The following is a 57,671-nucleotide window of genomic DNA, read 5'->3' on the forward strand; positions in this document are numbered from 1 at the left end:
CTATTTCAACACATGGCGGCTGAAGCAAAGCGACGTGGTATTCCTTCAATTAAGATCATCTCCCACCCACCTTCGGTCGGGTTCTATCAAAAGATGGGGGCGACCATCGTTGGAACTAAACCGCCAACGTTGAAGGTGACATGGGCGCGCCCGATACTGAACCTGGCAATCCAACCATCAGGGTGGATTGAGGATGCCTGATTTTGCGTAGGAGACGCAATGAAAGCAGATCGTCGGCATTCTAGGCAAGTGGGCTTCGTCGTCGCCAAATTAAACGACCGCTTTGGGCATTAGGCAATCTTGTTTGAAATGGATGGAAAGAGGGCGCAAAACGGCCTTTCAGATTATGAATGAGGCGTGGGGCAATAATGGATTTGATGAGTCCTGCCGTTATCGGCATCTATAAAGGGGAGATATACCGTTAGTCCTTGCCTTGCTCCAGCTGTGTCAGGTCTTCAAGGGTGCGATTGCCTCAACTCCATCCAAGAACATTGACGACCTTTGTTGGCCCATCGTGCCTAACATCAACTTCCACCTGTCGCTCACTGTGTGATCGGACTGGATTTGTTGCGCGCAAAGGATGTAACATTTGTAAGAATTAGCCCCTTGATTGGTTATCCACATAAATGCTTATTGCGGCTTTAAATGTGCGAAAGGTTCAATCAATGGGCAAAAAAAGACCATCAAACCTCTCATTCATGTAACTGTGAGCCTTGGTCTGTTTTACGTCGTCGTTGAGGCCGAGGGTTTAGCGAACGAAATCATCGGTCCTTTCAAAAGCCTTGATGACGCCGAGATCGAGAAAATCAATCAGAGGAAACTGCGTAAAGACAAATGGCAGAATGTAGAGCCATAAAGCTGGTTTTCGCTAATTTGACGGGACTTTTTTGACAATAAAGTTAGCCCAGACCGTGCGCGATATTTCCTCCTTGGTCGGGTTTTCAGTTTCATAGTCGTATTGATCCAGGACTGTAAGAAACCCATTCAGGGGCTCGATCAAATCATCAGGCGTGATGAATCCCGCCTCACATTCTTCGCAATGAGCGTAAATGTCTTGGCTTGTGAGATTTCGCTGCAATATCAGCCAACCTTGCCGGCAGCTGGGACATTGCCCCACATGGTAAAATTCAGTCATCCATCCGCTCCTTAACAAAGTGAGCGAACATTTCGCCACACACAGCCATGGCGAAATGCTCTTTGCATGCGCTCTGTCCCATAAACCACCGCTACCGCAAACTGTGTGCTCTTTTTGGGCTTATACATACCTTTGGCACATTCCTGCGCAAAGCGGACATTCAAACAGATAGGCCAGACGTGCCCATTCAAGGGTTTCAACAGAACAGCTCTTATCGGCATCTATGAACCAAGATTTCCAAGGCATCTGCGGCGCGCACAACCGATCAGTTCCTCATAACTTTCGTTTTTGTACAGACTTCGGATATTTCAGTCCAATAGGCCTATTGCATAGCGTGAACGTTACTCACGACGCAATTTTTGCGTAAAGGGTCCTGAGTGCACAAACGAACACCCATCAGTTCGTACAGATTACCCATTCCGGTGGTAAGATGGAGGTCTTGTGCTTTTTGGCGAGGTAAATGGATTATCTGATGTGATGACAAAGCAATATCGACGATCCCGGGATCGACGCCCATCTCAGAAAAGAAATTGGCAAGCATTGATTTGACTGGACTAGGTCCGGTTTCGGGGGGGTGCCCCGGCACAAACGGTCTGTGCACGCCGAATTCTTTTCTCCCTCCCAAACGTTTAAGCCCTCCTGCCACGACAAATACACAGGCAGACGAACAATAGGCATAATCAGGAACAGCCGATCCAGCATAAGCGGTTGGGTTTGTGTAAATGGGTTTGCATGTCTGGTCTTCCGGGCGGCAAGCTTTGAACTGCACGCGTCCGACCGCGATGTCTAGGCCGTTTTTTCTGACCAAACGGCCCATCTCTAGCCCAGCCTTCATATCACCGCCTGGGGATTCGATTATTATGGGTAATCGTCGATCGCCCATTTGCGATATCACCTTCTCAAACTCTTTGGGGGTTGTCGTCCCGATTGAGCCATAGGCATATATCCATTCAGGGCATATTGGCTCACATTGGTGGCTGTCCTCGCGAACTATAGCAAACTGCATTAATTTCTGCGGATCGTCGGCCTGGGCAAATGCATTGGAAAGCAAAAATACGCAAAAGACTAACGTAGAGAATGCAAGCAAAAATCTCATAATCGACCATCTCTTCGCGATTGATATAATGATTTCCGGATTGATTTATCGGGTCACATCTGTCGTGTTTCTACCACCGGCTGTAGCTTCCATGCCACCGTTCATTCTGGGCTTTATGACCCTTAGTGTTACTGATAGAGTCAATCAACTCGCCCCGCACGAAACCAACCTAAAGCCGCTTATTCGGAGTATGTCGCTTGCTTCAGAGCCATTGTGCGGAAACGCGTTGATCAACGACCCCAGCGAGCATGTCACCCAGGTGTTTGATGCATCCGCTATATTCAGTCTTTTCGAAGGATCCCAACAATTGTCTTGGGGCCCCTTGAACAGCATTAATTTTCGCCAACAAGTCTGCACGACAAACTCTGTTCCGTGCGGGATACTTGTTCGGTAGCTTTCACATTGCATACATCCCAACCAGGCCCGCTCGAGCCATTTTAGGGGCCTTGGTGATACCTATTCATACGAATAGAATAATGGTAGTCGATGGTGAACTGAGCTTTATTTTACTCTGGTATTGTAGTTGCGACCAAGAATTATATTGCCTGCAGATATGTCTCATAGAGAAGGCAATACTCGATGTAGGCAATTCAATATGTGGCTACGATAATTTTAGGAATGCGGAATTTCTCCATCAACTGCAGCGATGAAATTGCAAATGTAAAGACCGTGGGGTTTCAAATGCCGAATATAGGGCTTATCGCGCCGATAAACTTATGTCGAACAATTATAGCGATGGGGGTAATCACGTTTCGATCAGTACTCAAGCACAAGTCAATGATTCAAAGTCTTCAGACGTACCATACTTTTCTATTTACCGGAGTTTTCCTTTTCTCGTTCGGGTTCACTTTGACTCTGACTTGCGCCGAAACGATACCGGAGCTGCCGCTTCAGACGGTGCAACAGATGAACCAAGAATGTTCAAATAGAAAGAATTTATCTCCCAGTTTTTGCCGATGCACCATTGAAGTATCTAAGGAATTTGATGGTGATATATTGACTTGGCGTGGCGTGATCGCGGCGTATTCAGGTAGTTTCGACAGTAATTCGGAAGATGGTAAAGATACATTCGATATAATGGCGAGGCTAATAGAAAGAACAGCGACGGATCTTCCTGGACTGAGATCGAAGAATGATGTGAAGACTTATGTAGTCGGAAGACTTTATTTGTTCCAGCAGTCAGTAAAGAAAAAGTGCGGAAACCCGCATTAGCGAGAATTTCCGTGGAGAAGAAATAAAATTAATGAAAAGGGGATGAGTAGATGGGTGATCGGACACAAGGTGGAAACAAAAAACCTGATCCTTCATTATTTGACGGGTTCATGGACACAGTCAAGGAATTGTTCAGCCCCGACAATATAATGGCCAGAGAAAAAATGGAACTTGATCCTGGCGGTTATTGGGCAGATGAGCTCGATAAAGTTAATGCAGCAGAGGACGCGCAAGCCAAAAAAGAGAATCGTCCCTCGCAAGCTGATCATACAACTCCCGGATACATGCGCGGAATCAATAACATCGGCAAGCCTGGAAAAGAGTTGGTTTTCGAAGGGATTGACGAGCTAGGGAGAGTCGCCTTATCGCTGGAGCAGCGGAAACACGAGGATGATGCGCAGAGCTGGAACGATAACTTTGGTCTCAGCCAGTCTACTAATCGTCCTTCGCTACCGACAATATCTCGTAATCCTTACGATACTAATTATACATCTCTGAAAGCACCACAACTAGCTGATATAAGCCAGATTTCGCCTAACCGGCCTGGGCAATATCTATACGGTTTTGACCCTGATGATCACTCTCCAAAATACGGTCCAACGGACTTGGGTATGCCGCGTGAGCAAATGCGGCCCGCTGATTGGAGCGGATTTCGCGCACCTGCAGCCTCTCCGGCGGTTGCATCGCCGGCGTCGCCCTCAGCGGTAGCAATGGGCGCTCAGGCGGGAATGGGCGCCGCGATTGGCGGTATCCTGGGGCCGGCGGGTAGCCTGGCGGGTGCTGCAATAGGGGCGGCCATCGCGGGCGGACCTACTGTTGCTGGCGCAATAAAGGATTCGATCGCCTCATCGTATGCGAATGCTGCAGGTGCGCTGTCGAACGGTGTTTCTGCTGGTGCAATCAGAGGTGCGGCCATAGGCGTGGGAATAGCGGGACCGATTGGGGCGATGATTGGCGCCGCGCTTGGAGGCTATTTCGGTGGTGGTTATGATGGCGGCGGCACTTCCATGAGCGGAGGAAAGGAGTCCGGTCCTGGTGGTCCTGCTGGGGGCAGGAGCGGCCCGGTCAGTCGCGGCTACGACGGCGGCGGCACTTCCATGAGCGGAGGAAAGGAATCCGGTCCTGGTGGACCTGTTGGGGGCAGAAGTGGCCCAGTCAGTCGCGGTTACGACGGCGGTGGGAGTACGTCAAATAGTGGGGGAAAGGAATCCGGACCCAAGGGGCCGGGTGGTCATATGAATCCTGTTCTGCTCGATCTTTCGGGCAATGGGTTGAACGTTGATTCCTTATCCTCTTCTTCGCAGTTTCTCGATTTGAACGGTGATGGCTATCTGCACCGGGTCGCCTGGGCGGGAAAGGGCACCGGTGTTCTCGTTATTGACGTCAATGGGGACGGCAAGATCAACCAGTCGAACGAATTTGTCTTCACCGAATGGGACAAGTCGGCGACGGGCGACCTCGAAGCCATCCGCAACGTGTTCGATACCAACCACGATGGCAAACTGGATGCTGGCGATGCGCGTTGGGGCGATTTCAAGGTGATGGTCGACGGCGTGATGAAGACGCTGGACGAGCTCGGCATTGCCTCGATCGACCTGACACCCAAGGGTAGTGGTCAGCACTTTGGCGACGGGTCGGCCATCACAGGAACTACTGAATTCACGCGGACCGACGGTACGAAGGGCAAGGTTGGTGATGCGTCGCTCGCGACCGAGACGGACGGCTACGTGCTGAAGCGGACGAGCACAACCAATGCCGATGGTTCGACGAACGAGAACATTCAAGGGTATGACAGGGACGGCCGCCTGGCGTTCAGCAACAATGTGACGACAAGTGCTGATGGGCTGAACAAATTCACCTATTATGATGATGACGGCAATGGTGTCGCGGATCGCTCGCAATATGACAATTGGATCATCGGCAGCGACGGCAGCCGTACCCGAACCATCACCAATGTCCGCCAGGATGGGTCGGTGGCTGACAAGACGACGGTCATCACCGGTGCCGACAAGAAGACGATTACGACCAATCTCGATCAAGATGGTGACGGCAAGAACGATCAGAGTGAGACATTTGTTACCAATGCCGATGGGTCAACGGTTACGACGACGAAGGCGTTCAGTGTCGATGGAACATTGATCAAACAGGTCAGCGTGACGGCAAGTGCAGATGGTCTGACCAAGACCACCCGGACGGATTCGAACGGTGATGGGGTCTTTGAGCGCGTCAGCAGCGAAACGACGGTGCTCAACGGCGACGGCACCCGGACCAGGACGGTCGATGCACGCAATTCGGATGGAACGCTGATTTCGAGGACGCAAACGGTGACGAGCGCCGACAATCGCTCGAAGACCGTCAAATATGATCACACCGGCAATGGCACGTTCGACGAAAGCGACAGCATTGTTACATCCGTCGACAGCGCCAGCAATGTGATGACGACGACGCTGCGCTACAACAGCGATGGTTCGTTGCGCGACAAGTCCGTTGTGAGCCTCAGTGCCGATGGCCTGTCGAAAACGACATCTGCTGACCTGACCAGTGATGGCGTCGCCGATCGCATCACGACGGATGTCACTGTCATCGGTGCGGACAAGAGCCGTGTCCAGACGGTGGAACAGAAGAGCGCGGATGGAACACTGCTCTCGCGCCTGGTCACCCGCACCAGTGGTGACGGCAAGACCATCTCCGTCGAGGAAGACCAGAACGGCGACGGCGTGGTGGATATTCGAACCACCACCCTCATCAATGCGAATGGCACAACGACGCAGACGGTGGAGACCTTCAATCCGAATGGCACGCTGATCAGCAAGACGCTGACCGAAGCTTTGACCGATGCGATCGGGCGGAAAATCTCGGTCGATCTCAATGGCGACGGCGTCTATGACCAGATCGCGGTCGATGGCATCTACATCTTTGGCGATCAGACGCGGCATATCGCATTCTCCCTGCAGGGCAACAATGGCACGCTGAAAGGGAAAACCGCGACCGGATACTCCCTCGATGGCCTGACCAAGACCACGGACAAGTGGATCAACAGCGACGGCGTGATCGATGAGACGATCAAGGACGTGACCGTTCTTAACGCCGATGGCAGCCGTACGCAGACGGTCACCACAAGGAGCGGCGATGGGACGCTGCTTGCCAACGAAGTGACCCTGGTCAGCACCGATCGCAAGACCACGACCGTTACGACGGATGCGGATGGCGATGGCATTGTCGATCGAACCATAGTCCAGGTCCAGAACGGCAATGGCAGCACGGCCACAACCACCACGCTGACAACTGCATCCGGCGCGATCTATGGCAAGACCGTTACGGCGCTTAGTGCCGACGGCCTGACGAAAACGCTGTCGGAGGATCTGAATGGTGATGGCACGATCGACCGGAAGACGGTCGATGCAACGGTCATCAATGCCAATGGCAGCCGCACGCAAACGATCACGGAGACCAATGGTGATGGCTCGCTTTTGAGCCAAACCGTGACGACGGTGAGCGCCAATGGCCTCGTCAAGACAACGACGGTTGATATCGACGGCAACGGGACAATCGATTCCAGAACGACCGAGACGACGGTGATCAATCCCGATGGATCTGTCACGACAACAGCCCAAGAACAGGCCGGATCGGTCAATACGGCCAGGACCATCACCACGGTGAGTGCCAACGGTCTGGTCTCCACGACCCAGACCGATATTGATGGTGACGGTACGATTGACAGGGTTGCAACCACGACCAAACTGCACAACGCCAACGGCTCGACCAGTGTGACGTCGGTGGTAAAGAGCGGCAACGGTACACTCCTGTCGCAGTCAACCACGACAACCAGTGCAGACGGCAAGACCATCGCGATCGAACAGGATGCAAATGGCGATGGCGCCATCGATGCGCGCAAGTCGATCGTGCTTGGAGCGGATGGTACGCGAACCGAAACCACCAGTAGCTTTAGCCCTGACGGGTTGCTCATCGGCAGGACGATCGTCGAAACCTCGGCCAATGGTCTGTCAAAGAAGACCTCGGTTGATGTCAATGGCGATGGCACTGTCGACACAATCACGACCGATGTCACCGTCCTTAATGTCGATGGCAGCAAGACCAATACGACGACCGTCACCGGCACCACGGGCGCGATCGTCAGCAAGGTTGTCACCACGCTTTCGGCGGATGAACTTTCGAAGACGGTCGAAGAGGATCTGACCGGCGACGGCGTTGCGGACAAGGTGACCACGACAAGCATGGTCATCAATGCCAATGGCAGCCGCAGCCAGACAGTCACGACAAAGGCGGGCAATGGCACTTTGCTCAGCAAAACGGTGACGCTGACGAGCGCCGACCGCAAGACCGTGACCGTTACGACGGACATGGACGGCGATGGCAATGTCGATCAGAGCGATGTTCAGGTGTTGAATGCCGATGGAAGCAAGACAGTCACCACGACCCGCACCAATTCCACAGGCGCGCTCCTGTCAAAGGCGGTCATAACAACCAGTGCCGACAGGCTGACGATCACGCGGACTGATGATGTCGACGGCAATGGTACGTTTGACGCAAAGAGTGTCAGCACCACGGTGCGGCAGGCCGATGGCAGCAGAACCACAACGGTTGTCACCACGTCAGGCACAGCAACAACGGGCAAGACCATCACATCCATCAACGCCAATGGTCTGATCAAGACCACGGAGACGGATTTGAATGGTGACGGGGTCATTGATACGAAGGTTGTAGAAACCTCGGTCTTGAATCCCGATGGTTCGACCACAAAGACCACGCAAAGCTATTCGGGCTCCAGCCTGACTGAAACGACAATCACCACGATCCTTGGCAATGGGTTATCGTGGGGATCGCAGATCATCGAGGGCAGCAACGGCACGAATGATCGGTCGTCGAGGACGGTAAAGACGGTCAACGCCGACGGCTCGATAGTCGAGAGCACTAAAGCGTGGAGCTTGAATGGAACGACGCTCTCAACGTCGGTGACCACCACCTCTGCAAATGGCCGCACTATCACCACTGAGGATGATCTGAACGGCGATGGTGTCATCGATGTTCGCACGACCATCGTGCTCAACACCGATGGTACCACAACGAAGACTGTGAGCGAGCTCAAGCCCGATGGCTCGCTCGTCAGCAAAGCTGTCACGGATACATGGCCCAACAGCCTGGCGGCAATGACTAAGGTGGATATTGACGGCAATGGCACCTTTGACCGCACGACGGCCGATATCATCACGCCGAATACTGATGGCAGCAAGACCCGGACAATCCGGGAGTTTGATGCGGGCAACGTTCTGACGGGCAAAACTGTTATTGTCACAAGTGCAACCGGGCTTGCCAAAACAACGACCTGGACGGACGGAGCGGGAGCATTGCTGCGCTCGCTCAGCGAAACGACCACCATCAATGCAGACGGAAGCACGGTTCAGGTCCAATCCTACGCCAAAGCCAATGGATCTCTGGAAAGCCTGACAACGACGACCGTCAGCGCTGATGGACGCATGACAACTGTCACCATCGACAATGATGGCGACGGCAGGCTCAACCAGAAGCAAGTTACCGTCAAGAACGCTGACGGAAGTGTGACGAGCACGCGAACCGATTATGCAGCCGATGGCACCACCATTATCGACGCGAAGAAGGTGACGAAAAGCGCGAACGGGCTCATCGAGACAACGGACTATGACACCGATGGCAATGGCACGGTGGATTTGAGAACGGTCCAAACCACTGTCCTGAATGCCAATGGCTCGAAGACGCAGACAACCGATAATTTCGCAGCATCGAACGGTACTTTCGTTCTCAAGGGCAAAGCTGTCATCGACATCTCGGCTGATGGTCTCTCGAGAGATGCGCAGTGGGATCTCAATGGCGGCGGTGTTTTGAACCGGCGGCAGACTGTAACCACAGTTTTGAACAGTGACGGTTCCCGCACCCAAACGATCACCAAATATGGAGACGGCGTATTCAATCGCCGGCACATCATCACGACGTCCGCTGACGGGCTTGTGGTGACGACAAAGCGTGACACCACTGGTACAGGTACCTACGACCTGTTGGCAACGGACGTGACGACGTTGAATGCCGATGGCACGAAGACGCGAACAGTTACCAACACCAAGGCCGATGGAAGTCTGGTCTCAAAAACGGTTACCACGCAAAGCGCAGACGGCCGCACGATCACGACGCAGGAGGACAGGACGGGACAGGCATCGCGCATCCTGAAGAATGTGAGCGATGTTCTGGCCGATGGCTCTGTGGTCAATACCGCAACGACCTCGAGCATTGCCGGTCTGCTCCTGGATAGATCCGTCACCAGAACGAGCCCCGACAATCGCCGTGTAACGATCGAGCGGGATGCCGACGGCGACGGCAAGGTTGATCAGACCGAACAGCGCATTCAGGCCGTGGATGGTTCGGTGACATCAACCATCACGGGTCTGCGTGCAGACGGTACAATCGCCAACCGGACGACAGCAAAGGTTTCGGCCGATGGTCTGACGACAACCACAGAATGGGATCTTGCCGGGACCGGTGTCGTTGACCGCAGGCGCACGGCTATCAATGCATTGAATGCCGACGGTAGTCAAAGCAGCGTGATGACCGATACGGATGATGCCGGCAAACTCGTCGCAAAAACGACGGTCAGCGTCAGCGCTGATGGCAGAACCCGCACCACGAACAAGGATACGAACGGAAACGGCACTGTCGATCAGACCGAAACCCGAATTGTCGAAGTGAACGGTGCAATTACCGATACCATTGTGAACAATGCCGAAGCGCGCGACCTGAGCAATCTGGTCTCTGGTCAAGTGAATTGGCAGCACGCGATTGCCGCAAAGATCCTGACGACCATTTCTCTGGATGGTATTACGCGAATTGTCAGTTCCGATTATGACGGCAATGGCACCTATGAAGTCTATATGCTCGAGGAGAAACAGCTCGACGGTTCGTTCATAGCGACGATCATCGAGAGCAATGCCGACGGCAGCGTCAAGGCGCGGGGCATCCAGACGACGAGCGCCGATGGTCTCACCACGACTCTCAGCAAGGATACCGGCAATCACGGTGTCTATGATCACATCGAAACATCCACTGCCCGCAGGGACGGTTCGGTCACGCTGACATCAGTGGACAAGAATGCTGACGGCTCACTGAAGCAGACCGTGGTCGATAACATAACAGCATCGGGCAAATTGCTGCACGAGCTGACAACGGACGGTCAGGGCCGCAAGACTGCAGAGACACTTTTGGCCAATGACGGAACATCGACTGCATCGACCTTCGACGCTGCAAGTGGTCAAACTCTGAGCGTTGTGCGTGCCAACAAAAAGGGTGTCCCGACCACGGCAACGCTCTATGATCCGCTCAATACCAACCCATGGTCGAGGGTTGAACAGACATTCAATGCCGATGGCAAGAAGCTTTCTGAAACCCAGTACATGGATGATGGGACGCGCTGGCTGATCCTGTATGATTACAGTACCCAGCCGTTGACCCGGTACGAGCAGAAATTTGATACGTCTGACCGGCTTGTCTTTCAGAATAATGTCAACCACGACGGGACCAGGGGGACCTGGACGTGGGATCCGGCGAACACGCAGACTTGGTCAAGGATCGAGCAAAGCTTTGATACGTCTGATCGGCTTGTCGTTCAGAGCCAGTTCAACCGAGACGGAACGAAACAGACGGTTTGGTATGACCCGGGCAACAGTCAGCCCTGGTCACGGTACGAACAGACCTTTGATGCTGCAGGTCGCCTGGTCTATCAGAACAATGTCAACCGCAATGGGACCAGGAATACCTGGACATGGGATCAGGCCAACACACAGCCCTGGTCGCGGATCGAGCAGTATTTTGAAAGCGCAGATCACCTCACTTATCAGAACCAGTTCAACGACGACGGTACGCGAATGGCGATTACCTTCGATCCGAGCAATAGCCAGCCCTGGTCGCGCGTTGATCAGTATTTCGATACGGCCGACCGCAAGACATATCAGTTGAATTACAATGATAATGGAACCAGAAACGCCTACACCTATGATGTAGCGAACACGCAGCCCTGGTCGCGGATCGAGCAGTATTTTGAAAGCGCAGATCACCTCACTTATCAGAACCAGTTCAACGACGATGGTACGCGAATGGCGATTACCTTCGATCCGAGCAATAGTCAGCCCTGGTCGCGCGTCGATCAGTATTTCGACACGGCTGACCGCAAGACGTATCAGTTGAATTATAACGATGACGGAACCAGAACGGCCTATACCTATGATGTCGCCAACGCACAGCCTTGGTCGAGTGTCACACAGAACTTCAACAGCGCCGGACAGAAGACAAGCGAAACCGTCTACAATGACGACGGCACGCGAGACGACAATGGGTTTGATTTCAGTAATTCTTCCGATCGCAGTTGGTGGGGTGAGCATTATGATGCGCAAGGGCGGCGCATGTACGAGACCATTTACTATGACGACGGTCACCATGATGAGAACGGTTTTGACTACGGCAACACCTCTCCTATGAGTTGGTGGGGCTCACAATTTGATCCGCAAGGACGCAAAACCCGTGAAACGGACTTTTACGATGATGGGTCAAGGATTGAATATACGTTTGATCCCGGCTCCCAGCAGGTCATGCTGACCAAATGGTTCAATTCCGCCGGTGCGCTCACAGGGCAGGCCACAATCGATGATGTGGAACGAGCCAATGCGCAGTATGTACTCGATCACTTCGATGCCATTTTTTACATGCGGACCTACCCGGACGTGCGTCAGAACTGGAATGGATCCATGTTGTCGCATTTCATGATCAACGGATGGAGAGAAGGGCGCCAAGCTTATGGGGGCGAACAAGTTCCCTCCCGCCACACTTTTAATTTGACTCAAACATTCCCAGGCTATCTGGAAGCCCATACCCCGAGCGGCGGAGGTGGGTCAGGCACACATGGCCAACCGGTTCTTTTCGACCTGAATGGCGACAACCATATCGATCTTCGTCCGTTTGATCCTGCGGAGTTCGCCAAGAACAACGGGCCGCGCTTTGACTGGGATGGCGATGGTGTCCGTGATGGAACCGCCTGGGTCGGTCCGCAGGACGGCATGCTCGCGATTGATCTCGGCTCAAATGGACAGGCAGGGGGAGACGGCGTCATCGATCAGGCACGGGAAATCGCGTTCTCGCTGTGGGCAACAGCTGAAGACGTTGCAGCTCTTGGACATCCGGCCTCAGATCTCGAGGGTCTGCGGCTGGCATTCGACACTAATCACGATGGTGTGCTTGACGACAAGGATGCGCGCTGGAACGAGTTCCGTGTCTGGCAGGATGCCAACCAGAACAGCATCACGGATCCGGGTGAGCTGAAGACCATGTCGGAAGCCGGGATCAAGCTCATCAATCTCATACCGTCCATTGATGGGGCGGCGCAGTTCCCGGATGGATCGGCCCTGACCGGCACGAGTTCCTATGAGATGCTGGATGGCACCACACGGCGTCTGGTTGGCGATGCAACGCTCGCCTATCGCTCGTCGCAGGCAAACGTGCCAGCAGCCTGACAGTCGGCGGTATCTCAGGGACGTCGTTTTGTGCGCCGCCCCTTTGACTCTCGATCTAAAATGCTTTGCGAGGACGACTGGAAAAACGGACCTGTTGAACTAGCTCGGCAACGCGTTTTGCGCGGATCACAATTGGTAGAGTTCATTTGAACGGGGATGTCATGATTGCAATACGGGAGATGGCGATGTGTGCGTTGATTGGATCAGCGATACTATTGTCGGGGTGTGTCAATTATAAGGGGCCTACATCAACCAATGCGGCGAATGTATCCGCGTTAAAGCCTGCAGTATCGGGAAAGAGGACCAAAATCTGGAGCAATTTCCAGGTGAAGGAAGATTGCTCTGCGGGAGCTGTCCCAAAGATGCGCGTAACGTCAGCGCCTGCTCATGGAAAGGTTGACGTTGTCGGGGAAGCCGTGTTTCCGGATATTCCCAAGGATAACGTCAGGTTCAAGTGCAATTCCAGGAAATACAGAGCCGCGGTTATTTACTACACGTCTGACCCGGCCTTCAACGGCTCAGACAAGGTAGATTTGGTTGCCGACTGGCATGATGGTTCGCCCACATATACGACGGTACACATACAGGTTAGCAAGTAAGCAGCAGGTGTTTCCTGAGGTTGAGGCCGCGGTGCATCCAGATACAAAGCTATTTCTGTGAATATGTTGGCAAATAGCCGTCGGGTACAAATAACAGCGGGCCAAGAATGGCCCGCATGGGGTGGTCGTTGAAATGGACAGGGTGAGTTCGGGGGATGTTGATCCTTCGGCGGCGGGCGGTGTGCCTGAGGCGCGTGCAGCGGACAGCGGCTTGTCCGCGCTTGTGGCGATTGCCGGCTTTTACCGGATTGCATCACGGCCGGAGACGCTGGCGCGGGAGTATGCGCTGACGGGTGCGGCGGGGGCCGACGATATCCTGCGGGCGGCAAGTTCGATCGGCCTGAAGGCGCGCAAGGTTGTGGCGCGGGACGGCAAGCGGATCGCGGCGCTGCCGGTGCCGGCGATTGCCTGCCTTATCGATGGCTCGTTTGCGATCTTTGGCGGAGCGAATGCCGAGGGGATGTGCCGGCTGGTCGATCCGGTGGATTTCCGCTCGCGCGAGGTGCCGGTTGCGGAAGCTTTGCAGCTGACCGGCGGCACGTTCATCCTGGTGCAGCGGCGGTTCGCGGGGGCGGGTGTGTCGCGCGACACGTTCGGCTTCAAATGGTTCCTGCCCTCGCTGTGGCGCTATCGCCGCTCGCTCGGCCATGTGCTTTTGGCCTCGCTGTTCGTCCAGCTGTTTGCCCTCGTCACGCCGCTGTTCTTCCAGGTGGTGGTCGACAAGGTGCTGGCGCATCGCAGCTATTCCACGCTGATCGTTTTGGTGGTGGGGCTTGCCGCCATCGGGCTGTTCGATGTGGTCCTCCAGTACTTGCGCACCTATGCGCTGTCGCACACGACCAACCGCATCGATGTGGAGCTCGGACGGCGGCTGTTCCGGCACCTGCTCAACCTGCCGCTCAGCTATTTCGAGACACGGGCGGCGGGCCAGACCGTGGCGCGGGTGCGCGAGCTTGAAACCATCCGCAACTTTCTGACCGGGCAGGGCCTGTTCTCCGGCCTCGACTTCATCTTCACCATCATCTTCATCTTCGTGCTGTTTGCCTATTCGGCAAAGCTCGCCTGGATCGTCGTTGCCTCTATTCCCTTCTATCTCGCCATCGGCTTTCTCATCCGGCCGTTTTTGAAGGAACGCATCGACGAGAAGTTCGACCGCGGTGCTTTCAGCCAGCAATTGCTGGTGGAAACGGTAGTCGGGGTGCAGACGCTGAAGGCGGCCGCTGTCGAGCCGGTTGTCGCGGCGCAGTGGGAGGAGCGGCTTGCCGCCTATATCCGTTCGTCCTTTGCCGCCACCATGCTGGCCGCCAAGGGCCAGAATGCCATTCAATATGTCAGCAAGGTCACGAGTGCCGCGCTTCTCCTCTTCGGGGCGCAGGCGGTGATCAATGGCGAACTGACCGTCGGCGCGCTGGTCGCCTTCAACATGATCGCGGGTCAGGTGGCGCAGCCGATCCTGCGCCTGTCGCAGCTCTGGCAGGACTTTCAGCAGGTGCAGGTCTCGGTCTCGCGCCTTGCCGATATTCTCAATGCACCGCAGGAGCCGCGCCCGGCCATTGCCGTCTCGCTGCCGGCACCCAAGGGTGCCCTGACCTTCAAGGCGGTGACCTTCCGCTATGCGCCCGATGCGCAGGATGTTTTGAAGGATATCAACCTGACGGTCAGACCCGGCGAAGTCATCGGCATTGTCGGCCCGTCGGGATCGGGCAAGTCGACCCTGACCAAGCTGGTGCAGCGCTTCTATATCCCCAGCAATGGCCAGGTGTTCATGGACGGGCAGGACATTGCCCAGGTCGATCCCGCTTGGCTGCGCTCCAATATCGGCGTGGTGCTGCAGGAGAACATGCTGTTCAACCGCACCATCCACGACAATATCGTGCTGGCCAATCCCGCCATGTCACGCGAAGCGGCCATGCGCATGGCGCAATTGTCGGGTGCCGACGAGTTCATCTCAAAACTGCCGCGCGGCTATGACACGCTGATCGAGGAGCGCGGTGCCAATCTTTCCGGCGGCCAGCGCCAGCGGCTGGCCATTGCCCGGGCGCTTGCCACCAACCCGCCGATCCTCATTCTCGATGAGGCCACCAGTGCGCTCGACTATGAGAGCGAGCGGATCATCCTTGCCAATATGCGCGAGATCGTGCGCGGCCGCACCGTGATCATCATCGCCCACAGGCTTGCCACCGTGCGTTACTGCAACCGCATCATCGGCATGAGGGATGGGCGGATTGTCGAAGAGGGAACGCACGAGACGCTTGTGGCCAGAAAGGATGGCCTCTACGCCCATCTTTGGCAGCTGCAGTCGGGGAGCAATCAGGCATGAAACCTCTCGAGGCACCTCTGGAGGCCGCGCCCTCAAAACCTGAACAGGTAAAGCTGGAACGCGCTGAGGCCGGTCGGGTCGATCCTGATCAACCCGCTTCCGCGCGGCAAGAACCCGGACAGGAAAAAGTCACGGCGAAAGCACTGAAGGCGATCAAACGCCAGCGCGCCGACAATGAGTTCCTGCCGGCGGCGCTGGAGATCCTGGAAACACCGGCCTCGCCCATCCGCACCGCCTTCATCTGGTTCATCTGCATCCTGGCGACGAGTGCGCTTGTCTGGAGCTATTTTGGTACATTCGACATTGTGGCAACGGCGCAGGGCAAGGTGCAGCCAGCGGGACGCGTCAAGATGGTGCAGTCGATCGAGCTCGGCCGGACAAAGACCGTTCAGGTCACCAATGGCAGCCAGGTCAAGGCGGGCGATATGCTGGTTGCGCTCGATGACACGGAGATCAAGTCGGAGGAAACGGCATTTGCCGTCAGCCTTCAGGCGTTTCGCGCCGAAGTCACCCGCCGCGAGGCGGTGCTGGCGACCGTTACCGAATGGCAGGAGAGAGGTATCTGGAACATCGGCCGCATCACCGAGCGGCCGCTGGCCTTTCCGGATGGGATCTCCGAACCGATCCGCCGCCGCGAACAGCTGATCTACCGGGCCGATACATCGCAGCTGCACTCGTCGCTTGCCAATCTCGACGCGACGCGGCGTCAGCGCCAGACCGAGATCGACAGCCTGACCCGGACGATCGCCGCGCAGACGGCTCTGGTCAAAACCCTGACCGAACGCGTCTCTATGCGCACGGAGCTGATCCCGACGGCGGCCGGTTCCCGCGCCCAGGTCATCGACGCATTGCAATCGCAGCAGGAGGCCGAGGCCAGTCTCGTCACCCAGACCGGCCAGCTGGCCGCGGCGCGGGCCGCGCTTGAGGTCGCGGTCAGCGAGGCGGCAAAGCTCGTGGGCAGCTTCCTCTCCGACAATGTGCAGAAGCAGTCGGAAGCGGCGCGCCGCGTCGATGAACTCGAACAGCAGCTGATCAAGGCGAGCAAGCGCCGCTCCTCCATGACCATTCTGAGCCCGATCGATGGCACCGTGCAAGCGTCGGCCGTCACCACCATCGGCCAGGTCGTCACCGCAGGCAGCGAACTGATGCGCATTGTCCCGGAAAACGCTGCGCTCGAGATCGAGGCCTATCTTCCCAACCGCGACATCGGCTTTGTGCGAGGCGGCCAGACCGCCGTCATCAAGGTCGAGGCCTTCCCCTTCACCCGCTACGGCATCATCGAAGGCAAGGTGACCCGCGTTGCCACCGACGCCATTCCCGAACCGGATGCTCAAGCGCTGGAAGGTGCCGCCGCCAAGGAGCTGCAGAGCATCATTCCCACCGGCAATGCCCAGCGCATGCAGAATCTGGTCTTCCCCGTCACCATCCGGCCGGATGTGACCATCATCAACGTTGATGGCAAACCCATGCCGCTCTCCCCCGGCATGTCCGTGACCGTGGAGGTGAAGACCGGAAAGCGCCGCATTCTCGAATATCTGTTCTCGCCGCTCGCCGAAATCTCGTCACAGGCTATGCAGGAAAGGTGAGGGGAGATGCTGCCGGCCACAGTAGAAAGACAGCATTCATTGTAATTGTATCCCGTGATCCACTGAGGTTCTGATGACACAGCAAACAAGCACGATCAATGTCAGGTTACCCAAGGATGAGGATTGGGCGAGTTTTTATCAGCACGTGCGCAAACATCATGCCAGGACAGTATTCGCAGACATTCCATTTTCCGAGAAGAAGTACGCTGCTATTGAACACCAAGCCCGCAATCCAGCCCCACACCAGTGTTTGATCGTTGCGGAAGCCAAAGGCAAAGTTGTCGGTCTGGCATGGATTACCGCAGGAGAATACGCACTGGGGGATGGAGGCGTGATGACAACAACACACCTGCTTGCCGTTGATGCCGAGGAATGTGGCCCTTTTCTCTCGGCAAAGGTCTTCAAGAGATTGCTCCGCGGGATCGTGATTTGGTCTCGTTCACGCAATGCCAGGCAGGTCCTTGTGCACGTCTCCACGGGGACGGCCATCAAGCAAACCGACCGGCTTCTACGATCCAGTGGCGCAATCTGCATCGGAGGAAGTTATCTTCTGGCGGTCAATGAAACATAGTGCGCGTCATGGTAACGAGCACGCGGAGTGCCCACGTTGAGACCAATTAGACAACGTGCCTAGTTCAAGGGTAAGAGTTCGCGCCATCCGTTCCGAACATTCTCAATCAATGATCGAAGTGACCGATTGACAATTGAATTGCCGGTCCGGGTACTTACCACCACCATGGGATATTTACGTGGCCCTGCCGGCCCGAAGCTGCGATGGTTGATTTCAAACTGCGAAAGACCAAGGTACCAAATCTGCCAACGGGGATGTGCGGCGGCGGCGGGGTTGTTTGCGGGAGGGGGGTACTGCGCTAAGGATCCCGTCGGTAATTGGGGAAAATTAAATGGCGCTGAAGCAATCACGATAAAAGGCAGGCGTAATTCCGAGTCGTTTCCGAAATACGCGGTGCAAGGCATGGAGGCTGCCGAAGCCGGAATGTTCGGCAATGCGGGCCAATGGCCAGTTTGACGTTTCTAGCAACATTTTTGCTCGCCCGATCCGTGCGGTCTCGACAAAATGGGCTGGAGTCGTGCCTGTTTCCTTATGGAATAAGCGCGAAAAGGTTCGCTCGCTCATGCCAGCTCTCATAGCAAGAACAGGGCCGGATAGATCGCCGGTGGGATCTTCGAGAATTTCGGTGACCAACTTTCGCAGTCGTGGCGTCGCTCTGACTTGGACCGCGAGGCTCGAGCTGAACTGAGCCTGCCCTCCAGGCCTGCGCATGAACAGCACCAACTGACGGGCGACGGACAGAGCCGTTTGCGCCCCGCAATCGGCTTCAACCAAAGCGAGGCACAGATCAATTCCCGCCGTAATTCCGGCAGATGTGTAAACTGGTGGCTCGGCTACAAAGATCGCGTCTGGCTCGACCTCGATCTGAGGTCGCAACTGTTTGAGCAAGCCGGTTGAATTCCAATGAGTTGTTGCGCGTTTTCCGTCCAGAAAGCCACCTGCAGCAAGTACGAAAGCCCCAGTGCATACGCTGGCCAGACGGCGAGTGCTTGAGACACGTAATTTCAGCCATGCGATCAGGCTGGTCTCGAAGATTACCTTCCTTAGTGCATCCTCGCTGCCACCCGCCACAATGACCGTATCAATATTATTGGGAACGGCATCGAGCGCGATGGCATCGCCAAGATGAATACCGCCTGCCGAACTACATTTAATCGATCCTCCTGTCGGAGATGCGAGCAGAAGTTCATATGGCGGAGTGTGTTCGGACTTAAAGAGATTTGCTGCTGCGAATACTTCCATAGGACCGACTACATCCAAGGCTTGCACGCCTTCGTAGCCGATCAGGAGGATTCGTGTTGTCGTTCCAGATTGCGTGTTCATTGGCGTAAAATGCGATAACTTTGTCATTTTCGCCAGAGGCAATGTACGCATATGTTGGGATGCCGTCTTCAAAGTTGGGAATCTTCATGCGTCAGCCAATCTGGAAAACCTTTCTCCTATGTCTCCTCATCTTGTCTGGGCCTTCAGCGGCCGCAGATATCGACCGCATTCAACTGCCTGCCGTTAAGGCTGAACGGGTTCGGCCACTCGTTGCGATTGTGGCGGATAATGCGGGCACGGAGACGACTGATCTCGTTGTGCCTTACGGTGTTTTGAAGTCAGCTGACGTTGCCGATATCGTCATCGTCTCCACGCAAGCGGGCACAATCAACCTGATGCCAGCGCTCGCCATTGAATCGGATATGACGATGGAAACATTTGACAAAGTTTACCCTGCAGGTGCGGACGTTCTGATTGTGCCGGCCATGCACGACAACAGAAGTGACGCCATCGTCAACTGGGTGCAGGAGCAAGCGCAAAAGCGAGCATTCGTTGTCGCTATCTGTGAGGGAGCATGGATCGCCGCACGGGCAGGTATTCTGCAGGGACGGGGTGCAACAACGCACTGGTATGCGTTCGATGGTATTGCGCGACAGTTCCCAAAGACAAGATGGATTCGCGACAAACGTTATGTCGTAGACCACAACGTCATGACCACCACCGGCGTTACCGCGTCTATCCCGGCAAGCCTTGCCCTGGTTGAAGCAATGGCGGGATATGCAAGAGCCAAAGCCACGGCGACAGAACTCGGTATTGAAGACTGGACTTCAGCGCATGTTTCCGCGCCATTTCACCTGACGGTGGGACGCGCAGGGCTCATTGCTCGAAACTACCTCGCATTTTGGACACACGAGATCTTATCCATTCCCATTACAGAGGGCTTTGACGAAATCGCACTGGCTCTCAGTGCCGATGCATGGTCGAGAACATATCGTTCACAAGCGATCGCTATATCAGGAAACAACCGTGTGAAATCGCGGCATGGCCTTGTCCTCGTGCCGGATAAGGAGAACAATAAGGGCTATGTCGAGTTACTCTTTGACCAAAAGGCCGCTTCTTCGAAGTCTCTCGACACCACGCTTGAAACGATTGCGGCCCGCTACGGCCACGAAACTGCAGATCTGGTTGCACTCCAACTTGAATATGCGCGTAGAGAATAGGACTTTGTTGCAAATTTTCAGTAAGGTGACGAACATCGACGCGCCTTGGTCAGTTGGATGGAGTAGTGTGCGGCAAAGCTGTTAGCCAGTGTTCGATTCCGGCCACCTCGCTGCGGATGAAAGTTTCGTCGCGGAAGGCCATAGCCACGGCTGCTCCCCCTGCAACCATGACACAAGATGCAGGGCCAGCGCATTAACCCGAGCGCCGGCGCCAAGTGCGCGGAATTCCCCGGTGAGCCAATCGCGGCAGCGGCCATGGCCGCCATACGGAGACCATGACATTCTGAAGAATTCCATATTGCTTGGCCGGTTCGAAGCCATAGAGACATCGCCCGTCGAGATCGGAGATGCGCGGCACGAATGCGAAGCCGAGCGGATGACAGAGGGCGAATACAAGATTGCTGCCGCCGCCGCCTTCGACCCGTCACCGCCGTTCGGGACAAGCACAATGAAGGGTCTGGATTGAGTCCCATAGCGGTCATCGAGCTTTCGCAAACTCCATCGCAAGAGCCTTCTTCGGGAACGCGCGTGCGACAGAATATGGCAATTTCCCGGGCAGCCGGGGTGTGGCGATGTCAAGTATTTACCGGAATACGGGCGATGACCTTTATCTCAAAGTCGAAGCCGGCGAGCCAGTTTACGCCGAGCGCAGTCCAATTCGGGTAGGGCGGCTTGCTGAAAATCTGTTGCTTGACAGCCATAATAGTTCCGAACTGGTTTTCAGGGTCAGTGTGGAAGGTGGTTACGTCCACGATATCATCCATCGTGCAGCCCGCTGCGTCCAGCGTGGCCTTCAGGTTTTCAAAGGCCAGCCGTACTTGGCGTTCAAAATGGGGTTCGGGTGTTCCATCGGAACGGCTGCCAACCTGTCCGGACACAAATAGCAGATCACCGGATCTGATAGCAGCGGAATAGCCATGCTCCTCGTAAAGAGTGTGCCTGTTAGCAGGAAAGATTGCTTCGCGTTGGGTCATTCTGATCTCTCTTTATTGTTGGCAACGGCCGCTGAGCCCGGAGTAACGCTTCACAAGCTCGCACCTCATTTGATATACGATACGTATGCTGGGTATTCGACATACGTATCGTATGTCAAGTCCATATACGCTTCGTATATGAATATGAGGGATTGAATGGCGAAAACACGCAGCGAAACGATGCAGGAAAACCGCGTCAAGTTGATAGCGGCTGCGCGAAAGGCTTTTGCGGAAAAGGGGTACTCCGCAGCGTCAATGGACGAGTTGACGGCTGACGTCGGTCTGACACGGGGTGCGCTTTACCACAACTTCGGTGACAAGCGCGGGCTCCTGGCGGCGGTTGTCGATCAGATTGACATGGAAATGGCGGTGCGCGCTAAAGAGATTGGGGCTCGGGCGGGTAACGATTGGCAGGGCTTGCTTGCCGAGGGGGTGGCCTATATCGAGATGGCGCTAAATCCGGAAGTCCAACGCATCGTTCTGCTCGACGGACCTGCGGAGTTAGGTGATCCCTCGCAGTGGCCGAGCCAGAACAGTTGTCTACAGGTGACCAAGAGCACTGTGGAGCGCCTAATCGTACAAGGCATCCTCAAGCCACTTGACGCAGAGGCGGCGGCCCGATTGCTTAGTGGCGCGGCTCTCAATGCTGCTCTCTGGATCGCCGCGAGCGAAAACCCGCAGAGCGTGCTGCCGAAGGCGATCGCGGCTTTTCATGCCTTGGCGGCAGGTCTGCTTTTGGAGCGTTTGTGACCTACTAAAGGCGGAAGTCGAGCTTTCAGACTGAGACTTTGGCGTCGCGGAATGCTCGGTTGAAGCTACAACCTTAAAGCCTGCGGAGGCTTGCGACTGGAGCAACTTCCGCTTCGTGCTCATCGCATTGAGTGGCTGCTCCCCACCCTTCTGCGCCCTTCGATTTCGCGCGGGACTGGGGCCCGAAACGGGCCGATGTTTATGATTTGAGCTTTCAACCGTATATTTGTGCCCCTTTAATGTTTAGGGGCCCATCAGAAGCGCCGAAACCGGGCTGTGAGACAGCCGCCACCGTAATGTTTAGGCCAGCTGAAATCCGAAGCAGCGCTCCACTGGCGACAAACTCTTTTGCGCCGAGAAGAAGACCACCCTGATTGGCATGACGGGAATAAAATACTCGCTGTCCTTTAAAATACAGCCGTGGTGAAGTATGCTCGAGGATAACTAAGTTAGTCCTCACAACACAAAAATTGCGGAGCGTTCGTGCAGACGCAGTCTGACGCTAATCGATCTTGCCTTTCCCAGGTTAGAAAAAAATATATAGCACCTGCTCGTACAACCGGAGAGAAGACGGCGAATTTGCTTGCCGCTCTATTGGATCTACGTAAGCGTCCGTTAAGTGTTCACTTTGGACGGCCAAGTATGAGGATCGTTCTACAACCACTCCAAGCGATACTGGTTCAATATTTGCGCAGCTCTGCCTTTTCTATTGCAATGATCACGCTCACAATTTTTGTCAACTCTGCGCTGTCGGTCGCCGTGCCATACATATTTTCTCGACAACTCGATGACTTCACTACGGATCGTTCCACAGAGACTGGTTCTGGGCCTTTGCTCTTTACGCTGTGCTTTTGGGTGCGTCAGCGGTTTCCCCTCTGCAAGATGCACTCGGCAGCCAGCTTGGCCGCGCCTGTGCCGATGCCATATTGTGTCTGGAAAAACTCAATCGCCGCTCGACCTAACCGGTACGCCCGCCGAAAGAGGGCTATTTGAGCTGGAAGGAATCCGCACTGCACGCACCGAGTGCATTGGGATTATATTTGCGCCAGTCATCGATGCTCAGCATGCCAAGGCGAATAGTCCCTTCACCCAGGGTATTTTCTGAATTCTTGATGGTGATCCATCGAACCGGCTTGTCACAAAAGCCGTTCTTGCCTTTGTTCAGTGAAAAAAACTTGTCGGCATTCAGCACCTGATAGACATCTCCACCGAATTCTGTATCGCTGCCGCTTTTCCACACGTCGGAATACCGAAGTATCATTTGTCCTTTTAACAGGGAGAAATGTGCAGAGGTGCGGCTGAGTTTCATTGTGTCTCCAAGCGTTGCCGAAGTACCGTTCGACACCGCGAGATAGGCACGGGGGTTGTTCGTTGGCATTGCTTTCCCGTTCGATTGGGCGAGGGCACCCTGTGCCATGAACGCACTCAGCGAAGCGGCAGCAATGAAGCTTATGAAATGGCGGTAGCGTATCATGGTCGTCCGTCCCTAAAGTTAAAGGTGCCTGTTTTTACATTGGTACAACAATGGACGGCAGGATGAAACGAAATGTGGCAGTTATAGCTCCTCAAGGGCATGACGCTGCTTGATGGCAGCGGGAGGATCAAGCAGGCTGGAAAAATATACCAAATCGTTCTGTATCTGCCCGCCATTGTCCTGATGACACCAAACAATCGAGACCGGATCGCCAATTGCTTATTGAAATATGCCGATTCAAGTTTGAGTTCTGCGATCGACTAATGCAACGGCCTTTTGCCTCTGAGTCAGAGGAGATCTGCTATCGTCTCAACGGTTGCCTTGGCGGATCCTGGATTCGGCCCAGTCACCAGCCTGCCATTCATCAATGCCGTCCTCTATCGTCCACAGCCAAGCGTTTTTGGACCAGATTGTGATGTATTTGCGCACATATTTGGGACAGATGCATCACGAGCGCATCAGAACTGGCGACGACAGGGCGATTGATTGGACGTAAAACGGACAGGACAAAATCCTGTGCAGGCAAAAAAGGCTTTAGAACAAGGCCGTGTTTTTCATAGCTTAACGCGGTAAGCGGATTGATTATTGAAATACCCAACCCTTTTAGCACCAATTCGCACACGCTGCTGGCCGACTGCGATGACAGGAACAGCCGTCTTTGCGTGCCTGCCGTGTCGAATACACGTTCCACACTCAGCCGGTACGGGTCTTGAGAACCGAGACTGATGAAATTGACGCCTTCAAAGTCGTGCGGCTCAACATAGTTTCGTTGCGCCAGAGGATGATCTGGATGCATGATGGCGACGAGCTGGAACACCCATAATATTCGCGATTCCGCATCTCTTTCGGTATAAACACCCTCGATCAGGCCGACATCAAAATTGAAGCCGGAGATACTTGATTGATTGCGGGGGTCGACCGTACTGATTTGCAGTGTCAAATCAGGATGGGTAGCATTTAATCGCGCGACCGCTTCAGGCAAAATCGCCTGTGCAAAGGCCGGCAGAGAAGCGACCGTCAGCACTTCTTCCGAAGCATCGCGCAGACGATCGATAAAATCATTGATACGGTCCAGACCGATGAATGAGGCTTGCACTTCCTCAAAAAGCTTGAGCGCTCTGGCCGTTGGCACCAGTCTTTGCAGACGCCGTTCAAACAGGCGAAAGCCGATATGTTCCTCCAGCCGTGATAACTCGCGCGTAATGGTTGGCTGCGAAGAACCAAGGGCCGCTGCGGCAGCTGTGACGGTGCCAAACTTCATGGTCGCGCGAAAAATCTCTACTTGGCGCAAACTGATATGATCTTTGCCAGATCTCACCTTTTTACCCTCTGAAATTGCTGCAATTTTTGCCAGATCATATCGTAGCTGCATGAAGTTCCAATGATATTTCTATATCAACGAAAAAATTTTCATGACTAAATTGTTTTAAAAATAGGGAACATAAATGAACGCCACTGCCCAAATGCCGAAGACGCATCCGGCGTCACGCGCGCTGTCAGACGCATTGCAATCGACAAATGGCGCTCGTGATGAAAGCCGTGTCAGTCTGGCTGGCTGTCTCTTCGATGCTCCCTTGCGCCTGGTTGATCCCGGCGCATTCCTGAATTTGTCATGGTTTGGACATCGGGCAATCAAACCGCTTTATCCGGCAAGTGTCGTGAAGCTGTTTTTTCTCAATGCGTTGGCGGCTTTCCGTGAAGAAGGCCGCTTGGCTGAACACGCGGAAGATGATCGTGCCGCCGAACAGATGATGGCCATTTCCTCCAACGAGGCGACGGTTTATCTCGTGGGACGTTTGACCGGTGCTGATGATGGCGCGCCATTGCAGGGAAAAGCGCTTGAAGAATGGTGCGCGGCGCGCCACCGCGTTCAGCAATGGTATGAATCGCAGAACCGTCCGGAATTTGCGGGTATCAACGTATTGCATGGCACATATGAGGACAGCCCGTATGGCCGCGCGCAGCAGATCCGCAATGGCAAAAATGGAAATCGTCTCACCGCCTTATCCGCAGCAGCTTTGATGCACGACATTGCGCGCGGTGCGCATGCGCGCTCCGATTGGATGATGGGGCTGATGAACCGTGAGTTTCAGCGCCATTCCAATGATGGCGATCCTGAGGGTGATCAGGTCCGTGGTTTTTTGGTTGAGGGTTTGCCGCGGGATGTCATGACGTGGTCGAAAGCGGGTCATACGTCCTGGACCAGGCACGATCTGGTCTACGGGGAAACGCCTGACGGGAAAAGTTTTGTTCTCTGTGTGATGTGCGATGGGGAATGGTCAGCGAATGACAAAAGTTTTCTGCCCAATTTCGCGCAGCACTTTTACCGATATGCCTTCCAAAAATAAGCTGACCAGCCAATCAATGAAAAAGGGGAAAATTATGAACTATCGCTCGATCATAAAAGCTGCATTGATTGCCGCCGCATTGTCCGCGGCTGTTCCTGCAAGCTCAGCTTGGGCCGATGAGCCGAAGCCCGGCGGGACGCTGCATTTGGCAGCGCCCTATGGCGCGGCCCTCAAAAGTCTTGACCCGCATGCAACTTACAACTCACAGGACATGGTGGTCTCCAAAGCGTTTCACCGCTCCCTTTATACATGGGATTCAGCCAAAAACGCGCCTGCTCTTGATCTGGCTGAATTGGTTAAAGCCAGTGATGACGGTAAAACGTTCACTTACAAACTGTTTGACAACATCTATTTCCACAATGGTCGTAAGCTGACCACAGATGATGTGGTCTGGTCCTATACGCGTATCATGGACCCGGCGAAGGGTTATCCGGGCGCAGTGCAGGTCGGTACACTCGTCGGTGCGCAGGAATATTCCAAGGGTGAAGTCAAAGAAATCGGCGGCATTAAAAAGATCGATGACCGCACCTTCTCGCTCACATTCAAAGACCTTGTCGATCCGGGCACGCAGTTCTTCGAAGCCATCACAGCTATTCTGCCAAAAGAAGAAGTAGAAAGCGGCAATTTCCTCAGCCACCCCGTTGGCCTTGGACCGTTTACCTTTGGCGATCACGTTGAAGGTTCAAAAATCTCGGGCAAAAAATTCGACAAATATTACAAACAGGGCAAGCCTTATGCTGATGCAGTGGATTTCACCATATCCGGTGATAACAGCGCGCTTGATATGGCGTTTCGCGCTGGCGAGCTGGACGCCACCGTTCTGTCAGAAAACGCTTATGTTCTTTACAAGGCGGACCCAGAACTTTCCAAGGGCCTGATTGAAATTTCGGAGGTGTTCACCCGCCATATGGGCCTCAACACTGAAAAGAAGCCATTTGACGATGTGCGTGTGCGGCAGGCAATCAACTATGCTGTTGACCGTGACATCATCATCCACAAACTTCTCAAAGACAAAGCGTATAAGGCGACGGGTTGGCTACCAACAACATCCCCGGCGTTTGACAAAGACCGCGCGCCCTATCCATATGATCCGGCGAAAGCCAAGGAACTACTGGCGGCAGCCGGTTATCCCAATGGCTTTGAAGTGACAATATCCGTGACGGAAGGTACATCGAGCCTCGGTGTTCTGGAAGCCATGATGCCATTTCTCAAAGAGGTAGGCATCACCGCCAAAGCCAAGGTCGTGGATTCCAACACGCTTGTTGATGAAATGAATCAGGGATCGGCCATGGCATGGTTTCGTTCTGCGGGCACGGGACCTGATCCGCTCACCGCTTTGCGCTGCTTCGACAGCCGTATCAGCCGTCCGGGCTGTAACCGCAGTGCCTTCAAAGACCCCGCTTATGACGCAATTCTGGACGCGGCCTCGGCTGAATCGGATCCGGCCAAACGCATTGAGCTTTTGAAGAAAGCGGATGCCTATATTTTTGAAAAGGCGCCGGTCTGGTTCAACAACTACAATAAGGCAGTAGTGGCAACCCAGCCGTGGATTCACGGCGTTGACAGCAACGTGACCGAAGCCGCCATCATCGAAGTGGATTCGCTTTGGCTCGACGCCAACGCGCCTGGCCGTTAATCGAGCTGTTGCTCCGTTCTGGCAGTCCGGCAATATGCCGAACTGCCAGAACATCACGAAACAAGCTGAAAGACCCTGGGTTCGACATTTCCCGACAAGGGTCGATTTTCCAAGCCGCCGTAACATCGGCCGGGTCCCTCTAACCACAATTTATGGATATTCCTATGTTGGTGGTGATTGGCAGGCGACTGCTACAATCTCTGGTCACGGTTTTTGCTGCAATAACGCTGATCTTTTTTCTATTCGGCGTCATGCCAGGCACATTTGTGTCTTCGCTCTCCAGCGACAAACGCGACATTGATCCGGCGGTTGCTGAACGCCTTGAAAAGGAACTGGGTTTGAAAGATCCGTTGCCACAGCGGTTCGGCAAATATATTTCCGGGCTTGCAACAGGTGATCTCGGCACGTCCTTTTCCACACAACGCCCTGTCACCACGATGCTATCCACCCGCATAGTCGCCTCATTCAAACTCGCCGTTGCGGCGATTGCCTTTGCCATCGTCATCGGTTTGCCGCTTGGCTTTCTGGCAGCCGTACGACAGGGCACATGGCTGGATACAACGGCCATGATCACAGCCGTTTCCGGTCTCTCGCTGCCCGGTTTCTGGTTTGGTTTGCTGGCCATGTATTTCATATCGCTCAAACTGGGCTGGTTGCCCACTTTTGGCTATGGCAACGGCAATATCAGGAATCTGGTGCTGCCTGCCCTGACGCTTGGTATCGCCCCTATGGCGCTTTTGGCGCGCACGACCCGCGCAGCTGTGCTGGAAACCATGAATGCTGATTTTGTCCGCACGGCCAGATCAAAAGGAAACTCGGAATTCCGCATTGTTACCAAACATATGGCACGCAACGCCTTTGTATTGGTGCTGACGACAATCGGCCTGCAATTCGGCTCCATGCTGGGTGGCTCGGTCGTCATTGAGAACTTGTTTGCGTGGCCGGGTATCGGTTCGCTTTTGACGCAATCGGTCTCCATGCGCGACATACCAACGGTTCAAGGCTGCATTCTTGTGATCGTGCTCTTCTTTCTCATCATCAACACGCTTGTCGATATCGCTTATCTCGCGATCGACCCGCGCATTCGATACCGCTGAGTGCTTATGGGAAAGCGTTCTTTGCAATCATGCAAATATTCTGAACAGAACAGGCAGCACTGATGTTCCGCTCCAATCTTGTCATAGGGCTCACAATCTTCGTGACCATCATTCTGGTGGCGCTGTTTGCGCCGTGGATTGCCCATTACGATCCGGTTTCCAACTCCAATCTTCTTTATGCAGAAGAAGCACCAGGTGCGCAGTTCTGGTTTGGTACCGATGAGCAGGGCCGGGACATTTTCTCACGCATTGCCTATGGGGCGCGGATCTCGCTTATGATCGGACTTGCTGTTCAGACGATGAACACGTGCATAGGCGTTCTGCTTGGCCTTTCCGCCGGTTATCTCGGCGGCTGGTGGGACGAGTTTGTGCAAGGCCTGACAAATCTGATGCTATCCATTCCGACCATTGTGTTTGCCTTGGCTCTCATGGCGGTTCTTGGACCCGGACTGCTCAGTCTGCTGATAGCCCTTGGTTTGACGGACTGGGCCTATAGCTGCCGTATTTCGCGGGCGCAGGTTCTGACTCAAAAATCACAAAACTATGTGCAGGCGGCCCGCACGCTTGGCTTCGGTAAATTCTACATCATGCTGCGTGAAATCCTGCCGAATATTGGCGGGCCGCTCATTGTGGTGGCCACAATGGGTATCGGATCGGCCATTATGGCAGAAGCATCACTGTCCTTTCTGGGGTTGGGTGTTGTTCCGCCTGCACCGAGTTGGGGCGGTATGCTGGCACGGGCACGCGAGCAGCTCATGGTTGCGCCATGGGTTGCGATTTTTCCGGGAATGGCGCTCTTCATCACCGTGCTTGGCTTCAATATGCTGGGCGACGGCTTGCGTGACCTGCTTGATCCGCACGGGAGGTCAAAACGCTGATGGCTGACAAATCTATTCTGCAGGTCCAAAATCTTTCGATTGCGCTGCGCGCTCAAGGACGAAACTTTCCGGCGGTCAACCAGATTGATTTTTCTATCCAAGCCGGTGAAGTGTTCGGGCTTGTTGGAGAGTCCGGCTGCGGCAAGAGTCTGTGTGCGCTGACGATTGCGGGTTTGCTGCGCGCCCCGATGAATGTCACGCAGGGATGCGTACTCCTGGAGGGGCAGGATATAAACCGCTTGCCCAACAAAGATTTGCGCCGCCTGCGCGGCGACCGCGTCGCCATGATCTTTCAGGAGCCGATGACCTCGCTCAATCCTCTGATGACAATCGGTGACCAGATCGGCGAAATGTTCGTGCTGCATAAAGGCATGAACACTCGTCAGGCCCGGCTCAAAGCCATAGAGGCACTGGAGCAGGTACAGGTTCCAAGCCCGGAACGGCGCATCAAGGATTATCCGCATCAGCTTTCCGGTGGCATGCGCCAGCGTGTGATGATTGCGATCGCGCTGGCTTGCGACCCGGCGTTGCTGATTGCCGATGAGCCGACAACCGCACTGGATGTGACCATTCAGGCAGAAATTGTTGAACTCATTCTTGATTTGTGCACAGCCCGGGGCACAGCAGTTCTGATGATTTCGCATGATCTGGGGCTTGTTGCGCGCATGTGTCATCGGGTGGCGGTTATGTATGCTGGCCACATTGTAGAACAGCGTCCTGCCAGTGAGATTTTTACCGATCCGCGCCACCCTTATACGCATGGGCTTGTAGCCTCTTTGCCGCTCCTCGGCCGTCGTTTGCGGGAAGGCCGCTCCCGATTAACCGAAATCAAAGGTGTCGTTCCAGGCTTGATGGAGCGCGATATCGGGTGTGGTTTTGCTTCGCGTTGTCCGCGTGTCACCGACGCGTGCAGGGAGGCTATGCCGCCCGTAGCGTCCCTTGATGAGCTGGGTTCGATTAGGTGTTTCCATCATGACTGAGCAGAGCATCGCGTTGCCACCAACAGATGGCGGCAAGAACGGCAGCACTGCCGAAGTACTCGCCATTCGAGATCTGTGCATTCATTATTCTGTTCGCGAAGGCTTTCGAAAAAAGACACTGAAAGCTGTCAACGGAATTGATCTCTCTCTCAAAGCCGGCGAATGCCTCGGTCTGGTCGGCGAAAGCGGCTGTGGAAAATCCACGCTTGCCGGCGCCATTATGGGACTTGTCCCCATCACTTCCGGATCGGTGCATGTGGCAGGGCAGGATGTGCCGACAGCTGTTAAAAACGATCCACTCGCTCAGGCCCGCAATGTGCAGATGGTATTTCAGGATCCGTTTGCGTCGCTCAATCCGCGCCGTTCCGTGCGCGAGGCTCTTGCCGCGCCATTGCGTCTCCATGGTATGAAAGATAGTGCCGAGGTCGAGGCCCGCGTGACGGACATGTTGGCTAAGGTTGGTATGAAACCTGAAGCGGCGGATCGCAAGCCACACGAGTTTTCTGGGGGCCAAAGGCAGCGTATTTGCATCGCGCGTGCCTTGATTGTTCAACCGAAACTGCTTGTCTGCGACGAACCTGTTTCTGCTCTTGATGTATCCATACGCGCACAGATCATCAATTTGTTGCTGGAATTGAAAGACGAACTCGGTATCGCGCTTTTGATGATTTCGCACGATCTCGGCGTCGTTGAACATATGAGTGACCGCATCGCAGTGATGTATCTGGGCCGCATCGTTGAAGAGGGCGTATGGAGTGATATTTTCACGAGCCCGCTGCATCCCTATACGCAGGCCTTGATCGCCGCCATCCCCGATCCACTGGCCCCCATGGCGCGCCAGCGCCGGATGCAGGGTGAAGCACCATCACCGCTTAATCCCCCGCCTGGCTGTGCGTTCAATCCGCGTTGCCCTTCCGCATTCGACAAATGCCGCGAGGGCGATATTCCGTCATTTATCAATTCGTCCGGTGCGCATTTCCACCGCGCTCGTTGCCATTTGTTAGAACAAGGCTAATCCCATGAGTCAAAACCCGTTTATGGTCGGAACACTCGAACAACCCACAATTGTCGTGCGTACTGGGTATGATCCACAAACCCCGCATATTGGTCTGCTGACCATAGGTGACTGGACCGTCAAGTGCGCCATCGGCCGTAACGGCCTGGTGGATCCGCAGTTGAAACGGGAAGGCGACGGTAAAACGCCGCGTGGCCGTCATCCCTTGCGTTATGGGTTTTATGATCCGACGGTTTTCGGTGACGAGCCTCGTGGCTTTGATTTTCCGTTTTTGCCCAAGCCTGAAAATTACCGCTGGATCGAAGATGCCGACAGCCCCTTCTATAATCAGCTGGTGTTCGAAACAGACGAAACACAAGCTTCACGCCGTGGCGAGAGGCTGTTTGATCTGATCATACCTGTTGGCTGGAACGATGCGCTGCCTGAGGCTCGTGGCGGTTCAGCCATTTTCATGCACACGGCACGACCGGATTACAGCGGCACATCCGGTTGCGTGGTCGTGGCACATGAGCATTTGATGGAACTGGCGCGGCGTCTGTGCCCCGGTATGGTCGTCGACATCGCTTCAATTGACGATCCGGTGACGCCGCTCGCGCCCTTTGTTAGCGCGCCGCCAAAATCCATTGAGAGCGTTACGTTTCACGGTATGAAACCTGGGCCGCGTTTGATTGTTACAGGTTCTGTCCATGGCAACGAGCCAGCCGGCCCTTATGCGATCAGCCGTCTGATCAATGAGTTTCGCACAGGACAAAGAGAACTGGAATGCGGCATGGTTACTTTTGTGCCGGTGGTCAACGGGCTTGCCTTCCGCAGGAATACGCGCATCGGAGATCGCAACTTTAATCGCAATCTTGCGGAAAGTGCCATGCCGCAGGACAATGAAGATCGCGTGGCCAATATTATGTGCCCGCTGCTACGGGCTCATGATGTGTTGATTGATTTGCATTCTTTCAGCTCGGAAGGAGAAGCTTTCGCACTGATCGGCCCACGGGATAACAACGGATCGCTCGAACCTTTTGCCCATGAAGCGGCAGAGACTAAACTGGCGAAAGCACTTGATCTTCCGCTCGTTGTGCATGGCTGGCTGCCTGCGCATGAAAAAGCACTAAAGCAAAAACGCGATGCAGGCGTAATCGAAGGCCTGTCATCACTGCATGGTATAGGCACAACCGAATATATGCGCTCTACCGGCGGCTATGGGGTTACGGTTGAATGTGGCCAGCATCTGGACCCAAAGGGACCACAGGTTGGTTATGACTGTCTCGTCAATGGCATGGCATCTCTGGGTATGGTTGCGGACGCGCGGCCACAAGCCCAAACACCGCGTGTGCTGGAAATATGCGATGCCATCCTCGCCGATCATGATGAGGACCATCTGGTAAAACAATTTGCAGCTGGCGAACCCGTCAACGAAGGTGAACTCATCGGGAAACGTGCGGATGGCAGCGAGATTTTGATGCCCTATGATGGGGCGATCATTTTTGCAGGACTAACGGCACCAGTGCATAGCGAGCTTTGTTTCCTCTGTCGATTGAGCGAGCGTCTGCAGAATTAGAAGCGGATCCTCAATAAGTTGTTCCTGGTACAAGCAAGTGAACCGCACCGGGTTTGCCGGGTAGCCATTACCTCCGTCAGCCGGGGAACGACATTGCCAGACTGCCGCTAGAACAGTCTGTGCGGATTCGTCTTGCAGCAATCCCCTCTCTACTACTCGTTGGAGGGCCTAACGGATTTTTCCGAGATTGGTTGTTGGTCCACGTTGAGTGGGTGAATGACGTCGTGGATCGTCAGTTCATGACTACGCCCGTTGCGGGCAGTCCACGAAATGGATTGCCCGATGGACAAGCCGATCAACGCCGTCCCGATCGGCGTGAGAATAGAGACCTTGCCTTGGGTTATATCCGCTTCTCCCGGGAAGACGAGCTTGACGGTTTTTGTGTCATTGGTCGAAGCTTTGTACGTAACGGTCGAACCCATCTGCACTACTTTGGCAGCAATGGATCCGTCGGCGACAACCTTGGCGCGATCAAGTTCGTCTAGCAATTCCTCGGAAACTTCCGGATTTTCTGTCATCGAGCTACTCGCTATCGCAGTCAATCTTGAATGATCAGTCTGCGATATACGGATGTTGGGTTTGCGTTTGGTCTGTCGCATGTGCTGCATTTCAATGCTCATCTCTTTTCGATCCGCACATCGCCCTTAGGGTGGGGATTCAGTGCCGACTTTTCAGTGTAACTATTTTATTATGAATGTGTCATGGACGCGGGAGCCCAAAGCCCCTTTCATCCTGATCGCAGTCGTTATGTGGCGCCCCTCGACTCGAAGCATGGGCAACCGAGCCGGGGGTTAATATCCCGCGATGGGGAAAACCCGATATAGATAATCGCAAATGGTTTTAGCAGTATATTTCATCTCGGTATAGTTGGGTAAGCAATCCCTAAAGTCAACCCGCGAGAAAAGCTAACCGGATATCGTAAAATTGAAGTACCCAGGTTAAATTGGGCTTTTATCCTGCTGTCCTGATGGTTTGTCTTTCAGTATCCATCCACTGGGGGCTGCCCCTGTTCAGATGGACGGATCGTTACGAGGATTCGGCTACCGTCTTTCGGTGCGTTTGCCATGTGGCGCCAGCGGTTTGGCTCATCCGTCGTTTTTCCTCGTGTATTGCTATGGACTGCAAATGTCGCCGCACCACTGAAAGCCGTCAATTCAAGCTTTTCACAGCCATCCCGCGATTTCGCTGCAAAACACCACTTCATGACCATGCGACTTTTACCGCTTGATGGTCGGCTATGTTTGTAGACATTTGAGCTACAATCTCAAATGCTCGAAATTTGCTTATTATCGGCATTGTCAAACGAACGCCTGAATGCGCCATATGTAGAAAAACTGATATTATACATGGGTTGTTAGTCTGAAGATTCCTTTTACCTGCTTATCGGCAGGATGAACAAGTCGCCCCTGAAAGAATGTAGCCAGGACCTTTGTGCCGGCAATATGTTCGGGAGATATCGTGGTTAGATCGCGATCGAGCACAATCAGATCGGCAGAAAAGCCAACAGCCAATTGGCCGGTTTTCTCGCCAAGCCGCATGGCCAATGCAGGGTTTCTGGTGAAAAGCGGAAGAGCGTGGTGGAGGCTGATGGCCTGTTCAGGCGCGTGGACACCGGGAAATTTTCCGGTGGGGTCGCGGCGCGTGAGCAGGCCGGAAAGGGCGTGCCAGGGATTGATATCCGCAAAGATGGTCAACCAGTCCGACCCGACGGCAACGTCTGTACCGGCGTCGAGCAGGCTGCGCACCGGCCACGTTGAGGCGTACCGCTGATCACCGACGATCCTTTTATGCGTCAGACTTGCGCTGCTGGGAAACCACAAGGGCGGGTTGAGGTCGGCAAGGATATTCAACTGCGACAGACGCGCGATATCGTCAGGCCGAATGAACTGGCCATGCGCGATGTGATGCTGTGGACCATTGGGGCCATTTGTTCGCCGAACCGCTTCGACCGCGTCGATAACCGTGAGAACAGCACGGTCGCCGATGGCATGTATCTTGACACTAAGCCCCAGTCTGTCGAAGCGTGCAATTTCCGCCGCCAGTTCCTGGGGTGAAAGGGCAATGGCACCGCGATGATCCGGCTGGACGTCGGGATCATCGGACGGGTAGGGGTCGATCATGGCTGCCGTACGCAAGGATGGAACACCATCAAGAAAAATCTTGGCTGCACTGGCGATCATATGTTCCCCGCAAATGTTCCGGTGTTCGGCCAGAAGGCGTTCGGCTGCCGCCGGGTCGTAGCCCGGGCACGTACTGCTCAGCGCAAGGGTAAACCCGGCCCAGCAGGTGAGGCGGCCCTGATCGTCAAGGGCACGAAATGTCTCCATCATGTCCAGCGTGCTGCTGGCATCACAAAAACCGGTCATTCCCACGCTGTTGAACAATGCAACAGCCTTTCCTGCAACATCGATCATCTGCTGCCGGGTGAGGGCGGGAATTTTGTCCTGTACTAGCCATGCGGCAGTTTCATGCAGCAAGCCAGTCACCTGGCCGGCCGCCTTGACGATTTCGCCATCCGGCGGATTGGGCGTATGCGCGGTGATACCAGCACGGGCCAAGGCCGCTGAATTGGCAAAGATGCCGTGCCCACTGACATGTTCGAGGACGACCGGTCGTCCATTACTGACGGCATCGAGCATATGCAACGCCTGGGCGCCCAGTTGCTGCATGTCCGCCAGTGCCGATGGCCCGAACGCACTGCCGACAATCCATTCGCGTTCCCCCGGTTCAAGAGCGGCAAGCCGGATACGCTCAAGAACGGCCGCAAAATTGTCAGTCGGCTTAAGCCGGGTGCTGTACAATTTGACGATCATGCCCGGCAGCGCATGGAGATGAAAATCAATGAGACCCGGCATCACAAAACAGCCTTGCAGGTCAAACACTTCGGTTGTTTCATCGATCAACGACTGCATGTCGTGCAGTCGGCCGAGCGCAAGTATTTTGCCGTCCCGGCCGAAGGCGATGGCATCAACAACGCTGGAGGCCGTATCGAGTGTATGAATTCTTCCGTTATGCAATATCTGTCCGGCTGCCATGCTTCCATTCTCCTTCGTGGGATCATGACTGGCCGTTGTCCCGTCCGAGGAGGAAATCGGCACAACGTTCAGCGATCATGACGCAGGGGGCATTGGTGTTGCCGCTGACAAGGGTCGGCATGACCGAGGCATCGGAAATGCGCAGGCGCGGCACGCCAATGACCCTCAACCTGTTGTCCACGACCGCCAGTGAATCATTTCCCATCTTGCAGGTGCCAGCCGGGTGATAGACCGTCTTGGCCATAGAGCGGGCGTGTTGCACCAGTTGTGTATCGCTTTCCGCCCCTGGCCCTGGTAAAAATTCGCGGAAACCCAGGGCACGCATGGATGGGGCTGCCAGAATGCGGCGGGCCAGCCGGATGCCCCGCACGAGCGTGTCGACATCGTCCTGATGCGTCAGGTTGTTGCCGATCAAGACAATCGGGTCCTGCGGATCAGAGCTGCGCAGCGAAACCTTGCCACGCGATAGCGGACGCAGGATGCAGGGATTGATCGACACACCGTGTCCTTCCATCTGTCCGCGTAGCGCATCGCCGACAAGCGCTGGCGTCACATGGAACTGGATGTCGGGTCTGCCTTTGCCGGACGTATCGACAAAGCCGCCGGTTTCCACGACATTCGATGTCAGCAGGCCGGACCTGGTGACCATATATTGCAGGCCGTTTGCGATGGCGCGAAAGCCCCTGTCCTGTCCCTTGAGCGAGATGGGACTGTCGGTTACGCCGTATACTGAAGCGGTGATGTGATCCTGGAAATTTTCGCCTACGCCCGGAAGGTTGCGCATCACTGCTATGCCATGCTGCTGCAACTCCGCGCCAGGGCCGATACCCGAGAGCATCAGCAGTTTGGGCGTGGCCAGTGCACCAGCGCTCAGGACAACTTCCTCCCTGGCGCGCGCGGTGTGCATGGTGCAGTCGCGTGTGCGGTAACAAATGCCGGCAGCCGCGCCATTTTCAAGAATGAGGCCGTGTGCTTCACTCTCCGTCCGGACGGTCAGCAAAGGTGATTTCAGGACCGCCTTCAGAAAAGTCGCAGCGGTGGAGGCGCGCTTCTGGTTAAAGGTTGTTGTCTGATAGAACCCGATGCCTTCCTGCGTCGCGCCGTTGAAATCGGCGGTGTAGGGCAGGCCCGCTTCCTGTGCTGCGCGCACGAAGGCCGAGCTGATGGGGTGGCGATGGCGCGGTTCGGATACTTTCAACGCGCCGCCTGTGCCATGGAATGCATCGGAAAACGTTTCATTGTCTTCCGAGCGGCGGAAGACCGGCAGAACCTCGCTGTAACCCCAGCCCGCGCAGCCCAGATCGCGCCACGTATCATAGTCTTCCGCCTGCCCGCGAATATAGATCATTGCGTTGACGGAGGAGCCACCGCCAAGCGTGCGCCCTTGCGGGACCGTGAGCACTCGGCCATTGGCGCCGGGCTCCGGTTCAGTGCGGTACATCCATGTCCGCTTCGTGCCGAGCACGCGAACGAAAGTGGCGGGAATATGGATGAATGGCGTGTTGTCGCGTGCTCCGGCTTCGAGCAGCAGCACGCTCTTGCCAGCCGTCACCAGCCGATTCGCCAGAACACAGCCCGAAGATCCTGCGCCAACGACAATGTAGTCATAGGTTTGCACCGGGATTCCTCCTCCCCGCTAGATTTGACTTGCTCAGGCTCCGATATGGCTGATGAATTTCACGGTCATGAACGCATCGAGGCTTTCCGCGCCGCCCTCGCTGCCGTAGCCGCTCTCCTTGATGCCGCCGAAGGGTGTTTCTGCCGCTGCAATGCCGAAATGGTTGATCGACACCATGCCTGCTTGCAGCTCATCCGAGAACCGGTTGGCGGTCGCAAGCGAGCGGGTGAAAGCAAAGGCGGCGAGGCCGAAGTCGAGCCGGTTGCTGCGCGTGATTGCCTCGTCGATGGATGCGACCTTCGCCAATGCGGCGATGGGACCGAAAGGCTCGTCATTCATGATGCGCGCGTTTTCGGGGACATTCGATAATACCGTCGGCTCGAAGAAGAAGCCGGCATTGCCGGCCCGGCGCCCGCCGCAATCCAGATGTGCGCCCGCCGCGATGGCATCCTCGACAAAGTCGTCCATGGCGTCGAGCCGGCGCGGATTGGCCAGCGGGCCCATCTGCGTTGCCGCGTTGAGACCATCGCCGATCTTCAGGCGCTGAGTTGCTGCGACGAAAGCCGCGCGAAACGCGTCGTACACGGGCTCTTCAATATAGAAGCGGGTTGGTGACGCGCACACCTGCCCGGCATTGCGGAATTTGAGCATGACGCCAAGACGCACGGCCGCCTCGATATCAGCGTCTTCGGCAACGATGAAGGGTGCATGTCCGCCCAGTTCCATTGTCGCGCGTTTGACGCCAGCGGCAGCCAATGCGCCCAGATGCTTGCCGACGGGCACCGAGCCGGTAAAGGAAATCTTGCGGATGACCGGCGATGCGATCAGATACTCGGATACTTCCGCGGGAACGCCGAAGACGATGTTGATGACACCATCGGGCACGCCAGCATCCTGAAATGCACGGGCGAGCTCAATACAGGCCGACGGGGTTTCCTCGGGTGGTTTGGCGATGATCGAACACCCGGCGGCCAGGGCTGCAGAGATTTTGCGCACCAGCTGGTTGACGGGGAAATTCCAAGGTGAAAAAGCGGCAACCGGGCCGACTGGCTCCCTGATCACCATCTGGCGCGCGCCGGGAATGCGGGAGGGAATGACGCGGCCATAGGTGCGGCGCCCTTCTTCCGCATGCCATTCGACATGTTCCGGTGCGGCGTTGGCTTCACCGCGGGCTTCGGTCAGCGGCTTGCCCTGTTCACGAACCATGTGGTGCGCAATCGCATCGGCCCGCTCGCGCAGAAGCGCCGCAGCGCGTTGCATGATCTTGGCCCGTTCCAGCGCTGTCATCTTGCGCCATGTTTGAAAACCTTTGGCGGCAGCCGCGAGGGCGTCATCGAGATCGGCCTTTTCACAGAAGGGCAGGCGGGCGATCGTTTGGCCAGTTGCAGGATTCCTGACTTCGCCCGCACGGGTTCCGGAGGGCGCACGCCAGGTGCCGTCAATCAAGAGTGGTTTATCCAGCATGGAGTTTTCTTTCCTCGTCTTCATTGGGAATGGGCAGCGCGTTGACGGTTGCCGCATATTCGAGTGCGACCCGCCGCACGATGTCTGTCGCCGGGAGAATATCCGAAACCAGGCCAGCGCTCTGGCCTGCCTCAAGCTTGCCCATTTGTGTGTCGCCGCCGAAGGCCGCAGCTTTCAGGGAGGCAGTTTGGAAAAACGCGCGCCTGACATCTTCCGCCGTATCCTGGCGCTCGATTTCCATCATGCGGTCGGCAAAGACATTGCGAAGCACGCGGATCATGCCGAGGTCACGTCCCACGATAACCGTATCGCCGATGCGCGCCTGCAGCAGACAGTCCTTATAGGCGTCATGAAGCCGGGCTTCTCGCGACAGCATGAAGCGCGTGCCGAACTGTGCCGCGCCTGCACCAAGCGACAGCGCTGCCGCCAGCCCCTGGCCATCGGTAAATCCGCCGCTGAGTACAAGCGGCACATGCGGAACAGCCTTGGCGATGGCGCGCCCAAGCACCAATGTTGAAACCAGATCCGGCGGCGGATGACCGCCAGCTTCGCCGCCCACTGCAATCAGTCCGTCAACGCCGGCATCGGCCGCCTTGCGGGCATGGTCCTCGCCTGCCACGACGTGAAGGCATACGGTGCCAATCGGTTTGAAACGATGCAGGTATCTCCCAGGGCCTCCCTGCGATGCAATGAGGACCGGAATACGCTTTTCGACCAGCAGGTCGATTATCTCATCGGCGCCTTTGCGATAGAGCGGCAAATTAACGGCGAAAGGCCGGTCAGTGCCCGCCTGCACCTCGTCAATCGCTACGGCCAGATCGTCGCGATACATCGGCCCGGCGGCAATGACACCGAGCCCCCCTGCCTGCGAGACAGCAAGTGGAAGCGCTGCATTGGAGGAAGCCCAGGACATGCCGGCCTGAATGATCGGCAGGTCAATACGAAGAAGCCGGGTGACGGATGTTTCTATGCGCATGGGGACCACCTCACAGGCCGAGAAGCGTGCGAGCATGTTCCGCAAGCTGCTTCTTCTGGATCTTGGCGCTGGCGGTCATGCCGATGGTCTCGAAGCCGTCCACGATCCATATGTGGCGCGGCACCTTGAAACCCGCCATTTCACCCTTTGACCATTGCATGATCTCCTCAGCGGTTGCAGTCACCCCATCATTGAGAATGACAAAAGCTGCGGTTACCTCGACCAGGCGCTCGTCGGGAACGCCGACAACGGCGGCCTGCCGGATGGCGGGATTGCGGTGCAACACATTCTCGACATCGGCGGGGGAGACATTTTCCCCGCCGACACGCACGATATCCTTGACGCGGCCAAGAAAGGTGAGGCGGCCCGCATCATCGCATTGTCCAAGATCGCCGGTCGAAAGCCAGCCGTCCGCATCGAGAGCGGCAGCGGTTTCCTCCGGCTTGTTGAAATAGCCTTGCATGACATTCCAGCCATGCACCAGAATTTCACCCGGTTGACCTGCTGCAGCCTCGCCCCCATCCGCCGTGCGAATGCGGACGCTGACCCCGGACTGTATGCGCATGGCGGCGCTGCCCCGGATTTCCTCCGCTTCCCAGAAGCAGGACTGCGCCACATTGGGCGATGCTTCGGAAAGGCCGTAACCGACCACGCATTCGCGCGCGCCGAGTTCATCAATGACGCGGCGAACGATTGTCGGTGATGCGGCAAGCCATGCCCCGCGCAGGACGAGTTTTCGCGCGGGCAGGTCCGGATGATTGAGGAGCATCAGGGCCATGGTGTCATTGCCGGAAAAATGCGTGCATTTTTCGGCCTCCATCAGCCGGAGGGCTTCGCCGGGTTCAAAACGGTCCATGCTCACCAATGTTGCCATCTGCTGCAGGGCTGAAAGAATCGACAATGTTGTGCCTGCCACATGGAAAAAGGGCCGGGCGCTGTGAAACCGGTCGGCGACGCGCAACCCCATCCGCAGGCCGGAAAAATAGGCATTGGCCAACATGTTGCGGTGGGTCAGCAAGACACCCTTGGGAAAGGAGGTGGTGCCTGAGGTGTATTGTATGAGCAGCGGATCGTCCGGCTCTGCGGCCGACAGTTCGAAATTTGAACCATCAATGCCGGATTGAATCATTTCATCCCAGTCGATCGCGCAGGCGGGAACGTCGGTCCCGATGACGATGACCTTGCCAAGGAAGGGCAAGGCTGCATCGGGAAGCGCTTTGTCGATCCCGGTACAGATCTGTCGCAGGAGGGCAATGAAATCGACCTTGAGGAAACGGTCGCACGTAATGAGCATTTTGACCTGCGACTGATCCAGCGCATAAGCCATTTCCGCTGCGACAAAGCGGGTATTGATGGGGACTGTCACCGCGCCAATAGAGCCCAGCGCCAAAAATGTCGCCACCCAGCGCACCGAATTGCCAAGGCATAGGCCAACATGATCCCCCTTGCGTACGCCCTGAGCCTGCAATCCCTTGCTGATGATTGCCACCTCCCTGGCAAGCTGGTCATAGGTAATGCGGCCATCGCTGGCGACAATCGCTTCCACATCGGGAGCGCTGATCGCCGCACGGGCAAGGGCGGAAGCGACGGTCAAAGGACAGATTGCGTCAAGATTGATATCACCCCTGCTCATCGCCAGCCCTTTCCATACCCGTCCGGTCGTTGAATTTTTGAATGCCGTTGCGCCATCCGCCATCGGCAAGACACCGTTCGATGGCCGCCATCTCGATGCGGATGCCATTGCCGAGATCGGTTTCATGACCGAGGTCGACTGCCTGCTTGGTGAGGGACATGGCAAGCGCGGGCGCAGCCGCTATGCCTGCCGCGATTTCCTGTCCCGTTACAGCCAGTTGATCGGGTGGAACGATGCGGGCAACCAGCCCTCGTTCATAGGCTTCATCGACCGGCATGGTGCGTCCGGTGAACAAAAGCTCCTTGGCGCGCATCTTGCCGATGACACGTTGCAGACGTTGGGTCGCGCCAACGGTCCCCCATTGCGGTTCAGGAAAGCGGAATGTGGTGAGTTCCGATGCAATGACGAAATCGCAGCTCATCAGGATCTCGCCGCCGGAGCCGACGACGGGGCCTTGCGTCAGGGCGACGACAGGCTTGCGGCAGCGGGCAATGGCGTCATAGGCGGCGAAGGAAGCGCGCCTGCGGGCGATCATCCAGGTTTCATCCTTGTCGGCGCGTTCCTTCAGATCGGCGCCCGCGCAAAAGACCGGACCGTTGGCCGAGAGCAGGATGACGAGCGTCGCATTGTCGGCATCCAGCTGTTCGAAGACCGAGCGCAGTTTGAGGCACATCGGCAAATTCAAGGCATTGCGCGCCGATGGCCGGTTGAGGACGACATGGGCTATCGGGCCGTCATGATGGCAGGTGACTGGTGCTGTGGCGTCCATCGTCAAATCACTCCATCCTCTTTCAGCTTGGCAATGGCCTCGCCGCTGAGCCCGAGTTCACCGGACAAAATATCAAACGTGTCCCCTCCGAGCGGCGGCGGGCAACCGATCTGCGGATCATCGAACCCCGCAAAGCGGATCGGCGTGCGCAGAGCCGGAAAGCGCCCGGCGGTCGGGTGATCAAACGCACCGACGATCTGCCGGTCGGTCATATGCGCATCATTGAGAATGTCGCGCACCGTATTGACTTCCCCGGCAGGTATGCCGCCCGCCCGCAGCTCTTGCGCCAGCGCACTGCGCTCCCGTACGGCAATGGCGCCGCGCATGGATACCATCACTTGCTCACGTGCGACGACGCGGCCACTATTGGTTGCAAGCGTGGCATCGGCAGCAAGCGCATCAAGACCGAGAATGGTGCATAATGCGGGCCAGTGCTGGTCGCTTCCGCTGACATGCAGCCAATCGCCGTCACGGCATTGAAAGGCTGCCGAAGGCACGCGGCCGGGATGTTCGGTGCCTGCACGGGTTATGTCCTCGTCCAGCGCGAAGAGGCGGGCAGCGGCAAGCGCCAGCAGGCTTGCCTGCACATCCATCATCGACAGATCGATGTGACATCCCTTGCCGCTCTTCCCGCGTCCGACCAGACCGGTCAATATGGCAATGGCGATCCACAAGCCCGATGACATGTCGGCTATGGGTATGCCGGCCTTTGCTGGCGGCGTATCGGGATGGCCGGTCAGGTGCATCACGCCGGACAGGGCCTGGAAGATGGTGTCGTAGCCGTGGCGATGACGATAGGGGCCGGTCTGGCCGAACCCGGTGTTGGAGACATAGATCAAACCCGGATTGCTTGCCAAAAGCTCGTCATAGCCGAGATTGAAATTGTCCATATCGCCTGGCAGGAAGTTTTCAACGATCACGTCCGATTGCGCCGCTAGCTTCGCGGCAATCTCCTGACCCTCTCGGGATTTCAGATTGAGTGTCAGCGAGCGCTTGCCGCGATTGAAGGCGAAGAAATAGGCACTCTCGCCCTCGGGCAGACGTGGTTCAAAAGAGCGCGATTCATCCCCATTTCCGGGCCGTTCCACCTTGGTGACGTCAGCACCCAGTTCAGCGAGGATTTGGGTTGCCATCGGGCCGGCGAGAACGCGGGAGAAATCGAGAATGCGAACCCCTTCAAGCGGCTTCACGATTGCGTTTCCCTAAAACCGCGCATCCGGGCATTGACCGCGCGGCCCGCTGCCATCGCCTGGTCATAGGGAAGATCGGCCACGGTGTAGTAGAGAGTCTTGACGGCGGCCATGGCCTGCGGATTGGCGCTGGCCCATTGTTGCGCAATCCCGAGAGCGGTTTCAAGAACGGCTTCCGGATCTACCACGCGATTGGCAAGACCCAATTGCAAGGCTTCCTGAGCACCGATCAGGCGGCCAAGACTGACCATTTCGAAGGCGGCCTTGCGCCCGAGCGAACGCTGCAGGCCGGTCATGACAAGAGCTGGGACGATCGAGTGCTTGAGTTCGGGGTAACCGAATTTGAGATTGGCACCGGCGACCATCATATCCGCGCCGATGGCAAGGCCTGCGCCCCCGCCGACGGCCGCTCCGCACACAGCTGACACCACGGGCTTCGACAGACTCTGCATCATGGCCTGCGTGCGGCAGGTCAGGTCGGCACGCTTGTCGACAAGATCCTGATTTGCCGGGGTCAGGGTGCTGAATTCGGAAAGATCGGCGCCGGCGCAGAAGCCGCGCTGGTTTCCTGCAAGGACGATGGCACGAATGGCATCGTCGTGGTCTGCGGCCATCAGGGCATCGTGCAGAGCCTGTGTCAATGCCGTGTTGAGGGCATTCAATTTATCCGGGCGGTTGAGCGTTATGATGCGGACTACGCCGCGATCCTCGACAAGCAGGACGGCTGATTGGGTGGTTTGCTGCATCGTGTGATCCTATGCTGCGAGATGGCCGAAGCCTGCACGGGCGACGCGGCTGTGCAATTCCCGGCCCAGCACCTTTTCGCACAGCTGCGAGGTATGGCTGAGGCGGGTAAGGTCAAGGCCGGTATGGATGCCCTCGGCTTCGAAAAGGTTGACGAGATCCTCGGTGGCGACATTGCCGGTATAGCCCTGTCCGTACTGGATTTGCGCGGGATGGCCGCCAACACCGCCAAACGCACTGTCAAACCAGCGGCAGCCCGCGTCAAAGGCGGCCACGCAATTTGCAATTCCGCTGCCGCGGCTGTCATGAAAATGTGCTATGGGTATGATGTCAGGCATTTCATCCGCGATGCGTCGGAAGAGCCGTTTTACATGTGACGGTGTTGCATGTCCGGTGGTGTCGCAGACTGAAACATGGGTGACGCCAAGCGCGGCGAAACGTCCGATATCTGTGAGGACGCTGGTTTCGTCGACCTTGCCTTCAAACGGGCAGCCGAAAGCCATGGATAGGACGCCGACAAGGCGAAAGCGTCCATCGGACAGTTTCACCATGTCGGCAATGTTCTGCCATTGCTGATCCCGTGTCGTGCCGAGATTGCGTTGCGTGTGGCTCTCCGTCGCCGATACGAGAAGGCTCAGTTCGTCGGCGCCATATCCGGCCTCTGTATCCGCAATGGCGCGCTCGATGGCGCGCCTATTGGGACATGTGGCCTTATAGTGACTGCTCTGCCGGCGCGTGATCCCCGCCAGGACAGCGGGGGCATCGGCAAATGAGGGGATGCGAACGGGGTTGCTGTAACTGGTCGCTTCTATGCGATCAAAGCCTACGGCGGTGAAGGCATTGATCAGTTCAATCTTTATGTCGGTCGGGACCGTCACCGTTTCGTGTTGCAGGCCGTCCCGAGCGAAGCATTCACAGATGACTACCGTTCGCTCCATTCGATTCACTCCATCTTTATTTGGTTGAGTAAGTGAACCATATAGTTCATAATGTCAACTAAATTTCGCGTAGGTCTAGTCACTCCTCGTCAAGCTGCTGCAAGTCGGCCTGTGACGCCGTCTGCTTCAGGTGGTGGTAATACTGCGTGCTGCTGCGCGTTACGCGTTGCAGGAGTTCGATCAGTATATGGCGTTCGGCCTGGCTGAGCGTAGAGAGCATGTGCTCGTTGCGTTCAAACGAATCTTCCAGAATCTGTTCCGACAGATCGAGGCCCTTGGCACTCAGGCACAGCAGGATGCTGCGGCCGTCGCCTGGGTTGGCGGTCTTCTCTATATAGCCGCGATCGATCATTGCGGAGACGGTGCGGCTCATCTGGCTTTTGAGAAGACCGCTATGCTTGGCAAGCTCCTGCAGCGGAACTTTTCCGAGATATTTCAGCACTGCAAGGGCGCGCCATTCGCGTGCAGTAATGCCATATTTGGGGCGTATCGACAGGGCGGCAATCCGCGTGGAAAGGCCGGCAAGACGCTGAAGCTCAAAGGAGAAGAGATCACGGATATCGCCATCCGGGCTCGGGCCCACATGCACTGTGCCAGATGCGGACTCATGCGTGGCGCTTCCCGCAAGGGAAGGAATGGAGCGCTGATCCTCTGCCGCCATTCTGTCGGGCCTCACATCCCAGTGCGTTTGGGTGGTTTGCGGCTGTTTCATTCAGTCTCCATGAAATGCATTGGATTTTCATGTCAAAAAATTAGTTGACAATGTAAACTAGATAGTTAATTTCATCAACTAGATTGCCACGATACGAAACATTTGTCGACAGTGTCGATGACCCTGCAGGGGAAGCGGGGCGACGTGAGAAGCAGTCAGCTCAAACGGGAGAACGAGCAATGCAAATCAGGCATGTTACATTATCAGGCTTGTTGGTTGGGGCTGCTGCCCTGGCAATGGCGTCAGGATCATTTGCGGCGAACGAAACCGTGACCATCGCCGGTTTCGGCGGAAATCTGCAAAAGGATCTTCGCGCCACATTGTGGCAGCCGGCCGCCGACAAGGCCGGCCTTTCCATCGCGGAGGAAACCCATGACGGATTGGCGGCCGTGCGTGTACAGGTTCAGTCGGGTTCTCCGACCTGGGATCTGGTTCATCTGGGCTCCGATGACTGCGCGGTTGGTGGTAAGGAGGGCCTGTTTGAACCCCTGGATTACAAGGTCATCAACACAGATGGTTTCGACAAGCGAGGGTATGGTGAGCACTGGATCGCCACGAATTCCTATTCTGTCGTGCTGGCGTGGCGCACCGATGTCTATAAGGACAAGGCGCCGCAAAGCTGGAAGGATTTGTGGGACACGGAAAAATTTCCCGGCCGCCGCGCATTGAGCACCTATCCGCAGGAAATGCTTGAGGTGGCGCTGATGGCCGACGGCGTCCCGAAGGACGAGCTTTATCCCCTCGACAGCAAGCGCGCCTTTCGCTCGCTGGATAAGATCAAGAGCAAGGTCGCGGTATGGTGGTCGTCTGGTGCTCAGTCTTCACAGCTGATCAAGGATGGCGAGGTCGATATGATGGCGATCTGGGGCAGCCGTGTTGCCAGTGTCATTGCCGATGGAGCGCCGGTTTCCTACACCTATCAGGATGCCATTCTGGGTTATGGCTGCCTTGCCATCCTCAAGGGAGCGCCGCATGCCAGGGCGGCGCAGGCATTGGTTGCGGGTGTGGTTTCGCCCGAAATCCAGGCTCGCATTCCGGAAATGATGCCCTATTACGGTCCAACCAACAGTCTCGCTTTCAAGGTCGGAGAATTCTCGCCGGAGGTGCTGGCGCGGTCCAACATGTCCCCCGAGAATGTCAAGAAGCAGGTGTTTCTTGATGCAAACTGGTGGCGTGACAACACCAATCTGGTCCGTGAAGACTATAGTCTCTTGATGGCAAACTGACGAACAAATGACTTCGGGAGGACACCATGGGTGCAGGTAAGGTTTCCATTCGCCACGTTCACAAGGCCTATGGTGCCTTCAAGGCACTTGATGGAATTTCACTGGATATTCAGCCGGGGGAGTTCCTCACCCTTCTGGGGCCGTCGGGTTCTGGCAAAACGACGCTGCTCAATGTAATAGCGGGATTTGAGCGGCCGGACAGCGGCAGTCTGATGGTGGACGAGGTGGAATTCATCACCCGGCCGCCGCACAAGCGTGATCTCGGTATGGTGTTTCAAAACTATGCCCTGTTCCCCCACATGGATGTTTTCGACAATGTCGCCTATCCGCTCAAACTGCGCGGGATAGACCGGGCATCGATCCGCAGCCGCGTCATGGGTGCGCTGGAAACCGTTCATATGGACAAGCTGGCGGCCCGGCGCATCGGGGAACTGTCAGGCGGCCAGCGCCAGCGGGTGGCCTTGGCGCGTGCCATCGTGTTCGAACCCAGGATACTGCTCATGGATGAGCCGCTTTCGGCTCTGGACAAGAACCTGCGCGAGCATATGCAGATGGAATTGAAGCGGCTGCATAACCGCCTCGGGATGACGACGGTCTACGTGACGCATGACCAGCAGGAGGCGCTGACCATGTCCGATCGTATCGCCGTGCTCGACCGGGGCAAGGTTATCCAACTCGATACGCCGCAGAACATTTATGATCATCCCAACTGCAAATTTGTGGCCGGATTCATGGGTGAAACGCGCTTCCTGCCGGTCGAACGGCGCGACAGCGGTTATCATCTGGATAGCAGATCGTTACGCCTCGCTTCGGAACCGCTGCATCGCGGTGCCAATGGCTGGCTGATCGTACGCCCGGAGCGGTTGCGCTGGGCTGGTAACGCGCAACGCGACAACCGGATATCCGGCAAGGTCATGGACATCGTCTATCGCGGTGACAGTCATCTCGTCTCGATCAGCCTGGCGGGGGACCACGAAATTTCCATCCGTCACACGGGGTCGGAAGGAAAGGAACTGCCCGTGCCCGGACAGGATCTTGAGCTGTGGCTGACCCCGGAAGCCAGTGTCGTCGTTGGAGACGCGATCCAATGACGGTCATGGTGCAAGAAGTGAAACCGGCCATTATCAACAATTCCCTGCTGCAGCGCTCCCGAAGCCTGCAGGGTATCTCCTTTATCGGGCTTTCCCTGCCCGCCGCGATGCTGGTGGCAGCGGTTCTAATCATCCCGTTCAGTTGGTTGGTCTGGCTTTCTCTCTTCGATGCCACCGGTAACCTCTCGACGGAGAATTATGTGCGGCTGCTGCGCCCCGCTTACGTTGAAAGCTTTCTCACCACGTTCAAGGTTGCTGGACTGGTTACCGCCATCTGCGTCCTGCTTGGCTATCCCGTTGCCTATCTCCTGTCGCAACTGCCGCAGCGCGCAGCCCAGATACTGATGGTCTTTGTCATCTTGCCGTTCTGGACCTCCGTTCTGGTGCGCACCTATGCCTGGCTCGTCCTGCTTCAGCGGCAGGGCATCATCAATCAATGGCTGCTGTCGAGCGGCCTTATCAGCGAGCCGCTGCCACTGGTGCATAACATGACGGGAACCGTGATCGGGATGGTACATGTGATGCTGCCGTTCCTCATCCTGCCGCTTTACGCCTCGATGAAAGCGATTGACCCGGTTCTCCTGCGTGCCGCAGCCAATTGCGGCGCATCACCGGCGCAGGCGTTCCGGCAGGTCTTTTTGCCCTTGTCCTTGTCAGGTCTTTCCGCTGGTATCGCCCTGACCTTCGTCCTCTGCCTTGGATTTTATCTGACGCCCGCCCTGCTTGGCGGCGGCCGCGTCGCCATGTGGTCGACCCAGATTGCCGACATGGTGGCCAAATTCGCAAATTGGGGCGCGGCGAGTGCTTTGAGCGTGGTGCTGCTCATCGTGACCGGAGCGATCCTTGGGGGCGTGAACCGTTTCATGCGCGTCTCCAACGCATGGGGAGGGAAGCCCTGATGCTGCATCGTCCCGCTACCTCAACACAAATCACCCACCTCCAGCGGTTATGGCTCTACGGGCTTGTCGGATTGGTCATCGCCTTTCTCATCATTCCATGCCTGATCGTTGTGCCCATGTCATTTTCGGATTCGCAATATCTGGAATTCCCACCGCGGGTCTGGAGTCTGCGCTGGTACGAGGCCTATTTCTTCTCGTCGGAGTGGCGCCAGTCGACATGGGTGTCGCTGAAGGTCGGCGCGGCAACAACCATTCTGGCAACCATTCTTGGTACCCTTGCCAGCTACGGACTGCACAAGTCCGGGAATCTGTTGAAACCCATCATCAGCAGCGCGTTGATGCTGCCCATGATGGTGCCGCTGATCTTCGTGGCTATCGGTGTTTTCTTCGTCTACGCCCGGCTTGGCCTCAACAATACGATCACCGGCCTTGTATTGGCACACACCACGCTGGCTATTCCTTTCGTCATGATTGCCGTCGGGAATGGGCTTTCCGGCTTTGACATGAATTTGGAGCGCGCCGCCAGGGGACTTGGAGCATCGCCGGTTCGCGCCTTTCTGACCGTAACACTGCCGCAGATCCGTATTTCCGTACTGTCGGGCATGCTGTTCGCCTTTGTGACATCCTTCGACGAAGTGGTGGTCTCCATCTTCGTGTCGAGCGGCGCAAACTCTACCCTGACCAAACGAATGTTCGCCAATATACGCGATCAGGTCGACCCAACGGTCGCGGCAATCTCGTCCATACTCGTCGTGTTGTCGATTGTAGTCCTGGTTGCCGGCCAATTCATACAGCGGCGCAGTCGTGCCAGCCCTTCGCCAGACTAAACATCCGCAAGATGCGTTTGAGAAAAAAGGAAAGAAACCGTGACATATAACTCGCTTCGAATGCGCGACATCAGCACGCATATCCATCCGCAAACAAATCTGGCGCTGCATGAAACGCTGGGACCGACGATCATGATGCGCGGGGAAGGCGCCTATGTATACGATGATGATGGCAAGCAGTATCTGGAGGGCATGTCGGGCCTGTGGTGCGCGGCACTCGGCATGAGCGAGAAACGGCTCGCCGATGTTGCGACAAGGCAGCTCAATACATTGCCCTACTACCAGAATTTCGCCCATCGTTCGACGGAGCCAGCCATTGAACTGGCAGAGCGCCTTCTCAAGGTCGCGCCGGTGGCGATGTCAAAGGTTCTGTTCCAGAGCTCCGGTTCGGAAGCCAACGATACCGCCATCAAGCTGGTATGGTACTATTTCCATGCCAAGGGCCAGACACAGAAGCGCAAGATCATCACGCGTCATCGCGGCTATCACGGCACATCAATTGCATCGGCCAGCTTGACCGGACTTCCGCACCTGCATCGGGATTTCAACCTGCCGCTGGACGGTTTCCTGCATGTCACCTGTCCGCATTTCTACCGGGAAGGCCTGCCAGGAGAAACGGAAGAGGCGTTTTCAACCCGGCTTGCCGAAGAGCTGGACCAACTGATTGTTGCCCAAGGACCGGAAACGGTTGGCGCTTTTTTCGCCGAGCCCGTAATGGGAACTGGCGGTGTGATCGTGCCGCCCGCCGACTATTTCGAGAAAATCCAGGCGGTTTTGCGCAAGCACGACGTTCTTCTTGTTGCAGATGAAGTCATCACCGGCTTTGGCCGCACCGGAAACTGGTGGGGAAGCCAGACCTATGCCATGAAACCCGATATCGTCACCTGCGCCAAGGCGCTGACCGCGGCCTATATGCCACTGTCGGCATTGCTGATATCCGAGCGGGTCTACCAGGGGATGCGGGCACAAAGCGAGAAGATCGGCGTGTTCGGCCATGGCTACACCTATGGCGCACATCCCGTTGCCTGTGCTGTCGGTGTCGAGGCGCTGCGCATCTACGAAGAAGACGGGATCATCGACAATGTCCCGGCGCTGGCTGCACGGATGCAGGCGGCGATGGCGCCGTTGGCCGATCACCCGCTGATCGGCGAAGTACGGGGTGTGGGGCTGATGTGGGCCGTCGAGCTTGTGCGGGACAAACAGAGCAAGGAGGCCTTTGCGCCGGACATGCAGTTTGGTCTCGGCGTGCAGAACCGGGCGTTCGAAAGAGGGCTTGTCTGCCGGTCGCTGGGCACCGGCATCGCTTTGGCACCGCCACTGATCTGCACGGAGGAACAGATCGACGAAATCGTTGCCCGCTTCACGCAGGCGCTCAACGCATCGCTGGATGCCTACAGCGCGTCGGGTGGCATCACCCGCAGCTGACATGCGTGTCCGGACAGATTGATGTCCGGCGATGTTGCAAAGTTTTGATTGTCATAAAACAGGGGGAGGAAAGAGCATGCGTGTTCAAAAGCTGTCTTTATGCCTGGTCTTTATGCTTGGCGCCGGTTTTCCGGCGGCTGCCAGGCAGGTGGAGATCGTTAAGAAGGACAACACCGAAATTGAAACCATCGTTGAAGGCAGCGGCCCGGCAATCGTCATCCTGCCGTCGACGGGGCGTGACGGTTATGAAGACTATGACGCGGCGGCAGAGTACCTGGCCAAAGCGGGCTTTAAAGTCCTGCGGCCGCAGCCGAGGGGGGTGGGGCAATCCAAGGGCGCGATGGAAGGTGTGAGCCTCTACGATTTTGCCCGGGACACCGCCAATGTCATTGATGCCCTGGGCGATGGCAGGGCCGTTCTCGTCGGACATGCCTATGGCCATTTCATCGCCCGCATGGTTGCCACCCAGTATCCCGAGCGGGTTCGCGGCGTTACGATTGCCGCGGGTGCTGCCAGCGATACCGCAGAAAGAAATCCGCTGGTCTGGTGGGCGCCGGATTATGCCTCCACACTTTCCCTGTCCGATGATATGCGGCTGGCAGCCCTGAAGGGTGCTTTCTTTGCCAAGGGGCATGATGCCACCCGGTGGCTGCAGGGCTGGTATCCTCAAGTCATCAAGATGCAATCCGAAAACCCGGTTCCGCGGACGGTCTGGTGGGCGGCGGGCAGCGCGCCGATTCTTGAACTCATCCCCGAGGAAGATCCGTTCAAACCGCGCGACCGCTGGGGTGAATTGCGGCAGCAGTTCGGTGACCGGGTGACGACAGTCACCATTGCCAACGCGTCGCATGCCTTATTTCCGGAACAGCCGGCCGCCGTCGCCGAAGCCATCGCAACGTGGGCAGAGCGATTGCCGAAGTGATGTGATGGCGCATTCGGACAAATGGCAGACCGGAGTTGAACCATACAAAAATAGGGGTGTTATGAATGTTGGCTATCTATGATCCCCGGCAAGAATTGCACCAGCCGTTGACGCGGCTGGCTGGAGGCGTCTTCCGTCCGAATCTTGAGCAGGCGGATCGTGTCGTCTCATTCCAGAATGCACTGCGCCGGATGTCCATTGCGACCATGGTCCCGGCCGATGCGGGTGATGAAATCCTGCATAGCGTGCATGATGCCGGGTATCTCGATTTCCTCGCCACTGGCTATGCCCAGTGGCGGGCCATGCCGGACAGCGGCCCGGAACTGCGCGTCAGCGCCCATCCGAATATCTACATGAACCGCTTGCCGCGCAATTTCTACGGACGCGCTGGCTATTACCAGGCCGATGCTGGCTGTGTGATCGTCGAAGGGACGTGGCCGGCTTGCCGTGCGAGCGCCATGACGGCGATTGATGCGACGAAACGCGTTCTTGGCGGTGCGCGGACGGCCTATGCGCTCTGCCGGCCGCCGGGGCACCATGCCTATGCCGACAAGGCCGGCGGCTTTTGCTATCTCAACAATACGGCACTCGCCGCTGAGGTCGCACGCGGCAGCGTGAACCGTGTTGCAATCATCGATATTGATGTCCATCACGGGAACGGCACGCAGGCAATCTTTTATGAACGTCCCGATGTCCTGCATGTCTCGGTGCATGGGGATCCCGCCGATCTCTATCCGTTCTATGCCGGCTATGCCGATGAGTGCGGGCGGGGCGCCGGCGAGGGGACGAATTTGAACCTGCCGGTGCCGCTGATGAGTGACAATGCGGCTTATTGCGCCGCCGTGGATCGCGGGATCGGCGTGATCCACCAATACGCCCCAGAGATGCTGGTTGTCGCACTTGGTCTCGATGCATCGACGGACGACCCGTTTGCCTGCATGCGCGTGGATCGGACCGGCTTCGCGCGCATGGGGGAGGCAATTGGTTCCATGCGCCTGCCAACGGTTATTGTGCAGGAGGGGGGGTATCAGTCACCCGAGCTTGAGCACAATTTCGAAGCCTTCCTGACCGGCTTCCTGCACCGCCATAGCTGAGCTCAAACAGCTGCACGGATAACCGGATAACAGAGTGATACCACCGGCGAAAGGACTTGACGCAATGCCTTCTAATTCTCCTGATGTCATGAGCCTGGAACGGCTGGCCCGGTTTGGCGAGGATTGGCGATGTCATGACCTTGATGCCTGCATGCACTATTTCACCGACGATGCGGTGTATGCCGCGTCGACCGGATCAGGGCCGGGCACGATCTTTGCCGGAAGGCAAGCTATCCAAGACGAACTGGCGCGCATTTTCCAGTCGCTGGAGGCCGGATCGTTCAAGCCTGGAGCTTGCTGCATCGCCGGAGATCGCGGTTTTGCGCTGTGGTCTCTTGACCAGCGCATGCCGGACGGATCAATCGTAACCTTCGAGGGCATTGACGTGTTTGCGTTTCGAGGTAATTTTCTCACGCTAAAAGATTCCTATCGAAAAGCATTTGCATGAGGCCTCTTCCAATCAGTTGACCCATGTTTGATTACCTCATGTCCGAAAGTCGTGGCGGTTCCACGTTAAGACGCCATCCGCCGCTTCTCCGAAGATATCAACCTGTCTTTCGATCGAGCAGACCTCGGCTACACGGGCGACCGGGATGTTCCGCAACGCGACAGGCATGAAGCGTGCATCCACTGGGCGATGTCGAAGGAGGATACGTGCCGGCGTGGCAGCTTATCATCTGCTGCGGGCGATCGGTAATCTCTCCATTGCATGCGGGGAGGAGAGAGCCGCTCATACCAAGCGAATGGTCACGCTGCTGCTTGACGGGCTATGGCATAACACTGGGGCTGTTTCGCGCAACTCCTGACTGATGGGTGGCATTGCCCGTGCTGACGGCGCTGTTGGCATCATGCTCGCTTGTCGAAAAAGCTCCACCTTCGATATGATAGACCGTCGGTTCATTCGAAAAATATTTCCGTAAGCCCATCATGAAGATCCGATGGTCTTCGCTCGCTTCGAAGCCCGGTGTGTGATCTTCGAGTGAGTGCCATCGCACGATAAGGTTGAACACTTCGGGTGATTCGATCCCTTGCGCCAGAAGATGACCGCGATAACCCTGCGCGCGGCTTAGTAACGGAACGACTTCGGTGAATGCTTGTCTGAACGTTTCAATACGTTCCTTGTAAACGGGCAGCAGAGCGATCTCATAAATCATAGTTGCACCTTTAAAGTGAATTGAAGCGTTTATGAGCTCGTCCGCGCAGAGTCAGCCGATGGATCAACTGCAATCGCGATTTTTCCCTGGATACCGTTGTTCGGGGTCTCAAGCTGGGCATGGGCGAGGGGGAGGTCAGCGAGCGAATAGACAGCCCCAACGTGCGGCCGCAGCTGACCACGCTCTACCAATGTGCTCAGTTCATCAAGTTTGCCGCGGTTCTGTCTTGTGAAAACGAAGTGATAACTCGCGTTCTTGCCCCATGCTTCAATAAGGTTCTGCGGCTGTGCGATGTCCACGATCGTAACAACGCGACCAAGTTGTGCGAGCGCGTCGGGGCTGCGGGACAGCGTGTTGCCGCCGATGGTGTCGAACACGACATCGACCCCGCGACCATCTGTTTCCCGCACAATAGCGCTGACATAATCTTCCTTTTCGTAGTCGATGACTACATTCGCTCCAACACTTCGTACGAATTCGAAGTTATCTTCGCGTACAGTCGTGAATACCTTCGCACCGATGGCTTTCGCGACCTGGATCGCCACATGACCGACCCCTCCTGCGCCGCCGTGGATCAGGATGCTTTCTCCCACTCTTAGAGCTGCGCGCTCAACAAGGGCCTCCCACACCGTCCCGCCAACCAGGCTCAGACTTGCTGCTTCGAGATGGCTTAGTGAGGAGGGTTTCCTTCCGATGATGTTTTCGTTCGCAACGTGGTACTCAGCATAGCTTCCCGACCCGTCAAATATTTGCGGGGTGTACCAGACTTCGTCTCCTGGAGAGAACGTCGTCACGCTTGGCCCGACTGCTTCGACAACCCCGGATACGTCATGACCGGTAATGGCCGGCAATGGTACCAAGTCGCGATAGTCGCCGCGCCGAACCTGATAATCCAATGGGTTGATCGACGTGGCATGTACGCGCACCAGGACTTGTCCCGCATGCGGAACAGGCTTTGGCACGTCGCAAAGCTCGAACGATTCCGGGCCGCCAAATGATTTAAGTGTCATCGCTTTCATTGCAGATCCTCGTTTCGGTAATATGGAATATAGAGAATTCTCGATATGTTATGATAAAAGATCACAGTTCTTTCCCTATGATCTCGGCAAGAGCACTGATAGTCGCCTCGTTCCGCTTGTAGTAAGTCCATTGACCTATGCGTCTGACTTCTACCAGGCCAGCCCGTTGCAGGGTTGCGAGATAATCAGACACCGTTGACTGCGACAGTCCGACGCCTTCCTGAATACTACTGACGCAGACGCCCACAGTATGAACGTCACCTTCATCCTGCGGAGGAAAGTTCTTCACGGGGTCCTTCAAACCCTGCACGATTTCAAGACGTGTCCGATTTGAGAGAGCTTTGAATATTTCGAGCAAATCCATGCACAAGACATATCGGAAATAAGCGATATGTCAATACGGTAAATGACGACGGAGTTTGCAGCTTGGTTGAAAGGATATCGAAGGCTGTCTAACGATGAGCCGGTAATGGTCCTGTTGCTACGGTCGCGTCTAAATGCCTCAATGACTTTACGAAGTCGATGTCGCCGTGCCGCTAACCGATTTTCGCAAGATTGGCACCGCGAAGTCTATGAATGCGCGTAGGGCGCCGCCTTCGAAACGTCGCGGCTGGAAGACCAGATGCACGGGGATCGGATCCGGCTCGTATTCAGGGAGAAGGGCAATGAGAGTGCCCTCTGCGATCTGGCGCTCAACCTGATAGGAGAGTGGGCGCACAATGCCCATTCCGCGTTCAGCGGCGTCGATCGCCGCGCCTGCGCTGTTGAGTGCAATGCGACAGGATACGCGTACAGACCGAACCCGATGCGCCGATGCGCTTTCCCGGTAAGGCCACAGCTCCTGAGCCCCGGCTTCGTTCAAGCCGATACACCAATGGTTGGCCAAGTCGGTGGGACGGGTCGGCACCGTGCGTTCGGTGAGATAGGACGGGGCGGCACAGGTCAGTCGGCGCACCTCGCCTATCCGGATCGCACGCATCGACGAATCCGGCAGATCAGCAAGGCGAACGGCGATGTCCACACCTTCGCCGACGAGATCAACCAGGCGATTGAGGAGAAGCACCCGGACCTGTATGCGGGGATGCGTCGTCAGAAAGCTTTCGATCACGGGCATCACTTTCATGCGTCCGAACAGTTCCGGCGCGGTGATCACCACACTGCCGCTGATGTCCATGTCCTGTGTCCGGGTTTCAAGATGTGCGAGTTCTTCCAGCATGAGCCTGTATGTCGACACATGACGCTCGCCCGCCTCTGTGATGGCAAAGCGCCGCGTCGTGCGCTCGAGAAGCCGCTCACCGGCTGTGGTTTCCAGTTGTGTGACAGCCCGCGTCACCGAGGCCGGAGACAGGCCAAGCTTGCGAGCAGCACCGGCAAGGGAGCCAGCTTCCACCACAGCAACGAAGATCGACATGGCTTCGAGACGATCCATCAGTGTTTCCAACCCTGTAATCAATACTTTCAGAGTCTTCTTATTATTCTCCAAACTGAAATGCACTACATTTCTGAAAACAAAAGAAAGGTGCACACGATGACAATACGTTACGGGTCCAAAAAAATCGGCGATGTTGAAGTTTTCTACCGTGAGGCCGGTCCAACTGATGCGCCGGTGATCCTGCTGCTGCATGGATTTCCGACCGCCAGTCACATGTTCCGTGATCTGATCCCGCTCCTTGCCGATCGC

At 56.2% G+C, this 57,671-nt stretch carries 44 protein-coding genes and 2 pseudogenes (2 of these 46 only partly in view); 23 read left to right on the forward strand and 23 right to left on the reverse strand.

Annotation, left to right across the window (positions count from 1 at the left end; all coding sequences use genetic code 11):
* On the forward strand, nucleotides 1-201 hold the 3' end of the coding sequence (locus ACTJJ7_RS03620; protein ID WP_199538069.1) for a GNAT family N-acetyltransferase. The gene continues 264 nt to the left of window position 1, outside the view; 201 of the gene's 465 nt are visible here — the last part of the coding sequence; its start codon lies beyond the left edge, outside the window; its stop codon occupies nucleotides 199-201.
* A 667-nt stretch (nucleotides 202-868) separates the two neighbouring features.
* Here the strand turns inward: ACTJJ7_RS03620 and ACTJJ7_RS03625 are convergent.
* Both ACTJJ7_RS03625 and ACTJJ7_RS03630 read right to left on the reverse strand, forming a co-directional pair.
* Nucleotides 869-1,135, reverse strand: coding sequence for a hypothetical protein (locus tag ACTJJ7_RS03625; RefSeq protein ID WP_440965408.1), 267 nt, complete (start codon nucleotides 1,133-1,135; stop codon nucleotides 869-871).
* Between the two features lie 322 nt (nucleotides 1,136-1,457).
* Nucleotides 1,458-2,231 carry a hypothetical protein gene (locus ACTJJ7_RS03630; protein ID WP_440965410.1) on the reverse strand — a complete coding sequence of 258 codons (774 nt, stop codon included), beginning with the start codon at nucleotides 2,229-2,231 and terminating at the stop codon, nucleotides 1,458-1,460.
* Nucleotides 2,232-3,493: 1,262 nt separating this feature from the next.
* On the opposite strand from ACTJJ7_RS03630, the gene ACTJJ7_RS03635 reads away from it, so the two are divergent.
* The 4 genes from ACTJJ7_RS03635 to ACTJJ7_RS03650 all read left to right on the forward strand — a co-directional run bounded on the left by ACTJJ7_RS03635 (nucleotide 3,494) and on the right by ACTJJ7_RS03650 (nucleotide 18,064).
* Nucleotides 3,494-12,988, forward strand: coding sequence for a hypothetical protein (locus ACTJJ7_RS03635; RefSeq protein WP_440965412.1), 9,495 nt, complete (start codon nucleotides 3,494-3,496; stop codon nucleotides 12,986-12,988).
* A 732-nt stretch (nucleotides 12,989-13,720) separates the two neighbouring features.
* Nucleotides 13,721-15,907, forward strand: coding sequence for a type I secretion system permease/ATPase (locus tag ACTJJ7_RS03640; RefSeq protein WP_440965414.1), 2,187 nt, complete (start codon nucleotides 13,721-13,723; stop codon nucleotides 15,905-15,907).
* Entirely contained in the window at nucleotides 15,904-17,493 is a 1,590-nt protein-coding gene (locus tag ACTJJ7_RS03645) for an HlyD family type I secretion periplasmic adaptor subunit (RefSeq protein ID WP_105737690.1), read from the forward strand. Before ACTJJ7_RS03640 ends, ACTJJ7_RS03645 begins: the two co-directional genes overlap by 4 nt.
* Before the next feature lie 73 nt (nucleotides 17,494-17,566).
* On the forward strand, nucleotides 17,567-18,064 hold the full coding sequence (locus ACTJJ7_RS03650; protein ID WP_440965417.1) for an N-acetyltransferase family protein: 498 nt from the start codon (nucleotides 17,567-17,569) through the stop codon (nucleotides 18,062-18,064).
* 327 nt (nucleotides 18,065-18,391) lie between these two features.
* Here ACTJJ7_RS03650 and ACTJJ7_RS03655 read toward each other — a convergent pair whose 3' ends face one another.
* Nucleotides 18,392-19,387 (reverse strand): GlxA family transcriptional regulator, encoded by a 996-nt coding sequence (locus tag ACTJJ7_RS03655; protein WP_440965419.1) that lies wholly within the window; start codon nucleotides 19,385-19,387, stop codon nucleotides 18,392-18,394.
* Between the two features lie 86 nt (nucleotides 19,388-19,473).
* Here ACTJJ7_RS03655 and ACTJJ7_RS03660 point away from each other — a divergent pair, with 86 nt between their 5' ends.
* Nucleotides 19,474-20,547 carry a DJ-1/PfpI family protein gene (locus ACTJJ7_RS03660; protein ID WP_440965421.1) on the forward strand — a complete coding sequence of 358 codons (1,074 nt, stop codon included), beginning with the start codon at nucleotides 19,474-19,476 and terminating at the stop codon, nucleotides 20,545-20,547.
* A gap of 274 nt (nucleotides 20,548-20,821) precedes the next feature.
* On the opposite strand, the pseudogene ACTJJ7_RS03665 reads toward ACTJJ7_RS03660, so the two are convergent.
* Together ACTJJ7_RS03665 and ACTJJ7_RS03670 are read right to left on the reverse strand one after the other, a co-directional pair.
* Nucleotides 20,822-20,968: pseudogene (locus ACTJJ7_RS03665) on the reverse strand (Tn3 family transposase); the annotation flags it as partial.
* A 154-nt stretch (nucleotides 20,969-21,122) separates the two neighbouring features.
* Complete coding sequence (locus ACTJJ7_RS03670; RefSeq protein ID WP_105737682.1) at nucleotides 21,123-21,521, reverse strand: RidA family protein; 399 nt, start codon at nucleotides 21,519-21,521, stop codon at nucleotides 21,123-21,125.
* A gap of 156 nt (nucleotides 21,522-21,677) precedes the next feature.
* On the opposite strand from ACTJJ7_RS03670, the gene ACTJJ7_RS03675 reads away from it, so the two are divergent.
* Complete coding sequence (locus tag ACTJJ7_RS03675) at nucleotides 21,678-22,271, forward strand: TetR/AcrR family transcriptional regulator (RefSeq protein ID WP_440965423.1); 594 nt, start codon at nucleotides 21,678-21,680, stop codon at nucleotides 22,269-22,271.
* Nucleotides 22,272-22,503: 232 nt separating this feature from the next.
* Here ACTJJ7_RS03675 and ACTJJ7_RS03680 read toward each other — a convergent pair.
* The 3 genes and pseudogenes from ACTJJ7_RS03680 to ACTJJ7_RS03690 form a co-directional block, all read right to left on the reverse strand.
* Nucleotides 22,504-22,653, reverse strand: a pseudogene (locus ACTJJ7_RS03680) (S9 family peptidase); the annotation flags it as partial.
* A gap of 603 nt (nucleotides 22,654-23,256) precedes the next feature.
* Nucleotides 23,257-23,745 carry a hypothetical protein gene (locus ACTJJ7_RS03685; protein ID WP_105737678.1) on the reverse strand — a complete coding sequence of 163 codons (489 nt, stop codon included), beginning with the start codon at nucleotides 23,743-23,745 and terminating at the stop codon, nucleotides 23,257-23,259.
* 364 nt (nucleotides 23,746-24,109) lie between these two features.
* Nucleotides 24,110-25,117: a LysR family transcriptional regulator gene (locus tag ACTJJ7_RS03690; RefSeq protein ID WP_440965426.1), complete on the reverse strand. Its 1,008-nt coding sequence runs from the start codon at nucleotides 25,115-25,117 to the stop codon at nucleotides 24,110-24,112.
* Between the two features lie 73 nt (nucleotides 25,118-25,190).
* On the opposite strand from ACTJJ7_RS03690, the gene ACTJJ7_RS03695 reads away from it, so the two are divergent.
* The 7 genes from ACTJJ7_RS03695 (at nucleotide 25,191) to ACTJJ7_RS03725 (ending at nucleotide 33,254) form a co-directional block, all read left to right on the forward strand.
* Complete coding sequence (locus ACTJJ7_RS03695) at nucleotides 25,191-26,093, forward strand: serine hydrolase (RefSeq protein WP_105737674.1); 903 nt, start codon at nucleotides 25,191-25,193, stop codon at nucleotides 26,091-26,093.
* Complete coding sequence (locus ACTJJ7_RS03700; RefSeq protein ID WP_440965428.1) at nucleotides 26,032-27,729, forward strand: ABC transporter substrate-binding protein; 1,698 nt, start codon at nucleotides 26,032-26,034, stop codon at nucleotides 27,727-27,729. Before ACTJJ7_RS03695 ends, ACTJJ7_RS03700 begins: the two co-directional genes overlap by 62 nt.
* A 164-nt stretch (nucleotides 27,730-27,893) precedes the next feature.
* Nucleotides 27,894-28,826, forward strand: a complete 933-nt coding sequence (locus ACTJJ7_RS03705) for an ABC transporter permease (RefSeq protein WP_105737670.1) — start codon at nucleotides 27,894-27,896, stop codon at nucleotides 28,824-28,826.
* 59 nt (nucleotides 28,827-28,885) lie between these two features.
* Nucleotides 28,886-29,704 (forward strand): ABC transporter permease, encoded by an 819-nt coding sequence (locus ACTJJ7_RS03710; protein WP_105737668.1) that lies wholly within the window; start codon nucleotides 28,886-28,888, stop codon nucleotides 29,702-29,704.
* Nucleotides 29,704-30,684 (forward strand): ABC transporter ATP-binding protein, encoded by a 981-nt coding sequence (locus ACTJJ7_RS03715; protein WP_105737666.1) that lies wholly within the window; start codon nucleotides 29,704-29,706, stop codon nucleotides 30,682-30,684. Before ACTJJ7_RS03710 ends, ACTJJ7_RS03715 begins: the two co-directional genes overlap by 1 nt.
* Entirely contained in the window at nucleotides 30,677-31,699 is a 1,023-nt protein-coding gene (locus ACTJJ7_RS03720) for an ABC transporter ATP-binding protein (RefSeq protein WP_440965430.1), read from the forward strand. The genes ACTJJ7_RS03715 and ACTJJ7_RS03720 overlap by 8 nt, the downstream gene beginning before the upstream one ends.
* A 4-nt stretch (nucleotides 31,700-31,703) precedes the next feature.
* Nucleotides 31,704-33,254, forward strand: coding sequence for a L,D-transpeptidase family protein (locus ACTJJ7_RS03725; RefSeq protein ID WP_440965431.1), 1,551 nt, complete (start codon nucleotides 31,704-31,706; stop codon nucleotides 33,252-33,254).
* Between the two features lie 152 nt (nucleotides 33,255-33,406).
* On the opposite strand, the gene rnk is transcribed toward ACTJJ7_RS03725, so the two are convergent.
* The 11 genes from rnk to ACTJJ7_RS03780 all read right to left on the reverse strand — a co-directional run bounded on the left by rnk (nucleotide 33,407) and on the right by ACTJJ7_RS03780 (nucleotide 46,333).
* The gene (rnk, locus tag ACTJJ7_RS03730) at nucleotides 33,407-33,874 is read right to left on the reverse strand and encodes a nucleoside diphosphate kinase regulator (protein ID WP_440965433.1); all 468 of its coding nucleotides are present in this window, start codon (nucleotides 33,872-33,874) and stop codon (nucleotides 33,407-33,409) included.
* Nucleotides 33,875-34,594: 720 nt separating this feature from the next.
* Entirely contained in the window at nucleotides 34,595-36,289 is a 1,695-nt protein-coding gene (locus tag ACTJJ7_RS03735) for an amidohydrolase (RefSeq protein WP_440965435.1), read from the reverse strand.
* A gap of 22 nt (nucleotides 36,290-36,311) precedes the next feature.
* Nucleotides 36,312-37,907 (reverse strand): GMC family oxidoreductase, encoded by a 1,596-nt coding sequence (locus ACTJJ7_RS03740; protein ID WP_440965437.1) that lies wholly within the window; start codon nucleotides 37,905-37,907, stop codon nucleotides 36,312-36,314.
* 33 nt (nucleotides 37,908-37,940) lie between these two features.
* Nucleotides 37,941-39,371, reverse strand: coding sequence for an NAD-dependent succinate-semialdehyde dehydrogenase (locus ACTJJ7_RS03745; protein WP_440965439.1), 1,431 nt, complete (start codon nucleotides 39,369-39,371; stop codon nucleotides 37,941-37,943).
* Nucleotides 39,361-40,347, reverse strand: coding sequence for an NAD(P)H-dependent flavin oxidoreductase (locus ACTJJ7_RS03750; RefSeq protein ID WP_440965441.1), 987 nt, complete (start codon nucleotides 40,345-40,347; stop codon nucleotides 39,361-39,363). Before ACTJJ7_RS03750 ends, ACTJJ7_RS03745 begins: the two co-directional genes overlap by 11 nt.
* A gap of 10 nt (nucleotides 40,348-40,357) precedes the next feature.
* Nucleotides 40,358-41,980: an AMP-binding protein gene (locus tag ACTJJ7_RS03755; RefSeq protein WP_440965443.1), complete on the reverse strand. Its 1,623-nt coding sequence runs from the start codon at nucleotides 41,978-41,980 to the stop codon at nucleotides 40,358-40,360.
* On the reverse strand, nucleotides 41,967-42,749 hold the full coding sequence (locus ACTJJ7_RS03760; RefSeq protein WP_440965445.1) for an enoyl-CoA hydratase/isomerase family protein: 783 nt from the start codon (nucleotides 42,747-42,749) through the stop codon (nucleotides 41,967-41,969). Before ACTJJ7_RS03760 ends, ACTJJ7_RS03755 begins: the two co-directional genes overlap by 14 nt.
* A 2-nt stretch (nucleotides 42,750-42,751) precedes the next feature.
* The gene (locus ACTJJ7_RS03765; RefSeq protein ID WP_440965447.1) at nucleotides 42,752-43,939 is read right to left on the reverse strand and encodes a CaiB/BaiF CoA transferase family protein; all 1,188 of its coding nucleotides are present in this window, start codon (nucleotides 43,937-43,939) and stop codon (nucleotides 42,752-42,754) included.
* Nucleotides 43,936-44,685, reverse strand: coding sequence for an enoyl-CoA hydratase/isomerase family protein (locus ACTJJ7_RS03770; RefSeq protein ID WP_440965449.1), 750 nt, complete (start codon nucleotides 44,683-44,685; stop codon nucleotides 43,936-43,938). The genes ACTJJ7_RS03765 and ACTJJ7_RS03770 overlap by 4 nt, the downstream gene beginning before the upstream one ends.
* A gap of 9 nt (nucleotides 44,686-44,694) precedes the next feature.
* Complete coding sequence (locus tag ACTJJ7_RS03775; protein WP_440965451.1) at nucleotides 44,695-45,621, reverse strand: hydroxymethylglutaryl-CoA lyase; 927 nt, start codon at nucleotides 45,619-45,621, stop codon at nucleotides 44,695-44,697.
* 79 nt (nucleotides 45,622-45,700) lie between these two features.
* A complete protein-coding gene (locus tag ACTJJ7_RS03780) occupies nucleotides 45,701-46,333 on the reverse strand; it encodes a MarR family winged helix-turn-helix transcriptional regulator (protein ID WP_105737639.1) in 633 nt (210 codons plus the stop codon).
* A gap of 179 nt (nucleotides 46,334-46,512) precedes the next feature.
* On the opposite strand from ACTJJ7_RS03780, the gene ACTJJ7_RS03785 reads away from it, so the two are divergent.
* The 8 genes from ACTJJ7_RS03785 to ACTJJ7_RS03820 all read left to right on the forward strand — a co-directional run bounded on the left by ACTJJ7_RS03785 (nucleotide 46,513) and on the right by ACTJJ7_RS03820 (nucleotide 54,265).
* Nucleotides 46,513-47,559 (forward strand): ABC transporter substrate-binding protein, encoded by a 1,047-nt coding sequence (locus ACTJJ7_RS03785; RefSeq protein ID WP_440965453.1) that lies wholly within the window; start codon nucleotides 46,513-46,515, stop codon nucleotides 47,557-47,559.
* Between the two features lie 26 nt (nucleotides 47,560-47,585).
* Nucleotides 47,586-48,650 (forward strand): ABC transporter ATP-binding protein, encoded by a 1,065-nt coding sequence (locus ACTJJ7_RS03790; protein ID WP_130272833.1) that lies wholly within the window; start codon nucleotides 47,586-47,588, stop codon nucleotides 48,648-48,650.
* Nucleotides 48,647-49,549 (forward strand): ABC transporter permease, encoded by a 903-nt coding sequence (locus ACTJJ7_RS03795; protein WP_440965456.1) that lies wholly within the window; start codon nucleotides 48,647-48,649, stop codon nucleotides 49,547-49,549. The genes ACTJJ7_RS03790 and ACTJJ7_RS03795 overlap by 4 nt, the downstream gene beginning before the upstream one ends.
* Entirely contained in the window at nucleotides 49,549-50,376 is an 828-nt protein-coding gene (locus tag ACTJJ7_RS03800; protein ID WP_130272834.1) for an ABC transporter permease, read from the forward strand. The genes ACTJJ7_RS03795 and ACTJJ7_RS03800 overlap by 1 nt, the downstream gene beginning before the upstream one ends.
* 39 nt (nucleotides 50,377-50,415) lie before the next feature.
* On the forward strand, nucleotides 50,416-51,801 hold the full coding sequence (locus ACTJJ7_RS03805) for an aminotransferase (RefSeq protein WP_440965458.1): 1,386 nt from the start codon (nucleotides 50,416-50,418) through the stop codon (nucleotides 51,799-51,801).
* 76 nt (nucleotides 51,802-51,877) lie between these two features.
* On the forward strand, nucleotides 51,878-52,723 hold the full coding sequence (locus tag ACTJJ7_RS03810; protein ID WP_207226804.1) for an alpha/beta fold hydrolase: 846 nt from the start codon (nucleotides 51,878-51,880) through the stop codon (nucleotides 52,721-52,723).
* A 65-nt stretch (nucleotides 52,724-52,788) separates the two neighbouring features.
* Entirely contained in the window at nucleotides 52,789-53,817 is a 1,029-nt protein-coding gene (locus ACTJJ7_RS03815; RefSeq protein ID WP_440965461.1) for a histone deacetylase family protein, read from the forward strand.
* Between the two features lie 64 nt (nucleotides 53,818-53,881).
* Nucleotides 53,882-54,265, forward strand: a complete 384-nt coding sequence (locus ACTJJ7_RS03820) for a nuclear transport factor 2 family protein (RefSeq protein WP_440965463.1) — start codon at nucleotides 53,882-53,884, stop codon at nucleotides 54,263-54,265.
* A gap of 319 nt (nucleotides 54,266-54,584) precedes the next feature.
* On the opposite strand, the gene ACTJJ7_RS03825 is transcribed toward ACTJJ7_RS03820, so the two are convergent.
* The 4 genes from ACTJJ7_RS03825 to ACTJJ7_RS03840 all read right to left on the reverse strand — a co-directional run bounded on the left by ACTJJ7_RS03825 (nucleotide 54,585) and on the right by ACTJJ7_RS03840 (nucleotide 57,419).
* Nucleotides 54,585-54,971: an antibiotic biosynthesis monooxygenase family protein gene (locus tag ACTJJ7_RS03825; protein WP_105737623.1), complete on the reverse strand. Its 387-nt coding sequence runs from the start codon at nucleotides 54,969-54,971 to the stop codon at nucleotides 54,585-54,587.
* A gap of 29 nt (nucleotides 54,972-55,000) precedes the next feature.
* Nucleotides 55,001-55,990, reverse strand: coding sequence for a zinc-dependent alcohol dehydrogenase family protein (locus ACTJJ7_RS03830; protein WP_105737621.1), 990 nt, complete (start codon nucleotides 55,988-55,990; stop codon nucleotides 55,001-55,003).
* 61 nt (nucleotides 55,991-56,051) lie between these two features.
* Nucleotides 56,052-56,354, reverse strand: coding sequence for an ArsR/SmtB family transcription factor (locus ACTJJ7_RS03835; RefSeq protein ID WP_105737619.1), 303 nt, complete (start codon nucleotides 56,352-56,354; stop codon nucleotides 56,052-56,054).
* Between the two features lie 147 nt (nucleotides 56,355-56,501).
* Nucleotides 56,502-57,419 (reverse strand): LysR family transcriptional regulator, encoded by a 918-nt coding sequence (locus tag ACTJJ7_RS03840; RefSeq protein WP_158531344.1) that lies wholly within the window; start codon nucleotides 57,417-57,419, stop codon nucleotides 56,502-56,504.
* A 99-nt stretch (nucleotides 57,420-57,518) separates the two neighbouring features.
* Between ACTJJ7_RS03840 and ACTJJ7_RS03845 the strand changes: the two genes are divergently transcribed.
* Nucleotides 57,519-57,671, forward strand: the start of a protein-coding gene (locus tag ACTJJ7_RS03845; RefSeq protein WP_440965506.1) for an alpha/beta fold hydrolase. Its footprint extends 693 nt past the window's final position; the window shows 153 of its 846 coding nt (coding positions 1-153); its start codon is at nucleotides 57,519-57,521; its stop codon lies off the right edge, out of view.

The organism is Phyllobacterium sp. 22229, assembly GCF_052056495.1.
In the GTDB taxonomy this organism is placed as follows: Bacteria; Pseudomonadota; Alphaproteobacteria; order Rhizobiales; family Rhizobiaceae; genus Phyllobacterium; species Phyllobacterium myrsinacearum.

Excerpts from the sequence above, each read along its gene's own strand:
- ACTJJ7_RS03660 (WP_440965421.1), top strand. The coding sequence starts at position 19,474 with ATGCGTCAGCCAATCTGGAAAACCTTTCTCCTATGTCTCCTCATCTTG.
- ACTJJ7_RS03670 (WP_105737682.1), bottom strand. The coding sequence starts at position 21,521 with ATGACCCAACGCGAAGCAATCTTTCCTGCTAACAGGCACACTCTTTAC.
- ACTJJ7_RS03690 (WP_440965426.1), bottom strand. The coding sequence starts at position 25,117 with ATGCAGCTACGATATGATCTGGCAAAAATTGCAGCAATTTCAGAGGGT.
- ACTJJ7_RS03725 (WP_440965431.1), top strand. The coding sequence starts at position 31,704 with ATGAGTCAAAACCCGTTTATGGTCGGAACACTCGAACAACCCACAATT.
- ACTJJ7_RS03695 (WP_105737674.1), top strand. The coding sequence starts at position 25,191 with ATGAACGCCACTGCCCAAATGCCGAAGACGCATCCGGCGTCACGCGCG.
- ACTJJ7_RS03650 (WP_440965417.1), top strand. The coding sequence starts at position 17,567 with ATGACACAGCAAACAAGCACGATCAATGTCAGGTTACCCAAGGATGAG.
- ACTJJ7_RS03835 (WP_105737619.1), bottom strand. The coding sequence starts at position 56,354 with ATGGATTTGCTCGAAATATTCAAAGCTCTCTCAAATCGGACACGTCTT.
- ACTJJ7_RS03780 (WP_105737639.1), bottom strand. The coding sequence starts at position 46,333 with ATGAAACAGCCGCAAACCACCCAAACGCACTGGGATGTGAGGCCCGAC.
- ACTJJ7_RS03770 (WP_440965449.1), bottom strand. The coding sequence starts at position 44,685 with ATGCAGCAAACCACCCAATCAGCCGTCCTGCTTGTCGAGGATCGCGGC.
- ACTJJ7_RS03705 (WP_105737670.1), top strand. The coding sequence starts at position 27,894 with ATGTTGGTGGTGATTGGCAGGCGACTGCTACAATCTCTGGTCACGGTT.
- ACTJJ7_RS03840 (WP_158531344.1), bottom strand. The coding sequence starts at position 57,419 with ATGGATCGTCTCGAAGCCATGTCGATCTTCGTTGCTGTGGTGGAAGCT.
- ACTJJ7_RS03645 (WP_105737690.1), top strand. The coding sequence starts at position 15,904 with ATGAAACCTCTCGAGGCACCTCTGGAGGCCGCGCCCTCAAAACCTGAA.
- ACTJJ7_RS03755 (WP_440965443.1), bottom strand. The coding sequence starts at position 41,980 with ATGAGCAGGGGTGATATCAATCTTGACGCAATCTGTCCTTTGACCGTC.
- rnk (WP_440965433.1), bottom strand. The coding sequence starts at position 33,874 with ATGAGCATTGAAATGCAGCACATGCGACAGACCAAACGCAAACCCAAC.
- ACTJJ7_RS03750 (WP_440965441.1), bottom strand. The coding sequence starts at position 40,347 with ATGCGCATAGAAACATCCGTCACCCGGCTTCTTCGTATTGACCTGCCG.
- ACTJJ7_RS03775 (WP_440965451.1), bottom strand. The coding sequence starts at position 45,621 with ATGGAGCGAACGGTAGTCATCTGTGAATGCTTCGCTCGGGACGGCCTG.
- ACTJJ7_RS03800 (WP_130272834.1), top strand. The coding sequence starts at position 49,549 with ATGCTGCATCGTCCCGCTACCTCAACACAAATCACCCACCTCCAGCGG.
- ACTJJ7_RS03735 (WP_440965435.1), bottom strand. The coding sequence starts at position 36,289 with ATGGCAGCCGGACAGATATTGCATAACGGAAGAATTCATACACTCGAT.
- ACTJJ7_RS03810 (WP_207226804.1), top strand. The coding sequence starts at position 51,878 with ATGCGTGTTCAAAAGCTGTCTTTATGCCTGGTCTTTATGCTTGGCGCC.
- ACTJJ7_RS03825 (WP_105737623.1), bottom strand. The coding sequence starts at position 54,971 with ATGATTTATGAGATCGCTCTGCTGCCCGTTTACAAGGAACGTATTGAA.
- ACTJJ7_RS03675 (WP_440965423.1), top strand. The coding sequence starts at position 21,678 with ATGGCGAAAACACGCAGCGAAACGATGCAGGAAAACCGCGTCAAGTTG.
- ACTJJ7_RS03785 (WP_440965453.1), top strand. The coding sequence starts at position 46,513 with ATGCAAATCAGGCATGTTACATTATCAGGCTTGTTGGTTGGGGCTGCT.
- ACTJJ7_RS03820 (WP_440965463.1), top strand. The coding sequence starts at position 53,882 with ATGCCTTCTAATTCTCCTGATGTCATGAGCCTGGAACGGCTGGCCCGG.
- ACTJJ7_RS03745 (WP_440965439.1), bottom strand. The coding sequence starts at position 39,371 with ATGCTGGATAAACCACTCTTGATTGACGGCACCTGGCGTGCGCCCTCC.
- ACTJJ7_RS03640 (WP_440965414.1), top strand. The coding sequence starts at position 13,721 with ATGGACAGGGTGAGTTCGGGGGATGTTGATCCTTCGGCGGCGGGCGGT.
- ACTJJ7_RS03720 (WP_440965430.1), top strand. The coding sequence starts at position 30,677 with ATGACTGAGCAGAGCATCGCGTTGCCACCAACAGATGGCGGCAAGAAC.
- ACTJJ7_RS03760 (WP_440965445.1), bottom strand. The coding sequence starts at position 42,749 with ATGGACGCCACAGCACCAGTCACCTGCCATCATGACGGCCCGATAGCC.
- ACTJJ7_RS03795 (WP_440965456.1), top strand. The coding sequence starts at position 48,647 with ATGACGGTCATGGTGCAAGAAGTGAAACCGGCCATTATCAACAATTCC.
- ACTJJ7_RS03635 (WP_440965412.1), top strand. The coding sequence starts at position 3,494 with ATGGGTGATCGGACACAAGGTGGAAACAAAAAACCTGATCCTTCATTA.
- ACTJJ7_RS03700 (WP_440965428.1), top strand. The coding sequence starts at position 26,032 with ATGACAAAAGTTTTCTGCCCAATTTCGCGCAGCACTTTTACCGATATG.
- ACTJJ7_RS03715 (WP_105737666.1), top strand. The coding sequence starts at position 29,704 with ATGGCTGACAAATCTATTCTGCAGGTCCAAAATCTTTCGATTGCGCTG.
- ACTJJ7_RS03830 (WP_105737621.1), bottom strand. The coding sequence starts at position 55,990 with ATGAAAGCGATGACACTTAAATCATTTGGCGGCCCGGAATCGTTCGAG.
- ACTJJ7_RS03655 (WP_440965419.1), bottom strand. The coding sequence starts at position 19,387 with ATGAACACGCAATCTGGAACGACAACACGAATCCTCCTGATCGGCTAC.
- ACTJJ7_RS03630 (WP_440965410.1), bottom strand. The coding sequence starts at position 2,231 with ATGAGATTTTTGCTTGCATTCTCTACGTTAGTCTTTTGCGTATTTTTG.
- ACTJJ7_RS03625 (WP_440965408.1), bottom strand. The coding sequence starts at position 1,135 with ATGACTGAATTTTACCATGTGGGGCAATGTCCCAGCTGCCGGCAAGGT.
- ACTJJ7_RS03685 (WP_105737678.1), bottom strand. The coding sequence starts at position 23,745 with ATGATACGCTACCGCCATTTCATAAGCTTCATTGCTGCCGCTTCGCTG.
- ACTJJ7_RS03790 (WP_130272833.1), top strand. The coding sequence starts at position 47,586 with ATGGGTGCAGGTAAGGTTTCCATTCGCCACGTTCACAAGGCCTATGGT.
- ACTJJ7_RS03815 (WP_440965461.1), top strand. The coding sequence starts at position 52,789 with ATGTTGGCTATCTATGATCCCCGGCAAGAATTGCACCAGCCGTTGACG.